This window comes from Sorangium sp. So ce448 (assembly GCF_051520915.1).
Lineage (GTDB): Bacteria > Myxococcota_A > Polyangia > Polyangiales > Polyangiaceae > Sorangium > Sorangium cellulosum_B.
On record NZ_CP150343.1, the window covers coordinates 10,709,808 to 10,767,478 of the forward strand.

Consider the following 57,671-nt stretch of genomic DNA (forward strand, 5'->3'; position numbering starts at 1 on the left):
GCGCGAGCGCCTGTGCCTCGGTCGTCGGCGAGCATGAGGTGGAGACCAAGTTCCTCGTGAAGCCCACCTCGCAGTCGACCTTCTCCGGATGGAGCGAGCTCTCCGTCTCGGAGGACCCGAACTCCGTCGACAGGGCCGAGCTCATGTACATCCGGCTGGAAGCACGCGACGACAACGTGCCTGACCTCACCTTCCTCAAGAGCGTCTCCGCCTCGGCCGTCGTCGACGGCAAGTCGACCGTCGTCGCCAAGAAGGCGCCGATGCCTGCCGGGGAGCGCATCGTCCCGCTCGATCGGGTCTATCACGACGACATCCGGCACTTCTTCTACAAGGACGACGAGAGCGGCGATTACACGGTGCACGTCGACTGGGAAGGCAAGGTCGATCTGACGAAGACGATCCCGCCCGAAGGGGTGTGGATGAAGGTCCTCGTCGCCGTCCGCATCGAGTGATCGCGCCGCTCGCGGCGCTCCTCATCACTCCCTACCTCTCGCGGCGCTTCCCCTGCGCCCGTCCCGCTCGGCTCCTCAGCCATCCAAGCTTCCATCTCGTCGCTCGGTCCAACGGACGAACCGAGAGCACACAGCGCGCGAGAGCGAGGCCGGAGGAGCGGAGTTCATCCGCCGGAGCCGCGCTCGTCGGCGTGCGCCGTGCGCTCCGCACCCCGGCGCGGGCAAGGAGGTCGATCCGTCATGGCCGAGATCCAGGAGAGCTCTGTTCTGTTCTCGCTCAAGCAGCTCATGAGCCTCGAGAAGCAGCGGCTGCTCGAGGAGGAGGAGACCGCGCGACAGCGCGCGCTCGCAGAGCAAGAGGCGCGGCGCGCCCTCGAGCGGCGCGCTCGGGCGGAGGAGGCGGCGCGCATCCGGGCCGAGGAGGAGCGGACCCGCCGCGAGGAGGAGCAGGCGCGCGAGGAGGCCGCGCGGCTCGAGGGGATCCGGGCCGCGGCCGTCGAGAAGGCCCGCGTCGAGGCGGAGCAGCGCGCGCGCATCGAGGCCATGGAGAGGCAGCAGGAGCACGAGCGCAGGCTCGTCGCCCTCGCGGGAGACGCCCAGAAGCGGCGGCTCAAGCAGCTCGTCACGGGGGGGAGCGCGCTCTTCGTCGTGGTGCTCGCCGCGACGCTCGGCGTCTTCTTCGGCAAGCTCAGGCCGGAGGCCGAGCAGACGCTGGCCGAGCAGACGGCCGCGCGCGCCGCCCACGAGCAGCGGCTCGCGACGCTCCAGAGCGATCTGGCGTCGAGCGAGAGGAAGATCGGCGAGCTGACGCTCGCGTACCAGACGGTGCGGAGCCAGGCCGAGAAGGCGGAGCTCGAGCGCAAGCTCCTCGCGGCGAGGCGCGACCGGGAGGCCCTCCAGGTCAAGGCAGCGAGGCCGGCGGCGCCGCAGGCGCCCAGGAAGACGGAGTGCTTCTGCAGGGAAGGCGACCCGATGTGCGGCTGCCTTCCCTAGCGGTTCAGCGGGGCACGGCCGCGCGGGCGCAGCCGACGAGCTCCTTGAAGAGCGGCGAGGTGACGTACCGCTCCCCGCCGTCGGGAAGGATCACCACGATCCTCTTTCCCTGCATCTCGTCGCGCGCCGCGATCGACAGCGCCGCCGCCATCGCCGCGCCGCCGGAGATGCCGACGAGGATGCCCTCGGTCTTGGCGAGCCGGCGCGCGGCTTCGAAGGACTCGTCCTCGGACACGGGCACCACCTCGTCGATGAGCTCGCGCCGGAGGATCTTCGGGACGAAGCCCGCGCCGATGCCCTGGATCAGGTGCGCGCCCACGCGGCCGCCGCTCAGCACGGCCGCGTTTTTGGGCTCGACCGCGATCATCTTCACGCCCGGCTTCTTCTGCTTGAGCACCTCGCCCACGCCGGTGATCGTCCCGCCGGTCCCCACGCCGGCGACCACGACGTCGACCGTCCCGTCCGTGTCCTCCCAGATCTCGCGCGCGGTCGTCACGCGGTGCGCGGCGGGGTTCGCCGGGTTCTCGAACTGCTGGAGCATCACCGCGCCGGGCGTCTCTTCCACGATCTGGCGCGCCCGCGCGACGGCCTGCACCATGAGCGATCCGGGCGTCAGCAGCACCTCGACCCCGAAGGCCCGGAGCAGCGCGATCCGCTCGGGGCTCATCGACTCGGGCATCGTGAGGATCAGCCGGTAGCCCTTGGCCGCGGCGATCATCGCCAGCGCGAGGCCCGTGTTGCCGCTCGTCGGCTCGACGAGGACGCTCCCGGTCTTCAGCTTGCCCTGCCGCTCGGCGTCCTCGACCATCGCGAGGCCGATGCGATCCTTGACGCTGCCGCCGGGGTTCCGGCTCTCGACCTTGCCGATCAGCTCGGCGCGCAGACCCTTGCCCGCAGAGCTCAGGCGGACGAGGGGGGTGCGCCCGATCGTCGCCGCGATGTCGTCGAAGATTGAAGCCACGTGCCGCCTCCCGTGATGGCCGTTGGCCAGACGGGAGCGCCGGCCAGCGGGCTAGATGGAGTAATCTTGCACGAAGATCTTGGCGTCTCGGAGATTTACCAGCACCCTGTCCCCCTCGGACAGGCCGAGCTCGGCGACGCGATCCTTGGTCAGCTCGACGGAGAGCGGCTGGCCGTCGGAGAGGCGGAGCTCCGCCTTGACCATCCACCCGACCCGCGACAGCCGCTCGACGCGCGCGACGCTGGCGTCGTCGGCGGCAGGCGTCTTCGAGGAGTCGATCCGGGTGTGGACCTCGATGTCGTGCGGACGTACGAAGGCGTGCACGCTCGCGCCGTCGCCGGTCCCGGGGGGAGCGTGCACCGCGAGGGTACCGAGCGCCGCCTGGCCGTCGCGCACCTCCCCCTTGAGCACGTTGATCGACCCGACGAAGCTCGCGACGAACTCGGTCGCCGGCCGGTCGTAGATCTCCTCCGGGGTGCCGATCTGCTCGACCCGCCCCTTGTGCAGCACGATGACCCGATCGGCGAGGTCCATCGCCTCTTCCTGGTCGTGGGTCACGAAGACGCTCGTGATCCCTCGCTCCTTGTGGAGCCTCCGGATCCACTCGCGCAGCTCGAGGCGGACCTTGGCGTCGAGCGCCCCGAACGGCTCGTCGAGCAGGAGCAGCGACGAGCCTGGCGCGAGCGCGCGCGCCAGCGCGACGCGCTGCCGCTGGCCGCCGGACAGCTCGTGCGGGAACCTGCCGCCGAGCCCGTCGAGCTGCACAAGGTTGAGGAGCTCGTCGACGGTGGTCGCGATCTCCTTCCGTGGCCGCTTCCGGATGCTGAGGCCGAAGCCGATGTTGTCGCGCACGCTCATGTGCCTGAACAGCGCGTAGTTCTGGAAGACGAAGCCGATGTTCCGGTCCTGGACGCGGGTGGTGGTCGCGTTCTTGCCGTTCAGGACGACCTCGCCGGAGTCGGGGCTCTCGAGCCCGGCGATGATGCGCAGGACGGTGCTCTTGCCACCTCCGCTCGGCCCGAGGAGCGCGACCAGCGCGCCGCTCTCGATCTCGAACGAGACGTCATCGACCACCTTGTTCGGACCGAACCGCTTCGTGAGCCGCTCGACAACAATTCCCATAAGCAACAGCTCGCCTTCCGACCCGTCTCGATCGCGCCTCGGACAGAAAATGCGAGGGGCCCGAGCGCGCACCAGCGTCGCCTGCCGGGCGGGTAGGCGCAACCAGATTCAGAAATATACATCGGAAAGGTGGGTGTATTTGCAAGAAGGGGTGGGGGCATGCTGATGCAAGAAGGGTGACAGAGGGCAGGAAGCGCGGAGCCCCTGCTCAGGCCGTCCCCCTCCCGGGTCGGTCGGTCCTCAACCTCGGTCGGTCCTCAACCTCGGTCGGTCCTCAACCTCGGTCGGTCCTCAACCTCGGTCGGTCCTCAACCTCGGTCGGTCCTCAACCTCGGTCGGTCCTCCAACCTCGGTCAGTCCTCAACCTCGGTCGGTCCCCAACCTCGGTCGGTCCTCAACCTCGGTCGGTCCTCAACCTCGGTCGGTCCTCAACCTCGGTCGGTTCCCAGTCGGTTCCCGAACCCCGGAGCGAGCTCAGCGGCGCGGCGGGCTTCGCGCGGACGGCTGCTGCCCGACTCAACGGACGGTCCGAGGTGCTAGCATCGCCGCGCCGCGACGCGGCAGGCCCGGGACCGGAGCCCGCGGCGCGGCTAGACGAGGACACGAGGCCGCGACGCGGCAGGACCAGGACGGAAGGCGGATGCGTTGTCTGGTGACGGGGGTGGCCGGATTCATCGGCTCCCACCTGGCGGAGCGGTTGATCGAGCTCGGGCATGAGGTGCTCGGGGTCGACCGCTTCACCGACTACTACGCCCGCGAGCTCAAGGAGGGGAACCTGGCACGGCTGCGCGGCGAACCGCGCTTCTCGCTCTCCACGGCCGACCTCGCCACAGACGATCTCCGCCCGCTGCTCTCGGGCCGCGAGGTCGTCTTCCACCAGGCGGCGCAGGCGGGCGTGCGCCCGAGCTGGGGACAGAGCTTCGAGGTCTACCTGCGCGACAACGTGCTCGCGACGCAGCGGCTGCTGGAGGCAACCAGGGCGCACGGCCAGGTGCGCAAGCTCGTCTATGCCTCGTCCTCCTCCGTCTACGGCGACCCCTCCGGCGACACGGGGGATGTACCCATGCACGAATCCAGCCGGACCGCCCCCCACTCACCCTACGGGGTGACGAAGCTCGCCGCCGAGCAGCTCTGCGAGCTGTACCGGCGCAACTTCGGCCTGCCCACGATCTCGCTCCGGTACTTCACGGTGTACGGCCCCAGGCAGCGCCCCGACATGGCATTTCACCGGTTCATCGCCGCCGTGCTGAAGGGCGAGCCGGTCCGCGTGTACGGCGACGGCGAGCAGACGCGCGATTTCACGTACGTGAGCGACGCGGTGCAGGCCAACGTCGACGCCATGGAGGGCGGCGCGGTCGGCGTGTTCAACATCGGCGGCGGCTCGCGGGTCAGCCTCAACGACGCACTCGGGCTGCTCGGGGAGCTCGCAGGACCCGTGCGCGTCGAGCGGGGAGAGCCGCAGCCCGGCGACGTCCGGCGCACCTGGGCGGACACCGCGGCCGCACAGGCGGCGCTCCGGTACTTGCCCCGGGTGCCCCTGCGCGAGGGGCTCGCGGCGCAGGTCGCCTGGCAAACGAGGCGGCTCGGGCTCTGCCGGTGACGGGCGCTCCGCGCCCTCACGCGCCGGCATCACCTCCGCGAGGGACGAGCTCGACCACGCGCGCCGCCGGCACGCGCGCGCCCACGATCTCGTCCGCGAGGTTGACCCAGCCCACGCAGCGATCGAGGACGACGCTGTCGGACGAGATCACGCCCGCCGCCCCCGCGAGGAGGCGGTCGGGATCGGGGACGAGCGTCGCTTCGATCGAGAGGGGCCCGCCCCCGAGCCGCTCCAGGATCCGCGCGCGCAGCCGCCCGGAGCTGGGGATCGCCGCGTCGAGGAGGAAGCGCGCGCGCGCCGCGCCGGCGCCGGACAGCGCGTCGCCGATCCGATCGATGGCTGCGTCGGTCTCCGCGATCGGCGCGTAGCTGCCGCGCAGCCCCGCGAGATCGCGCAGCGCCCCCTCCGGCCCACGCACGAGCAGCCCGCCCGCGAGCGCCACCTCCAGCGTGATGATCAGGTTGAAGCCGTCGATGTTCGCCTCCGCGCCCTGGAGCGACGAGGGCGGGGCGCAGCGCGCGAGGCGCGACGCCCGCTGCGCGTCCGAACAAGCCGCCCGCTGCAGCGCGAGGCGCTGGCGTGCGGCCAGCTGGTGGTGGTCGCCGGCGGTCCGGATCGCGGTGCGCAGCGGATAGCCGCGGCCGAGGAGCCACGTCACCTCCTCGAAGGCCACGCGCAGCGTCCGGACGGCATCGGGGCCGAACAGCCGCTCATCGTCCGGGTGTCCGCCGCGCGGCGCGCCGCTGTGTTCGCCCGCCATGTCACCCGCCTCCGCGGCGCACCAGAACGCCGTCACGTTGTCCGGCCGCCACAGCCCATCGCCGGCAGCTGCCACGCCTCGATGGATAGATCGACCTGCCGAGGGGCTGCTTGGAGCAACCGTCGGATGAGCTCCGCGCTCGCCGCCCGACGCAGAAGGGGGTCAGCAGATCAGAGGCCCTTCCGCCCGAACCCAAGACAACCCACCTGGGAGTGGGTGATGCCGTGAGCGCGAAGCAGCCCGCCTCCTTGTCGCAGTGCCGCGCGACAGGTCGATCGCTACCCTGTTCACGGCAACCTTGTTTTCTCATTTCGTCGCCTCCGCCTTGGAAATCACGGCCCGCCGTGGTCGGTATCTTCCGCCAATCACATTCCTCCGAGCCCCCCGAATTTCTCAGCCAGCTCCACCATTTTTCATCTGCCCGCAGCGCACAGGGAAGACATCGCCCGGCAGCGCCGCCTCCACCCGCGGATCGAGGATGCCCTTGCGGCGGCGCCCGTCGATCATTCGCGCTCGTCTTCGTGCAGCGGGAGCTTGGGCCACGTCCCGGAGGGCGGCGTGACATCCTCCACCGGCTCCCCTCGAGCGGATCGCTCTGCTCTGCAGTGCGGGCAACAGAGCTCCGGATCCCAGTCGACGTCCTCGAGACCCAGCTTCCGCAGCCACGCGAGCTCCCACATCAGCCTTGAGCTCACGTGAATCACGTTGCCCGAACGACGCGTGCCGTTGCCGCTGAACCGCCGACGCTTGGCCACGAGCGCTCCTCTTGGGACGAGGGCGCCCATTCTGCCGCCGACGAACCCGCTCGCCAAGCGCACTCTCGCCGAGATCCGAGAGGTCGCGCAGGCTTACGTTGGGCTGCATAAAATTCTCATGAAATGACATGGTCAATCTCATTTTTCCCAGGGCTCGTCGGTCTCGAAGTGCCAGCAAACTCCACTCGCTCGGGTCCAGCTGCGCCCGTGACGGGAGGCAGCAGCGCGTCATCGCCGCGCAGGTCACCCGCCTCCTAGGGGTGCCAGCACGCAGGTGACGTTGTCCGGTCCGCCGTGCTCGTTGGCGATGTCGACAAGCAGGCTCGCCGCCAGGCTCAGGTCCCGGTGCCTTGCCAGCACGCCCTCGATCCGCGCCTCGGGCACCGGGCCCCACAGGCCGTCGGAGCAGACGAGGAACACGTCGCCCGGCAGGGTCGGCTCCACGCGCGACTCGATCTCCACGCGCTTGTCGCACCCAAGCGCCCGCGTCACCGCGTCCGCTCGTCCGCTCAGCGCCTCCAGCGCTGCAAGCGCGCCGTCCCCCTCGCTCAGCAGCTCCTCCAGCAGCGTGTGATCCCGCGTCAGCCGTTCCAGCTTGCCGCCGCGCATCCGGTACACCCGCGAGTCGCCCACGTGCGCGACGTACGCCATCCCCGCGCCGAGCAGCACGCCCGCGAACGTCGTCGCCATGCCGCGCACCTCCTCTTTCTTCTGGCTCGCCTCGTAGATCGCCCGGTTCGCGCGCCGCACGCTCATCACCAGCCGCACCTCGTCCCGGTCGTGCGGACTCCCCGTGCCGTACGGCCACGTCTCCTCGAGATCCTCGTCCACCTCGAAGCAGCTCTTGACCACCTCGATGGCCATCCGGGACGCCACCTCTCCGGCCGCGTTGCCGCCAAGACCGTCGGCGACCATGAAGAGCCCCACGCACGGCAAAGCCGCGAAGCTGTCCTCGTTGTGGCTCCGTCGCCGCCCCACGTCGGAATGCGCTGCCGCCTCGATGGCGAGCTGTGGATACACGATCGTCCTCCTCGCGCGCTCGTCCTCCGGACGAGCCGAGCCATGGCGCGCCGACGTCCGCGGCGCGCGGTTCCCTCGATGTCCTCAGGCCGCGCCGCGCGGCCTTCGCTACGTCGCCAACCTCACACCGCCCTGAGCGTCGCCTTCACCGCCCGGCTCACCAGGACCACCACGACGAGCACCGCGCCCAGCAGCACCGGACGCGGCCTGCGCTGGTCCGCCGTCACCGACCGGCTTCCTTCCGACAGCGAGAAACAAGAGAAGAAAGGATGGGTGCCCCACCCCGGTCCGTGCTCGGCCCTGCGGGCCTGCGCGCGGCCCGCCCGCCCCATGTCCCGCGCCAAGCGCGGGACGGGGCGGGTGCGTCCGTCGCCGGTGCCTCGGTTGTCATGGAATTCCCGCTCACGTCACCCGCCTCCCAGGCGTGCGAGGACGCAGCTGACGTTGTCCGGGCCGCCGTGCTCCCAGCCACCAGGCGTCCGGCCCGGGATCCCGGAGGGAGCGATTTTCTCATCCATGGCGCCCCACGCCCGGGAGTGTCGTGTTCAGGGGAGAGCGCTCTATGTCCTCCCAATCGGACGCACTGGCAGGGCTCGCCCCTCCTTCGTCGGGCTGTAGCGGGAAGCTCGTCAGGGGGGCAGCGCGACGGGCGAGCTCTTCCCCCGTGGCAGCGCGGACAGGGCGCGGTGGCCGGAGCTGCGGCAGGGGAGGCGGCGGGAGCTTCGCCCGCGGGCTTCGGGCCGCGAGTTCGGGAGACGGCACCGCGGGCGGAGGCGTGTCGAGCGCGCGGGGAGGTACCGTCGGCGGCGCCGGCGACGCCGAGCTCTCGCGCCTGGTGACGGGCTCGCCGACCTGGACCACCACGGTATCCTCCGCGTCCGTCCGGCGGTCGTCGTGCAGCCGCCAGAGGCGCTCCCAGTACCGCGCCGGCGTGCCGGTGAAGGTCTCCAGCTGCCGCGCGAGGCCGGGCGTCATGGGCAGGTCGCTCCTCAGCAGCCGCTCCACCTCCCTCGGTTCCAACCCCGTGCACTCGGCCAGCTTCCTCCTCCACGAAGGCGTCGTCGCGCAGAACGACTCGAGGACCCTTCCCGGCCAGGGGACCGGGCGCCCTCGGGCGCCTGTCGACTCGGCGAGCGCCGCGTCGACGTGACAGTCCACGAGGCGCCGGTAACGATCCCGCTCCCCCGCTGCCTGCGCCTTCGCATCGGTGAGGGCCGCCTCCTCTTCATCGCGCGCCTGCTCGCGCGCCTCACGAAATCCCCGCTCGCGTCCCAGCGCTTCGCGCGCGGTGACCGCGAAGCCGATCGCGACGCACGCGATCATCGCGAGCCCGAGCGGCGAGACGAGCCACATTGCACCCAGCATGTCTTCCATGTTCCCTCCTGAACCGTGAGCCTTCCTGTCCAATGCACAGCGGAGCCCGGTCTTGTGCTGCCCGACCCAAGGCACCCCCTCGCATCCGCCGTTCGTCGCGCCTGCCACGGCGCTCCGTCTCGCCCCTCGGCTGCTCTGCCCCGCTCCACGCTGAGGAAGACGTCGCCCGGCAGGGTCGGTTCCACGCGTGACTCGATCTCCACGATCTTGTCGCCCTCGAAGCAGCTCTTGACCACCTCGATGGCCATCCGGGACGCGACTTCGCCGGCCGCGTTGCCGCCAAGACCGTCGGCGACCATGAAGAGCCCCACGCACGGCAAGGCCGCGAAGCTGTCCTCGTTGTGGCGACGCCGCCGGCCCACGTCCGACTGCACTGCTGCCTGGATAGCGAGCTGTGGATGCACGTTCGTCCTCCTCGCGCGTTCGTCTTCGGGACGAGCCGAGCCATGGCGCGCCGACGTCCGCGGCGCGCGGTTCCCTCGATGTCCTCAGGCCGCGTTGCGCGCGGCCTTCGCTACGTCGCCAACCTCACACCAGCCGCAGCGCCGCCAGCACCGCGCAACCCACGAGCTCCACCACGACGAGCACCACGTCCAGCAGCACGAGACGCGACCTGCGCTGGTCCGCCTCGCCCTTGTCCGGTGCCACGCTCACCCACCGCCTCATGGTGCACCTCTCTCGTCTCAGAACGCCTGCACCTCGGCCTCCACACCGCCCGCGCCCTGCGCCTCTGCAGTCGCTCCCACGCCGCCTGCGCCCGCTTCGCCCAGCTCGATCGTCGCGCCTGGTGTCAAGGGCGCCCTGCCCTTGTACGCGATCCCGATCGCGTGCCCGCCCCTGCCTCCGCCGCCGGGGCCGCCCGCCCCGCCCTTGCCGCCGGTGCCGCCCGCGCATCCGTCCTGCAGCCGCGGGGCGCCTGCGGGCACCTCGCCGCCGGGACCTCCGGCGCCTCCTGCGCCGCCTTCCTGCCCGGCGCCGCCCTTGCCCCCTGCGCCGCCGCGCCCGGTCTTCAGCTTCACCTGCTCGAAGCTCAGCAGCGCGTTCAGGCTGATCAGCGCGATGCTCGCTCCGCCCGCGCCGCCGGCTCGCCCGCCCGCGCCGCCGCAGCCGCCGGCGCCTCCCGAGCCGCCGCTCGCCCCGCCGGCCGACTCCCCCGACGGGCACTTGCCTTCGCCCGCGCCGCCGATCGCACCGCCACCGCCACCTCCGCCTTGCGCTGTGCGCCCCTTCGCTCCGTCACCGCCGGCCACGCCGACGTATCCGCTGGCGCTGATTTCGCCCAGCCCCGTCGCGCCCGTGCCCGGGCTGCCAGACCCGGGCGAGACCCCCTCGACGCCGGCACCGCAGCGCCACGCATTCGTCTCGCCTCCACTTCCGTTCGTGGCACCGCAAGGCCGACCGTGGGCACCGTCGCCGGGGAACTCGACTTCGCCCATGCCGCCGTGACCCCCGTACGAATCGTCGCTCGCGTCATCGGGCGTGCCGCAGTCGTTCTTGACGGACCCGCCAGGAACTATGCGGTCTCTCGAGCACGCGTCGCCGCCAGGCTTCCCGTCCTCACCCTTCTGGGCACGCGTCTCGTGCGCGGCTCCGTCCGCTCCCGGCGCCGCGTCTCCCGCCTCCAGGACGCACCGCGCGAGTTCCACGCGCACCTCTTCCGCCACCGCCGCGAGCGACGACATGCCCGCGAGCGATCCGTCATCCCGCTCGATCCCGCGCGCCCGCACGTGCACATCCTCCAGCCGCACGCTCACCTCACCTTCGCCCCCGCGCAGCACCAGCGGGATCTCCCCGGCCCCCGCCGTCAGCACCGTCTTGCTCGTCTCTCCGGCCCAGCCCCACCCGTTCGCGCAGTCCAGCCCGCCGTAGATCGTCACGCCCTGCGTCACCTCCACCGCTTCGTCGAACGTCTCCGCGCACGCATACACCCGCCGCGTCCTGCTCTTCTCCGCCAGCGCGAGCGCCGCACGAAACGTCTTCACCGGCGCCGCCTTCGTCGCGGCGTTCTCGTCGCTCCCGGACGCCGACACGAACGCGCCGCACGCGTCGTCCACCGCGCTCGCGTTCTCGCTCGGCACGCACGCGGGAGGCGTACGTCCATCGTACCTCAGCCAGTCGTGGCGCACGCACGTGAGCGTGCCCTCGCAGTCATCCCCCAGGTGTCCCCACGGCGCTTCGCACCCCGCGGCGACCAGCATGACGCCCACCGCCCCCACAGCCCAGAACGCTGGACGATTTCCCATCTCTCCTCGATCCGAGCTCATTGCCACGCCCCCACGAGCAACACCCCGGCCGTGTCGGCACGCAGATCGGGGACCACGCGAACAGCGCTCCCTGGCGCGGATCCCGTGCGTGGCCACAGCGCAACGGCCAGGGCCGCCAGCGCGACGGTGCCCGATGCGATGTACGTCACCCCGGCGACGTCACGGAGCCGATCGCTGCGCGCGGCGGTGCGGGCGAGCTGCGCGCACCGATCGGCGAGCGCCCGCGGTGCGTCAAGGCATCCAGGACCGACCCTCAGGATGGCCTCGCGCTGCGCGCGAGCGTCCGCGCTCGCCGCGTTCGAGGCCAGCGTGAAGCCGACCCCCACCCCGAGCCCCACCGCGCTCGCGGCTCCCAGCGCGATCACCGGCACCCAGCTCCGCTGCTCCTCCGTCTGCGCCCCCGCCGCGGGCGCCTTCGTGTTCGCCTCCCCGTTCACCGGCGCGCCCACAGCCCCCCGCGCCGTCGCCGTCTTTCGTTGCAGGTCGATCGTGATCTCCTCCGTCACCCCTGGCACCGTCGCCAGCGGCCTCACCGCGTCCTCGTACCCCGCGCGTCGGATCACCAGCAGGTGCTGCCCGGGTTCCACATAGAGCTCGTGCGTCATCTCCTCCGCCGGCACACGCTCGCCGTCCACGAACACCTCCGCGTCCGCCGCGTTCTTCACCCGCACGCGCACCGTCCCCACCTGCGCCTTCGCCGCCGAAAGCAGCGCCTGCATCCGCGCAAGCCGCTCCGCCTCGATCTCCGGCCCCGCCGCGCGCACCCCGTTCGCCAGGTACTTCGCCGCGGACGCGGGCTTGTTCAGCTGTAACTGCACCTGCCCGAGGTTCCCCGCGATGTCGTACGTCTTCAGCCGGGCCCACGCCCGCAGATACGCGAGCTCCGCATCCTCCAGCTGGCCCGCCGCGTGCGCTCTACGACCGTCCTCGAAGTCACGCACCGCGCGGTCACGCTCGCTCTCCGCGCTCCACCCCGGCGCTGCTCGCCCGTCCTCGCCACGGGCGCTCGTCGTCGCTGCCGTGATGCCGAACAGCACCGACATCGCCAGCCACCCCGCGTGCAGCTCTCGCCTCACGTTCGCTCCCTCGTCCGCGCAACGTTCACCGTTCACCTGCTCGCTCCTCGCGCCCTCGTCGCGCTCTCACCGCGCGCACACGTCCGCCGTTCGTCGCGCCTGCTCCGGCACGCCGTCGCCCTCGTCGTCCTCGTCGCCTCGCTCCACACGGCAGCCGCGGCGTCCTCTTCGCCGCAGCCACCGCACCGAGCCGCCTCACATCAGAACGCTTGCACCTCGGCCTTCACGCCCGCAGCGCCCTCGCCCTCCGCGTTCGCGCCAGGGCCGCCTGCGCCAACTTCGCCCAGCTCCACCGTCGCTCCTTCCACAGCCGGTGCCGCGCCCTTGTATGCGATCCCCAGCGTGTGACCACCTCGCCCGCCGCCACCGGGACCGCCAACGCCTCCCTTGCCACCCGGGCCGCCCGCGCACGCGTCGTGCAACACCGTCGCTTCCTCGGGCTTCGTTCCACCAGGACCACCGGCGCCTCCAGCGCCTCCCTCCTGGCCGGCGCCTCCCTTCCCGCCGGCTCCGCCGCGCCCCGTCTTCAGCGTCACCTCCTCGAACGACAGCACAGCGTTCAGGCTCACCAGCGCGATGCTCGCTCCGCCGGCGCCGCCACCTCGACCGCCGGCACCACCGCAACCGCCGGCGCCACCGGAGCCCCCGCTCGCGCCGCCGGCCAACGCTGCGTCCGTGCACTTGTCTGCGCCCGCGCCGCCCTTCGCGCCGCCGCCGCCGCCGCCGCCCTGCGCTGTGGTGCCCTTCACGCCGTCACCACCTGCGGCGCCGACGTAACCGGATGCGCTGAGCTCGCCGAGGCCGCTCGCCCCTGCGCCGGGCATGCCCGCCGCTCCGGGGGTTCCAGCGGTCCCCTCGGAACATAGCGCGGCGCCTTCACCTTTGCCGCCGTTCACCTCGTTCTCCGGAGTACCCGGGGCCCCAGGACCGCCGGTGCCCGCTGCACCTATGCCACCCAAGCCGCCCGACGAATCGTCGCTCGCATCCTCCGGCGTGCCGCAGTCGTTCTTCACTTCTCCGCCCGGAACAACGAGGGCTTCCGAGCACGCCACGTTGCCGCTGTTTCCCTCGGCTCCACCCATCGCGCTCGTCTCGTACGCAGCTCCCTCGGGTCCCGCCGCAGCGTCCCCCGCCTCCAACACGCACCGCGCGAGCTCCACGTTCACTTCGTCCGCGACCACCGCGATCGACGACGCTCCCGCGAGCGCCGCATCGTCCGCATCGATCCCGCGCGCCTGCACGTGCACGTCCTCCACGCGCACGGTCGCCTCAGCTCCGCCTCCGCGCATCATCAGCGGGATCTCCCCAGCGCTCGCCGTCAGCACCGTCTTGCGCTGCTCACCGACCCAACCCCACCCGCCCGCGCAGTCCAGGCCCCCGTAGATCGTCACGCTCCCCGCGACCTCGACGGCTTCGTTGAACGTCTCTGCGCACGCGTATACGCGTCGCGTTCGCGTCGCTTCAGCCTGCGCCAGCGCTGCGCGTAGCGTCTTCAACGGAGCCTCCTTCGTCGCGACGTTCTCGTCAGCGCCGGACGACGACACGAACACGCCGCACCCGTCATCCACCACGGCCTTGCTCTCGCTAGGCACACAGTCCGATGGCGTCCCGCCTCCAGCCCCCACCGCCAGGAAGTACTCACACGTCAACGCGCGCCGACAATCCCCGGCCTCATTGCTCCAAAGGACCTCACAGCCACTCGCAACAGCCACCGCGCCAACAGACCCGACGAGCCAGCACGCTCTGCGGATCCTCATCGTCTCTCTTTTCATCGTCATCACCAGACGCCCAACACGGCGAACCCTGCGCCATCCGTTCGCAACTCAGGGAGTGCGCGAATGCGGCTCGTTCGCATCTCGCGTGGCGGCCCCCAGAGCGCGTACGCGGCCGCAGTGATCGCTAACGCTCCCGACGCCACGTAAGCCAGGCGCGCTCCATTGCCGAACGTATCGATCCGACGAAGCGAGCTGTCGAGCTCGTCGCACCGGCTAACGAACGCCGCGGAAGGCTTACTGCACTGCCCTCCCGCTTGCAGGATTGCGTTGCCTCGCCTGTCAACGTCTGCGCTCGCATTGTTCGACGCCACGGTGAACCCCACGGCCACGCCGAGCCCCACCGCGCTCGCTGCCCCCAGCGCGATCACCGGCACCCAGCTCCGCTCCTCCACCCTCGCCCCGGCCGCGGGCACCTTCGTGTTCCCCGTCCCGCTCGCCGCTGCGCCCTTCACGCCTGCGACGCCTCCATCCCCCGGCGCCTTCGCCCCCGCCGTCCCCTGCTCCGCCGTCCCCGGCCCCGTCGCCTCCGGCACCTTCACCGCCTTCGGCTTCAGCTCCGGCATCACCGTCTCCGTCACCCCCGCCGCCGCCACCACCCGCATGACCTCGTCCTCGTACCCCGCTCGCCGGATCAACAGCGTGCGCTCCCCGGGCTCCACGTACACCTCGTGCTTCACCGCGTCCTCTGGCACCCGCTCCCCGTCCACGAGCACCTCCGCGTCCGCTGCGTTCTTCACCCGCACGCGCAGCGTCCCCACCTGCGCCTTCGCCTCGTCGAGGAAGTGCCGGATCCGCGCGATCTGCTCCGGCTTCGTCGACGGCGGCGCCGTCCTCAGCGCGAACGCGAGGAACGTCGCCGCTGACCGCGCCTTGTTCAGCTGGATCTGCACCTCCCCGAGGTTCGCCGCGATGTCGAACGTCCTCACCAGCGCCCACGCCTTCAGGTACAGCAGCTCCGCGTCCGCCCACCGCTTCTGCTTGAACGCATCGTTCCCCTCACGGTAGAGCTGCGTCGCGCGGGCGTTGTCGCCACGGCCCTCGTCGTCGCCGCTCGCCGCCGCGGCCCGCGGCGCGGGCTGCGCCAGGACCGTCGCAGGCGCCAGGGAGCAGGCGGACAGCGCGCAGAGCGCCGCGCCCGTCAAGAGCATCGTCCGTTTCCTCATCGCGTCTCCCATCGTCGATCCATCCTGGCGGCTCAATCGAAGTTCGGCGTGTCGTAGGGGCTCGGCGGCGGCGCGCCCTGCCTCTCCCACGCCGGCGGCGCGCCCGCCGGCGCGCTCGGCGCCTGCCGCGTCGGCGTCGCGGAGCTGCCAGCGCGCGCCCTCGGCGCAGCGCCCTGCGACGCCGCCGACGCCGCCGGCCTGCCCGACCTGTCCTGCTGGGAGCTGGTCGCTGCTCCCGACGATCCTTCCACGGGCGGCGTCGTCGGCACCGAGGCCGCAGATCCAACCGGCGCTGAGATCGGCCCCTCCGACGCGCTCACTGCCGGAGCGCTGGCCATCGCTGCCCCCAGCGCGCCTGCCTTCTCGTCGCTCTGCGCGGCCACGCCTGCGCCGCGCGCTTCCTCTCCCGCACCGCCGCCCGCTCCCCACACGGATCGCAGCACCGTCACCCCGATCGCCAAGAGGACGCCCATCGCCAGCACCCACGCCGCGCGCTGCCGGCCCGCCCGCCGCTCCGTGCGCCGCGCCGCCGCGACCTCTGCGAGCCGCGGCGCCTTACGCCCAGTTCCCTCGCTCCCGATCGCCGCGTCCATCCTGCTCGCCTCGCTCCCGGTCGCCGCGTCTCTCCCCGCCCCCTCGCTCCCCCTCTCCTCGCCTCCGCCCCGCCCCCCGTGCCACTCCGCGAGGATCTCGCTGTCGATCACGATCGGCTGCCGCTTCGTCACCGCTAGCCCCTCCGGCATCGACACGCTCGGCGCCCCGGCGTCCGCCAGCGGCGCGCGCTGCTCCGGGTTGCGCGCCCCGCCGCCTCGCCGCGCGCCCTCCCGCGGCGGCGGCACACGCGCCGGATCCTCGATGTGGACCCGCTCCATCTCCACCGTCGGCTGCAGCGGCCCCGGCGCGACCTCGCCCACCGCGTAGGCCCTCGCCGCGTCCTCTCCGCCGCCCCGGATCACCCGGGGCCCGCCCGCCGCTTCGCCGTCCTGCTTCGCCATCGCTCCGCTCCCTGCACCCGCGCGGCCTACCGCCCGCGCGGCCCGGGTCCTCGCTTCCCCGCGCCCTCCGGGTCTCCTCCCCCCGGCCCATCACCCCGCACACCGCGCAGCACCGGCCCCACCCCCGGCTCGCCCCGCAGATGCGGCATCTCCTTCACCCCTCGCTTCCACAGCGCCTTGCGCAGCCGCTCCCGCCCTCGCTCCAGCCGCCGCCGCACCGTGATGTACGGCACCCCGAGGAACGCCTCCGCCTCGCGCATGTCCATCCCGTCCACGAACACCGCCCCGAGCGCCCGCTGCTCGTCCTCGGGCAGCTCCGCGAACGCCTCCCCCAGCGCTCGGATCGCACCCACGTACTCCACCCGCTCGGCCGCCTCGTCGTCCGACACCGGCTGCCGCATCGCCGCCACCCCGGCCACCACCCCCACCGTCGCCAGCGCGTCGCAGAACTCCTGGAGCCGGCCCTGGATCTCCTCGGGACCGTCACGCAACACGTCGAACCCGCCCTGGTGGTGCTCCGACAGCGCCGCCATCGCACGCCGCATCGCCACGTCCCGCCGCCGCGCCTGCGTCTCCACGCGGATCAGGTCCAGCATGCTGCCGTCCATCCGCGCCCGCGCGTACCCCTCGAACGAGACGCCGTGCGCCTCGTCGTACCGGCGCACCGCGTCCACCACCGCCGCCGAGCCCGCCGCGACGAGTTCGTCCCGGTCGACCAGCCCCGCGTACCGGCGCGCGTACCAGCGAGCCTGGGCCTCCACCATCGGCAACGCGCGCTCGACCATCGCCCGCTGCCTCGGCGTGAGCAGCGGCAGCACCTCGGCGTCCTTGCCCTCGCCGGTCACGCGCCCTCCCTCCCGCCGCCCGCCGCGCCTCCGTTGCGGTCGTGGCCACGCTCCGCCGGCACGCCCTCGCACGACACCTCCCCGCTCGACGACGGCACCGGCCGCGCCATCAGCTGGCGCAACAGCGCGACGGAGTAGGGGTTCTTGACGAGCTCGTCCTCCATCGCCTCGCGCAGCTGCGCGAGCATCGCCTCCGGCACGAGCCCGCGGTACGGCGCGAGGCTCCGCTCGATCGTCTCCGCCACCACGCGCTCCGCGCGCAGCCGCTGCTCGTCGTTTCGATCGTCCTGTGACATTCCGGCCTCCTCTCCGCGCTCGCACGCTCCAGCGCCCTGCTCTGCACATCCCTAGAAAATCGGTGCGTCTCCGAAGGGCGCGGCCCCCTGCCGCCCCGGCTTGGCCCTCGCCGCTGGCCGCGCCGACCCGACCGGGGTTGCCGTCCTGACGGCCGGCCTGACCGAGGTTGCGCCTGCTGCGCCTGCTGCCGCCGCCGGCCTGGCCGGGGTTGCCGACGTGACTGGTGCCGACCTGACCGAGGTTGGGCCTGCTGCCGCCGACCTGACCGGGCTTGCCGGCCTGACCGAGGTTGCGCCCTCCGCTCCCTCCGCTCCGACCGGCGTTGCGGCCTCCGCCGCTCCGACCGGCGTTGCGCTGGCAGCCGCCGTTGCGCCGGCAGCCGCCGTTGCGCTGGCAGCCGCCGTTGCGCTGACAGCCGCGGTTGCGCCGGCATCCTCCGCCGAGACCGCCGGCGTGCCCGGCAGCGCGAGCCACCGCACGGCCAGCGCGCTCGCCGCCGAGGACGCGAGCACCAGCGCGATCAGCATCCACGGCGCCATGCGCACCTCGCGCCCGGCGCGCGCTCCCTCTCCCCGCTCCCCCGACCCGCGCTCGCCCTCCGCAGCCATCAGCCGGAGCATCGGGCTCGTCGTGCGCACCGCCGGCGGCCGGTACGACCCCGGCGGCGGCGCTGATGGCGACGAGCGCGACGCCCGCTCCGCCACCTCCATGATCTCCGTCCCCCGCGCCGTCCTCCCTTGGCTGCCCGGCGCGCGCCCGTCCCCCTCGCGGCCCGCCGGCCACGGTCCAGGCCCGAGCGCCGCCGCCCGGATGCTCTCCAGATCTATCGGCATCGTCCCGCCGGGCCCCTGGGCGGGCGCCGGCGACGCCACCACCACCCTGGCCGACGGCTCCCGCCGCGGCACCTCGAGCGTCGGCCCCGTCACCGGCGCCCGGTAGACCGCGCGCCGCCCGGGCCGGCCCGGGACCGGCGGCTCGCCGGGCGGCGTCGCCAGCGAGATCCGGCCCTCCGCCTCGTCCTGCTCGAGGCGCCTGCGCAGCGCGATCATGCCCTGCGCCATCTCGGCCATCGACAGGTACCGCGCCGCGGGCTGCTTCGCGGTCGCGCGCCGGAGCACCTCGTCCACGTACTCCGGCAGCCCCGCCACCTCCGACAGCGGCGCGGGATCCGCGAAGAACTGCCAGTTCACGAGTTTCGTCCGGTCGTCGAACGCGTCGCGGAACGGGTGGCGGCCGGCCATCATCTCCCAGAGCACGAGCCCCAGCGAGTACACGTCGAAGCGTGCGTCCGCCTCGTTCCCGGCGAGGTTCTCGGGCGCCATGTACGCGGCCGTCCCGAGGCGCACGTTGCGCTGGGTCGTCCGCATCTCGTAGGGGATGACCTTCGCGATCGAGAAATCGACGACCTTCACCATCCCGTCCGCGGTGAAGACGATGTTGTCCGGCTTCACGTCGCGGTGGATGATCTGGTTCTCGTGCGCCGCGTCGAGCCCCCACGCGGCCTCGAGCGCGACGTGCAGCGCGAACAACGGCGACAGCCTCCCCTGGCGCTCCAGGATGGTGCTCAGCGTCGGCCCGTCGAGGAACTCCATGAGCATCCACGCCGTGCCGTCGGCCTCGCAGCCGATGTCGTAGACCTCGACCACGTTGGCGTGCTGGATCCCGAACGTCCCGTGGGCCTCGGCCAGGCTCCTCTCGGCCTTCCTGGCGTCCTTCCGGTCGCGCAGGTGCATCATCTTGAGGGCGCACCGCGCCCCGGTGATCCGGTGGCGGACCTCGTACACCTCGCCGGAGTACCCGGCGCCCACGAAGCGCACGATCTCCATCTGGTGAAAGACCTGACCCGGCTGGAACACCTGCCGCTCGATCGGCTCCTCGGCGTCGCTCACGGCGCTCTCCCGCTCCTTCCCGGCGCCCACGCTATCCGCGAGCTGCTGCGGCGGGAACGCCTCGGTGACGGCCAGCGCGGCGGTGGGCAGGTCCGCCGTGACGGCCAGCGCCGCCGTCACGGCCGACGCCTTGACGGCCGGCGCCGCCGTGATGAAGGCCGGCCGTCTCGTCGGTTCCGTGAGAGGGAGCATCGCATTGTCCATGGGCGGGTGCCTCTCCGGCGAGCGCTCCTCCTCTGGAGGCGCTGCCGTCGCCTACCCATGTCGGTTCGGCGCCGCCGGAGTGCTCACCCGATCGACAATCTCCCCCTTCGAAAACGACGCGGCCGCCGGAACGACGCGACCGCCGGCCACCAGGCGCGCACGGCCCGCCGGCCCTCGCATGCCCGCTGGCCACTGCCCTCAGGCCACTGGCCAGTTGGCCTCCGGCCAGTGGCCACTGGCCGCGCCGAGCACGGTTCCGACAGGACCGTTTGCGCAAAGCGGTTGCGAACGCGCGAGTCGCTCCCGCTAAGATGCTCAGTTTCCTGGGGGAGGATCGGAGAAGAGAGCGATGGCAGCCTATGGATACAGCTTCGTCACGGACAAGGCGTTCAGCGCGTTCGCGCGGGATCTCGAGCAGGGAGCGTGGAAGGGCGTCTCGATAGACAAGTACGATGTCCCGAACCGCGTCCCCGCGGCGTTGCTCATCGAAGCGCCCAGGCCGGTGGTCTGGAAGCTGCGCGCGCGCTGGAGCATCGCGGCGCTCGACGAGGCGCTCGGCGTCGCCTCGGCCGCGGTGCTCGCCGAGCTCGACACGGAGTGGGACACGGCCCAGCGGGCGCTCCACCTGTTCCTGGCCTCGGCGGCCGAGAGCAAGGACCCGGCGCAGCGCGACGCCGCGGTGCGGCTCCGCGGCGCCCTGCTCGCGGGGGCGGGCACCGAGCAGACCCAGTACGCGTACGACGCCGAGGTCGACTACGGCTGGCACCAGGTCGCGGTCGCGGGCAAGGCGCCGCTCGCCGCCGACGTGAAGAAGGTCGGCGCCGGCGCGTACCTGAAGCGCGTCGAGGAGGCGACGGAGGCGCTCGCCAGAGGTCTCGGCCGCACCTCCGGCCAGAAGCGCGCGGTCGCGCGCTCGAAGCGCATCCGCGAGGCGGTGGCAGGCTGCACGCAGGCGTTCAACGCCATCCACGACGACATCGGCTGGCTCATCGAGCACACGCCGAGCGGCAAGCAGCGCGACATGCTCCAGGCGCTCCACGCGCCGTTCCTCGCGCTCCTCGAGCGCAGCCCGCAGCGCGCCCCGGCCGCCGCCGCGCCGGAGGAGGACGCCGCAGAGGAAGAGGCCGCGAAGGAGGACGCCGTGGAGCCCGAGGCGCCGGAGAGCGCGCCCGAATGAGCGTCTGACGGCCGGAGGAGCGCGGGGGCCTGCCGGGTCTCCGCGGCCCTTCAACGACCCCCTGCCGGCCCTCCGCAGCCCTTCCCCGCCCGCCTGCCGGGTCTCCGCAGCCCTTGCCCGAACCCCTGCCGGCCCTCCGCAGCCCTTGCCCGCCCGCCTGCCGGCTCCCCGCCGCGCTTGCCCGAACCCCTGCCGGGCCTCCGCAGCCGTCGGCCGGGTCGCGCCGGCCGGCAGACCGCCCAGCGTCCTTGCCCCTGTGCACGGCGTCCGGTAGCGTCCCCGACGCCTGGAGGCGGCTGTGCTGCGCGAGCTCTCCGTCCAACAGTTTCGCGGCCTCCGCGATTTCACGATGAGCGGCCTGGGGCGCGTCAACCTCCTCGTGGGCGCGAACAACTGCGGAAAGACGACCGTCCTCGAAGCGCTGCACATCCTGCTCCGGGTCGGGGATCCGGGGCCTCTCAGGTCGGTACTCTACCAGCGAGGCGAGTACGTGCAGGCGCCGCGCGGTATTCCGGACGTCCAGGCGATGGAGGTTGCCCACCTCTTCGAGGGGCACGAGATCGACCTGGGCAGCGCGTTCCGTATCACCGGCAGGAACGACCCCGAGTTCCTCACACTCGACGTGCGAATCGTCGAGGCCCTTCCCGCACAGCAGCTCACGCTGCCCGTGGATCCGACCGAGCCCGAGCCTCAGGCAGGGCCATCAGGCGCCTTCGCCATCGCGCTCCAGTGGAACCGCGGTGACGTGCTGACCTTCCCCCTGACGCGGGCGGGCGGGCTTATTCTCGACCGCTGGCTTCCGCAGCGGCACCGCAGGAGCCCAGAGAACGAAGCTCGTCCGGTCGAGCTCGTCACCACGCGAGCGCTCGACGCGCAGGCCACGGTCTCACGTCTGGAAGAGGTCGTCCTGACCGAAAACGAGGAGGTCCTCCTTCGTGCGCTCCGCTCGATCGAGCCCGGGATCGAGCGGATCGCGCCCCTGGGCAGCGCGCTCCGTTCCCGCGACGGGCGAGGCGGCATCGCCGTGAAGCTCGCGGGCACGAAGCACCGGATCCCGCTCGGGAGCATGGGCGACGGCATGTGGCGCATGCTGGGCATCGCGCTCAGCGTGGTGCGCGCCGCTGGAGGCGTCTTGCTCATCGACGAGATCGACACCGGGCTGCACTACAGCGTGATGGGGGACATGTGGCGCCTCGTCCACGACGCGGCGAAGCGGCTCGATGTGCAGGTCTTCGCCGCCACCCACAGCCGCGATTGCGCGCAGAGCCTCGCCGCGATCGTCGAAGCCGGGGAGGCGCCGCGGCCCGAGGTCACCATCCAGCGCATCGAGCGGGGCAACCCTCGCGCCATCGCCTTCACCGACGACGAGATCCGGATCGCAGCCGAGATCGGCGCCGAGGTGCGGTGATCCCCGCACCTCCGGGCCCGAAGCTGCTCCTCGTCGAGGGGATCGACGATCTCCTGGTCGTGGCCGAGGTCTTCGAGAAGGCCACAGGGACGCCCTGGGAACCGAGAAAGGGGCAGCGCCTCGTCGAGATCGAATGGTGCGGCAGCGACGACCAGGTACTCGGCCGGCTCGGCGTCCGGTGGAAGGAGAGCGGGCGGAGGATCGTCGGGGTGGTGATCGACGCCGATCTGACCGGCAGCCGCTGGGCCCAGGTGCGCGCCCATGCGCCTGCCGAGACGCGCGACCGCCTCCCTGCCGATTTGCCTCCGGGCGGCCTCGTCCTCGACGCGGACCGCGGGCGGCGCTTCGGTGTGTGGATCATGCCCGACAACCAGTCCGTCGGCGCGATGGAGAGCTTCCTCGCGCAGTTCCGGACCTCGATGCCCACCGCGCTGGGCGAGCATGTCCGCTCGGCGATGCAGAGGGCTCAGGAGCTCATGCGTGAGCACGCGAACGCAAACCCCGGGATCGATCCGCCGCTCAGACCCTGGCTCGATGTCCACGCGCACAAGGCTGAGATCCACACGTGGCTCGCATGGCAGGAGCCCCCCGGCGCCCGTCTGCACGAGGCGGTGAGGAACCATTCCCTCGATCCCCGGGCCCCCCTCGCACGTTCGTTCGTGGACTGGATGAAGCGCCTCTACGATCTCTGACCAGCGGGACCGGCCCGGCAGCGCTTCCCCTCCCCCCTGCCAGCACACGGCAGCGGGCGGTGCTGCACTTCGGCCTTTTTGGACCAACGATTCTGTGGACTTGCGGACCCCCACGCTGCCCCGGCCGGCTCTCCGCAACCCTTCCCCCGCCCCCCTCCCGGTAACCGGCAGCACGTCCTGCCCCTGTTGCCGTAGCGCTCGCGGCGCGTTCTCGGACGGAACCGCGCCTTCTCGTGACGTTCTGCTATCCTCCGCCGCCGTGATTGTGGACCAGCCCCCCACACCTGCCCCTCACGAGGCTCCGGAGGACCGGGCCACGTTCGGGCTCTCCGCCTTCGATCCTCGCCCGAGCCTCATGGCGCCCGCCATCGCGCCGGCCGCCTCGGCGGCGCCGCACGTCTCGGTGGTCGTCCCGGGGCTGAACGAGGCGGAGAGCCTGATGGAGCTCGCGCAGCGGGTGGATCAGGCCTTGAAAGGGCGCTTCTCCTACGAGCTCATCTTCGTGGACGACGGCAGCACGGACGACAGCTGGGGCGTCATCTCCAGGATCCGCGCGGAGAACCCGGTCGTGAAGGGGATCCGGCTGCGGAAGAACTTCGGCAAGGCGACGGCGCTCACGGCCGGCTTCCGCAAGGCCAGGGGCGCCGTGGTCGTCACGATGGATGCCGATCTCCAGGACGACCCGGCCGATCTGCCGAGCTTCATCGCCAAGGTCGAGGAGGGCCTCGACGTCGTGGTGGGCTGGAAGGTCAACCGCCTCGACCCCGCCAATCGCCTCGTCCTGTCCCGGATCTTCAACGGGACCGTCCGCGCGGTCACGGGCGTGAAGCTCCATGACATGAACTGTGGCTTCAAGGCCTACCGTAGCGAGGTGCTGCGCACCATCCCGATCTACGGAGATCTCTTCCGGTACATCCCGGCGCTCGCCGCCTGGCAAGGCTTCCGCGTCACGGAGATCCCGGTGCGCCACCACGCCCGCAAGTACGGCGCCTCGCGCTACGGACTGGAGCGCATCCTGCGCGGCTTCTTCGACCTGCTCAGCGTCATGTTCCTGACGCGCTACTCGAAGAAGCCGATGCACCTCTTCGGCCTCATCGGCCTGGTCTTCGCGGCGACCGGCGTGACCATCAACGCGTATTTGACGTTCCTCTGGCTGCTCGGTCACAAGATCGGAGACCGGCCGCTGCTCCTCCTCGGCGTGCTGATGATCCTCCTCGGCATCCAGTTCTTCTCGATGGGTTTCATCGGCGAGTTCCTCACCTTCCAGATGCAGCAGCGCCACCTGGCAGACGAGCCGCCCATCCGCGAGGAGTTCGAGTGATCTCCGCGCCTCGCCTCGATCGGTCCTCGGTCCCTGCCTCCGGGCGCCTCGCCTCTCTTCAGGCCCTCTGCTCCGCGGCGCCGCGCTGAGCGCGCGGCCGGGGTTCGCCGTCGTGAGCCGCACCGCCCTGCGTGCCCTCGTCCGCCTGATTGGCCCGCTCTTGCTCGTCCTCGTGGTCATGCGCATGGACGACCGGGACGCGGTGCTCGGCGCGGTCGTCTCGGCCTCGGCTGGCCCGCTCGCGCTCGCGGCGGCGCTGAACGTCCTCAACATCCACCTCAAGGTGGTCCGCTGGGACGCGCTGCTGCGTGCCCGGGGCATCGTTTATCCGCTTCGGCGTGCGTGGAGCGCCTACGCGACGTCGCTCTACGTCGGCATGCTGACCCCCGGGCGGGTCGGCGACCTGCTCCGGATCCGCTACCTGCGCCACGACCTCGGCGTGCCTTACGCGGAGGGGCTGGCCACCGTCGTGATGGACAGGCTGTGTGATCTCTACGTGCTCGCCGCGTTCGTCGCGGTCGGCGTCGCGCGTTACAGCGCCGTGATCGCCGGCCGCCTGGCCTGGCTGACGTGGGGTGGAATCGCCCTCACGGTCCTGGCGCCCCTCGTGTTGCTCATCCCCGGGCTGGCCGAGCGGCTGCTGCTCGCCTTCTCGCGCAAGCTCGCGAAGGATCCGTCGGAGAGCGCGGAGCCCGGCGCGGCGAGCCGCTTCCTTGTCGCGCTGCGCGCTCATGTCGGGCGCGGGCTCCTCTTCACGCTCCCGGTCACGGTGGCGACGTTCGTCGTCAACTTCGCGCAGGGCTACCTCATCGCGCGCGCCCTCGGCGTACCGCTGTCGCTCTTCGACGTCACCTGCTTGCTCGCCATCGCGAACCTGCTCGGTCTCTTGCCGATCTCGATCGCCGGCGTAGGTGTCCGAGAGTTCTTCTTCTCCCTCGTGTTCCCTTCGCTCGGCTTCACCGCCGAGCACGGCGTCAGCTTCGGCCTGCTGGTCTTCGCCGTCATCTACCTCATCGTCGTCGCCGTCGGTTTCGTGAGCTGGCAGCTGGCCCCCCCGCCCACCTCCCCGGCCCCTTCCACCCCCGGATCCGGCTAGTTCCACGCACCAGGAGTCCGGCGAGGGATCCGGAAAGAGAATTCAACGCCAAGGCGCAAAGACGCCAAGGCGCGAAAAAGAACAGAATTCTTGCATTTTTGCGTCTTTGCGCCTTGGCGTCTTTGCGTTGAATTCTCTCCCTCTCCGCTCGCGAGGCAGATCCCTGGCAGGATTCTGCCCCGCGGTACTAGAGAGAAATAGGGGTCGTGAGCCGAAGAGGCTCCCCCTCGAAGGCCGGCACCCGCGCCGCGGCGGCCCGGAAGGCGTCGACCACGCATGCGCCGACCTCGGTCCCGGCGAAGGGCGCCCCGTCCAGCGCCACGTCGGCCTCGCCGCTCGGCGCGAAGGTCACGGTCACGCTACCCTCCCCGCTCGGCCCGTCGGGCTGCCAGCAGCGCTTCGCCCGGACGCGGCCGTGCTCGAGCGCCGCGCCCGCGGCCTTGCCCACCCGGACGCGCGCCCCGTCGACCCGGCTCGACAAGGCGTCGTACCCCTCGTGAGAGCGCAGCGACACCTCGGCGGAGGGGGGGTACGCCCCGCCGCGCTGCAGGCAGTGCGAGGGGCGCACCATCGCATAGCCCGTCGCGGTGGCGAAGCTGCACACCGCGAGCGCCACCAGCAGGGCCCGCTGCCCGCCGCCCCGGCCGAGCGGCCCGTCGGGCGGCCCATCATCGTCCGATCCGTCACGCAACCGCTCGACCTCCGCACGGATCTCCGCGATCTCCGCGTCCCGGGCGGCGAGCGCCGCATCCCGCTCCTTCAGCTTGGCTTCGAGGGTTTCGATGCGCGCGCGAGCCGCATCGAGATGATCCCGGTAGTGCGACATGGCGCCATTCTACCGCGGGCCGCGCGTCGCGCCCTGCCCTTCCCGCGCGCTCACGTCGTTCCGCGTCGTTACACGTCCTTCCGCGTCCTTTCGCGATGTTCCCCCCGCTCCTTGACAGCGGGGGGTGGGGTCAAGTAGCCGAGGACCCGCCTCACCTATGCTAGAGAACCACCGCACCAGGCTGAACAGCGCGCTCGCCAAGCTCGACGGCGCCCTCGAGCGGCTCGCACGCGCCGCCTTGACCCTGGCGCCGTGGCCGATCCTCTACGGCATGAGCATCGCCGTGACGGCCTGGGTCTTCATCCACCCGAGCCGGCACGCGCAGCTCGACACGAACAAGCTGACCGAGGTGGAGCGCCGCTGGATGGCCGGCGGCGCCGTCGCCGCCATCGTGGGGGTCGCGCTCGCCTACTTCCTCGTGATGCTGGCGCGGCGGGTCCGCACCCGCTCGTGGGACTTCGTGGGCACCGTGGGCCGCCTCAACCGCGCCCTGATCCCCCTGCTCGCGCTCCCGTTCGTCGCCGCGCTCAAGCTCCCGAACATCGAGAAAGACAGCCCGAAGAGCACGATCTTCTTCGTCGCCCTCGCCGCCCTCGCCACGGGCGCCGGCGCCTACGCCTGGGGCCGCCGCGCGCGGCTCTCGCCCGGGCTCGACGATGTCGACGATGCGTCCGAGCTCGATGGCGCGCCAGCCCGCAAAGGCCGCGCGCTCGCGACGGTCGCGCGGTGGCTCCCGCCGCTGGCCCTGCTCGCGATGTGGACGGGCTACACGCTCTTCTTCTCCCGGCTCGCGATCACCAACCACCGCGCGCTGCACACGAGGACGCCCGACCTCGGGTACTACGACAACATCTTCTACCAGACGATCCACGGACGGCCGCTCGGCTGCTCCTGGCTCAAGGCCGGTTACCACGGCTCCGCGCACTTCGACCCGATCCTCATCCTGCTCTCGCCGCTCTACCTGATCTACCCGAGGGCGGAGTTCCTGCTCATCCTCCAGTCCGCGTGGCTCGGCGCCGGCGTCGTGCCCGTGTACCTGCTCGCGCGCGACAAGCTCGCTCACCGCGGCAAGGCGCTCCTGCTCGCCGCCGTGTGGGCCATCTATCCGGCCCTGCACGGCGCGAACATGTACGAGTTCCACTCGCTCGCGCTGATCTCGCCGCTCGTCGTCTGGCTCCTCTACTTCTACGAGACCGGCAGGGACAGGCTGTACTGGGTCACCCTCGCCGTGCTGCTGCTCTGCCGGGAGGACGTCTCCCTGCTGATGTGCTTCATCGGGCTCTACGCCATCTTCGACCGGCGCTCCGTCGGCAGATCCCGCCTCGGCTGGGTGACCATCGCGACGAGCCTCGTCTACTTCGTCATCGTGAAGCTGTTCTTCATGACGTCGGCGGGCATCATCATGTCCGGCAAGGACGCTTATTCGTTCGCCTATTACTACGAGGAGCTCATGCCGAACCGGAGCGGGCTCGGCGGCATGCTCGTCTCCCTCCTCACGAACCCTGTCTTCGCGCTCAAGGTCCTGCTGGAGGAGCCGAAGATCATCTTCCTGCTCCAGCTCTTCGTCCCCCTCTGCTTCCTGCCCTTCCTCGCCAAGCCCGGGCGCTGGATGCTCGCCTACGGGCTCCTGTTCTGCCTGCTCGCCTCGCGCGACGCGGTGTTCTCGATCCACTTCCAGTACTCGTCGATCCTCTTCCCCATCGCGTTCGTGCTGACGCCGATCGCGCTCAAGCGGATCGAGGGCTCCGGGCCGACCGCGTACTACGGGCTCGACGGGCGGCGCCTGTCGCGCGCGCTGCTCGCCGCCATGGTGGTGGCGGCCGCGCTGATGTCATGGAAGTTCGGCGGCCTCGTCGAGAACGCGTCGTTCAGGGGCGGCTTCTCCCGCGTGGCGCGCAATCTGACGCCCGACCAGGAGGCGACCTACGCCTGGGTCCGGCAGCAGGTGGAGGCGATCCCGAAGAGCGCCATCGTCGGCGCGACGAGCAAGATGGGACCGCACGTGTCGAACCGGAAGGAGGCCTATTTCTATCCGGGCGACCGCGCCGCGACCGTCCAGTACGTGCTGCTCGACGAGGGGGAGCTCAAGGGCAAGGACCTGGAGCGCCACAACGCGGCGGTGAAGCGCGGCGAGCTCGAGGAGCTCAGCCGGCTGAAGAAGATGGCGCTGTTCAAGCGGGTGAAGCCGCCGTCGAAGGCGCAGCCGCCGGCGCCGGCGGCCTCCGACGAGCCCCCTACCGGAGACCCGCCCCCGGAGCTACGAAAGCTGGACCGAAAGGGCGGCGGCGCGCCGCCTGCGCCCTCCACCACCGCGGAGCAAGATGAAGACCCTCCTCCTGGCCCATGACTTCAACGCGACCTCCGAGATCGCCCTCGACACGGCGATCGAGCTCGCCCGCAAGCTGTCCGCGAAGATCGTCGTCGCGCACGTGTACAGCGTGCCCATCTACAGCTTCCCGGAAGGCTCGTCCCTGATCCCCTCGGCCGAGGACGCCGCGCGCATCGCCGATGCGGCGCAGCGGAGCCTCGATCAGGTGCTCGAGCGCCGGCGCGCCACGCCCGGCGTCGAGATCTCGGGCGTGCTGCGCGCCGGCGTCCCCGACGAGGAGATCTGCCGCCTCGCGGACGAGATCGGCGCCGAGATGATCGTGATCGGGACACACGCGCGCGGGGCGGTCGCGCGGGCTCTGCTCGGCAGCGTGGCGCAGCGGGTGGTGAGATCGGCAAAGGTCCCGGTCCTGTCGATACGGGGACCACAACCGGCCTGATGTAGGTGACATCACGAAACGATCGGATTCGGTGTCCGGCGCCGCCAGATCGGGCGTTAGAAATTTCCCGACTTCCTGTCAAATGCGTCCTGCCTCGACGACGAAACCTCGTTGAAACATCGGGCACGTTACCCCGGTGCCATGAAGATCGACACTGGGGATACGGCCTGGCTCCTCGCATCGACAGCCCTCGTCCTTTTCATGACGCCGGGCCTCGCCCTGTTCTACGGCGGCATGGTGCGCCGCAAGAACGTGCTCGCGACGCTCATGCACTCGTTCGCCGCGCTCGCGGTGATCTCGGTGCAGTGGGTGGCCATCGGGTACTCGCTCTCGTTCGGGACGTCGCACGGTGGGCTCATCGGCGGGTTCGACTATGTCGGTCTGCACGGGATCGCGATGGCGGAGCGCGGCACGGTGCCGCACATCGCGTTCGCGGCGTTCCAGATGATGTTCGCGGTGATCACGCCCGCGCTCATCGCGGGGGCGTTCGCCGAGCGGATGCGGTTCTCGGCGTACCTGGTCTTCATCCTGCTCTGGTCCACGCTCGTCTATGACCCGGTGGCGCACTGGGTGTGGGCGGAGAAGGGCTGGCTCTTCGAGATGGGCGCGCTCGACTTCGCGGGCGGCACCGTGGTTCACCTCGCGGCAGGCGTCTCGGCGCTGATCTGTGCGCTCGTGCTGGGCAGGCGCACGGGATATCCGCACGAGCGGCACGTGCCGCACAACCTGACGATGACCCTGACGGGCACGGGCATCCTGTGGTTCGGGTGGTTCGGCTTCAACGCCGGCAGCGCGCTGACGTCGGGCGGGCTCGCGGCGCTGGCGCTGCTCGACACGCACCTCGCGGCAGCGGCGGGCGGCGCGGCGTGGCTCCTCGTCGAGTGGGCGCAGCGAGGCAAGCCGACCGCGCTCGGCGTGGCGTCCGGCATCGTGGCCGGGCTCGTCGGGATCACGCCCGCGGCCGGGTTCGTGGCGCCGTGGGCCGCCGTCGTGATCGGCCTGCTCGCGGGCGTGGTGTGTTATGCGGCCGTCGTCTCGAAGGAGCGCCTGCGCTACGACGACTCGCTCGACGCGTTCGGCGTCCACGGCGTGGGCGGCCTCCTCGGCGCGGTCCTCACCGGCGTCTTCGCCGAGAAGGCCCTGAACGAGGCCGGCCGTGACGGCGTGATCGCCGGCAACCCGGGGCAGCTGGTCCCGCAGCTGGTCGGCATCGCGGCCGTCGGCCTGTACGCCGCGATCGTGACCTTCGTGCTCCTCAAGCTTGTCGACAAGCTGATCGGCCTGCGCGTGCCCGAGAGCGACGAGCGCGAGGGCCTCGACGCCACGGAGCACGGCGAGACCGGCTACGCGCTGTAGCGACGCAGAGGGGGGCAGCCACAGACCCAGGTCGACAAGAGCTCCCGGCCGCGCTCGTCCTCCCGGTGAGGAGGCATACGCGCGGCCGGGGGTGCCGTCGTTGTTGCCTCCCCCCGGGCGCACCGCTAGAGCGACGGACGGTTCGAACCGAAAGGCGCCGAGAGCGCCAAGAGAGCTCGACAATCTCTTGGCGCTCCCGGCGCCCTGACGGTTTCTATGCTCGAACCGAACGGTGCTCCATCTTGCGCCGAACCTTCCCCCTGGGCGCGCGCCACGAACGAGCGCCCCGTCATCACGGAGCAGACAGGCATGAGCGGCCATTCGAAGTGGGCCACCATCAAGCGCAAGAAGGGCGCGCTCGACGCGAAGCGCGGCAAGCTCTTCACGAAGCTGATCAAGGAGATCACCGTCGCCTCGCGCATGGGCGGCGGAGACCCGAACGGCAATCCGCGCCTCCGCAAGGCGATCAACGACGCCAAGGGCCAGGCGATGCCCGCCGACACGATCAAGCGCGCCATCCAGCGCGGCACCGGCGAGATCGAGGGCGCGAACTACGAGGAGATCCTCTACGAAGGGACAGGGCCCGGCGGGACGCTGTTCCTCTGCGAGGCGATGACCGATAACCGGAACCGCACCGTCGCCGAGATCCGGAAGATCTTCGAGAAGAACAACGGGCAGCTCGGCGCCGGCGGCTCCGCGCAGTGGGCCTTCGAGAGGAAGGGGATCATCCTCCTCGCGAAGGACGCGGCGACGGAGGATCAGCTGATGGACACCGCCGTGGGCGCGGGCGCCGACGACTACAGCGACCAGGGAGAGGAGTGGCAGGTGCTCTCCAGCGTCGACGTGATGGACACCGTCGTGAAGGCCCTCGAGGACGCGAAGATCGCGGTGAAGTCGAACTCCGCGGGCTACGTCCCCAAGACCAAGAAAGAGGTCGCGGGCCGCGACGCCGAGGTCTGCCTGAACCTCGTCGACTCGCTCGACGACCACGACGACGTGCAGAACGTCTACGCCGACTTCGACGTCCCCGAAGAGGAGCTCGCGAAGCTCGAGGGCTGATCCCGCGGCAGGCGCGGGCCCGTCACGGCCGCCAGATCGGGAAGCTCACGATCGCCCACGAGAAGAACGCGTGGGCGAAGACCGCCGGCGCCAGGCGCCCGGTCCGGTGCACCACGCGACCCCACACGATCGAGCAGCCGAAGCCCGCCGCGACGAGCAGCGGGTTCGGCCCGGCCACCGGATCGCCGAGCAGGAAGAGCGTGGGGGCGTGCGCGGCGGCGAACAGCGCGCTCGACAGCAGCCACGCGGCGCCCCGGCCGAGCGGCCCCTCCAGGGCGCGGAGGACGAGCCCGCGCCAGACGATCTCCTCCAGCGCGGCGATGACGAAGACGAGCGCGCCGACGAACACGCGCGCGTCGGCCGAGGGGTCGCCGAGCTGGAGGTACAGGCGAAGGACCCACGCCTCGCGAGGCGAGCCCCGCGGGGCGAGCAGCAGCTGCACCGCCATGGCGAGGCCGTAGAGCCCCGCCGCGACCAGGGCGCCGCGCGCGAGATCGCCGGACTGGGGGCGGAGCGCGGCGCGGAGCTCGCCGCGCCGGCGGAGCCACATCACGGTGATCGCCGTGAGGGCGGCGTAGAGCGCGCCGAGCGCCGCGAGCATGGCAGGCGCGCCCGCGCGGCCGGGATCGAACGCGAACGAGACGGCGAGCGCCACACAGGCGGTGACGGACGCGGCGATGAGCGCGGCCTCGCGGCGCGATGAGCGCGGCGGTTCGCGCGGATCGATCGCCAGCGGATCGCGCGACGGGGCCGGGGCGGCCGAGCCAGAGGCAGCCGGAGGAGCCGCGGCGGAAGGAGCCGCGGCGCGGTCTTCACCCGGGCTCATCGCGCGCTCGCCTGACCCGTCCGGCCCGTCTGACTCGTCCAACACAATTGCAAGACCCGGTCGAGGATGCGGTCCGCGAGCGCCGGCTTGGGCAACACGCCGAGCGCGTCGGCGGCGTCGCCGGTCACGATCGTGGCGCGGTTGTCGTCCCGGCCGAACGAGTCCGCCGCGTGGTTGGCGACGATCATGTCGACGCGCTTGCTGGCGAGCTTGTGCCGCGCATAGGCGATGACCCCCTCGTCCGTGGCGGTCTCGACCGCGAACCCCACGAGCACCGGCGAGCGCGCACCATCGGCGCCGGCAGCATCCGCCAGCCCGCCGCGCGCCGCGCCGATCTCCGCCAGCAAATCAGGGTTCGGCACGAGCGGGAGCGACGCGAGGTCGGGGGTCCGCTTCAGCTTGGTCGCGTGCTGCTCGGCCGGCCGGTAGTCGGACACGGCGGCCGTCATGATGAGCGCGTCGGCGCCGCGCAGGTCCTCGCCGAGCGCCTGCCAGAGCGCGCCGCGCATCGAGAGCGCGCCGCGCACGTCGACCCGGCGCGCGCCCGGCGGCGTGGAGAGCGACACGGGGCCGGCGATGAGCGTGACCTGCGCGCCGCGCGCCGCGGCCCGCTCCGCCACGGCGAAGCCCATCTTGCCGGTCGACCGGTTGCCGAGGAAGCGCACGGGATCGAGGTCCTCGAGCGTGGGGCCCGCGGTGACGACGACGCGCAGGCCCTCGAGGTCGCGCCGGGCGAGCCCCGAGAACGCCGCGGCCGCGATCGCCGCCGGCTCGGCCATGCGCCCGAGGCCGCGCTCGCCCGAGGCGACCTCGCCGAAGACCGGACCGACGAGCTGCACGCGCCCGTCGGCCTCGAGCGTGGCGACGTTCCGCGCCGTCGCGGGGTGAGCCCACATGCGGGGGTGCATCGCCGGCGCGGCGAGCACCGGCCCCCGCGCGCACAGGGCGAGCGCCGTCACGAGATCGTCGGCGCGCCCCGCGGCGAGGCGGGCGATCACGTCGGCGGTCGCGGGCGCGAGCAGCACGAGATCGGCCTCGGCGGCGAGCGCGACGTGCAGCTCGCCCGCAAAGCCGGGATCCCACATGGTGTCGCGCACCGGCTCGCCGCAAAGCCCGCTCAGCGTCATGGGCCCGAGGAACTGCTGCGCCGCGCGCGTCATGATCGGGAGCACGCGCGCGCCGCCCTGGATCAAGAGCCGGGCCACCTCGGCGGCCTTGTACGCGGCGATGCTGCCCGAGACGGCCAGCGCGACGGTCGGCCGCCCGCCTCCGGGGGCTTGGCCAGCGGGCGACTCGGGTCGAGGTGCGGGAGATGACGGCGTTCGGCCAGACATGGCGCAGGTGCCAGCGTGGGTCGTGGGGTCGGTCCGGCGTCCACCCTGGCACGAAAATCGCCGATCGTACACGGCCACGACACGGTACACGCTGCGCCGCGGGCGGATGATCCGGGGCCGCGCTGCGGGCAGAGAGCTCGTGCTGGTATGCACCTCCGCGCGCCAACACGCGCCAACGCGCCAACGCGCCCGCGCAGCAAGAAACCCGGCTGATTTTTGGGGCGTGACAGTGGCATCACCCACCGGGAGCGCGTAATGGGATGAGCTCCTTCAGAGGAACACGACAACGATGGCAAGCACCGTCCTCACCGGCATCAAGCCCACCGGAACGCCGCACCTCGGCAACTTCGTAGGTGCGATCAAGCCGGCGCTCGCGCTCGCAGGGACCGCGTCGAACGCGCTCTACTTCGTCGCGGACTATCACGCGCTCAACCTCATCCACGACGCGCAGAAGCTCCGGAGCCTGGTCCACGAGGTCGCCGCGACGTGGCTCGCGCTCGGTCTCGATCCCGAGAAGGTCATCTTCTACAGGCAATCCGACGTTCCGGAGATCTTCGAGCTCAGCTGGATCCTCTCCTGCTTCACGGCGAAGGGGCTCATGAACCGCGCCCACGCCTACAAGGCGGCTGTCGCCAAGAACATGGAGTCCCGGGCCGGGGCGTCGAGCGCCGCGGGCGCCGAGGACAGCGACGACCTCGACGCCGGGATCAACATGGGCCTCTATGCCTATCCGGTGCTGATGGCGGCCGACATCCTCCTGTTCAAGACGAATGTCGTGCCGGTGGGCAAGGACCAGGTCCAGCACATCGAGATCGCCCGCGATGTCGCGCAGCGCTTCAACGCGATCTACGGCCCGACCCTCGTCCTGCCCGAGGCGCGCATCAGCGCGGAGACGGCGGTGATCCCGGGCCTCGACGGCCGCAAGATGAGCAAGAGCTACGACAACACCATCGCGCTCTTCCTGCCGCCGGAGAAGCTGCGCAAGACGATCTTCAAGTACAAGACGGACTCGTCGCCCCCGAGCGAGCCGAAGGATCCGAACACCTCGCCGCTCTTCCACCTCTACCGGGAGTTCGCCACGCCCGAAGAGGCGGAGGCGCTCCGCGGCCGCTACCAGAGCGGCATCGGCTGGGGCGAGGCGAAAGAGGCCGTGTTCGAGGTGCTGAACCGCGCGCTCGAGGAGCCGCGGCGCCGCTACGCCGATCTCATGGCCAACCCGGCCCGCATCGACGCCCTGCTCCTGGAAGGCGCCCAGCGCGCGCGAGCGCTCGCGGGCCCGACGCTCCACGAGGTGCGCCGGGCGATCGGCGCTCGCTGAAGGCCGCGGCGGCGGAGGACGAGCGCAGCTCGCCGGGGCCAGCGCGCGGCGAGCGCCGCCGAGCAGCCGCCGCCGGCCTCGTTCGAGGCCGCCCGCTCAGCCGCCGTCGCTCGTCGTCTTCTTCTTCTGGTTCTGGTCCTGGCGTCGCTTCTTGCCCTTGCCGCCCTTCGCCTCGTCCCCCGCGGGGTCCCGCTGGCCACGGGCTTCCGGCGCCGCCGCGCCCGGGGCGTGCGCGACGGCGATCCCCTCTGCGGGCGGCGCGTCCTCGCCGCGCGCGCGGCCACCCTCCCCCTCGGCGCGCTCCTCCCCCTTCGCGCGGAACGTGCCGAACCCCGCGCGCTCGGTCCAGCCGCGCTCGCCCGTGAGCCCCGGCTCGCGGCTCTCGACGGTGCCGCCGCCCGGCTCCGGGCCGGTCGCGCCTGGCGTGCGGACGTCCGGCCCCTGCGTCACGACGAGGTACTCGTCCGCCACGTACTCGGGGTGATTGTCGTCGGCCGTCTTGGCCTCGGGGTCGCGCGGGCCGCTCCCGACATGGACGATCTGCGCGGTCGGCGGGTAGCTGTCGCTCCACTTCTCCCGCACCGCATAGGCGCCGTCGCGGACGACCCGCGAGCTCGTCGTCTTGAAGCCGGGGATGCCGCGCTGAGCGAGCGCCCGCTTCCCTTCGGGCAGCTTCGGCGTCGGTCGCTCCAGCTCCTCGAACGGGATGACCTCGTCGATGCGACGGAAGTACGTGACCGTGAGCTTGCGCGAGGGCCCGAGGATCTCGGCGCGCACGACGCCGCCGGCCACCGTCTCGTGGAGCACGATCGGGAAGTCGAACGGGTTCCTGAAGCGGTAGTTGATCGTCGGGTAGACGACGGTCGCGTCGAGGCCGAGCTTGATGTAGTAGCTCGGGCGGGAGTGCGGGTAGCGCTCGACGATCTCGAGCCCCGCGAAGAACGCGGCGCCGTGGAGCGTGCCCGAGATCTGGCAGGTCCCGCCGCCGAGGCCGTCGACGAGCTCTCCCTGGGCGATGACCGGGGCGACGCGGTACCCGTGCGCCTCGTCGCGCGGGCCGACCGTCTCGTTGAAGTCGAAGATCTCGCCCGGCATGACGACCACGCCGTCGAGCTTGGACGCGGCGAGCCTGAGGTTGTACGTCCTCTCCTTGGATCGCGCGCCGGTCGCGTAGCGCGTCTCGAAGTAGCCGAGCACCTGATCGAACTTGACGTTGCCGAGCTGCTCGGCGACGAGCTTCGGCGCGATCGTCTCGACGCTGGCCTGCGCGGTGTCCTCGCCCGCCCGGAGGGCGGCGTCGATGCGCGCGAGCGTGCCGTAGACGTCCAGCCGATACCCGATCTTCTCGGGCTTGAGCTGCTTCGTCTCGAGGTCGACATACGCGTCGACCGCGGGCGCGTCGAGCTCGACCTTCAGGTCGAGCAGCTTGCTGATCGCCCGCTCGGAGTCGAGGAGGAGCGGGATCGGGATGTCGAGCGGCGCGTCCTCGTCGCTCTTGTCGCCATCGCCGGCCCGCTCGTGCGCGCGGCGGAGCGCGCTCTCGGGGCGGAGCGCCTCGCGCACGAACTCGGCGAGGCGGACCCGGTTGATCTCGACGCCGAGATCGTTGCGGCGGAGCGCGCGCGCGGAGCCGTCGGGGAGCACGATCCGGATCTCCCCGGTGGCGTAGCGGCGCACGAGGTCGAGCGCGTTCGCCACCACGTCGCCGCCCGTCGGGACCGGCACCTGCGCCACGCGGAGGACCGGCGGGGGCTTGGGGCCGTCGTCCGGCGGGGGCGGCAGCACGAGGTAGGTGATGACCAGGCCGCTCGTGACGAAGATCGCCACCAGCGCGGCGAACCGCCAGAGCTCCGGCGAGCGGCGAAGATCCATGCGAGGGCGGCCATCTTGAAAAGCGTTGCCCGAACCGTCAAGCGAACGCGGGCGCGCGGCGCGGCTACGGTGCGGGCCGCGTCACATCGGAGCCGCCGCGCGGCGCCTTCGATGCGGCGCGCGCGGCCCTGAGGACCGGCTCCTTGATCGAGCCCGCCCCGGGCACGAGCTGAGAGCCCCGCTGGCGCGGCGGCCCGCTGTGCGGCGAGGAGCGCAGGAGGAGCGCGCCAGCGAGCACCACGAGGACCACGAGGCCGACGGTCGCGGGGACGAGCCAGCGCCGCGCGTGGCCCTCGCCGGACGTCGGCGCCGGCGGAGCGCCCTGCGGTGGGCCGGCGCCGCGCTCCGCGCTCGCGCGCCCGGGCTGAGGGGCGGCTTGCGGCGAGCTCTGCTGTGGCTGCGGATAGTCGGAGTCGATCGCGCGCTCGCGCGCGATCTGCACGGCCTCCTGGATCGCGGCGCGCCGCCGCTCGCCGCGCGGGCCGAGCATCTGCTGCATCAGCGCGGCGAGCTCATCCGAGGTGGCGATGGGCGTCGCTGGCGACAGCTGCTCGATGGACTGGCGCAGCTCGGCCATCGTGGCGAAGCGCTCGTCCCTCGGCTTCGCGAGCATCCTCATGATGACGCGCCCGACGTCCTCCGGGAGCGACGGGACGAGGGTCCGCGGCGGCTCGGCTGCCGCCTTGTCGCAGATACGGCGCACCGTCGCAGGATCGTTCTCGGCGTGGAAGGGGTGCTTGCCCGTCACGAGCTGATAGAAGACGATCCCGAGCGTGAACACGTCGGTGCGCCGATCGATGGGCTCGCTGCCCGCCTGCTCCGGCGACATGTACGCGTACTTGCCCTTCACCTGGCCGACCTGGGTCCGCTGCAGGTTCGAGGCGGCCTTGGCGACGCCGAAGTCGAGGATCTTCACCGACCCGTCGTATCCGACCAGGATGTTTTGCGGCGAGACGTCGCGGTGGACGAGGCCGACGGGCTTGCCGTCACGGCCACGCAGCTCGTGCGCGGCGTGCAGGCCGAGGGCCGCCTCGGCCACGATGCGGAGCGCGAAGCGGAGCGGCAGGCCGCCGCGCGCCTTGCTCTCGCGGAGAACCAGGTTGAGCGGCTCGCCGTCGATGAGCTCCATCACCTGGTAGAGGACGCCGTCCTCCTCGCCCGCATCGATGGTCTCCGCGACGTTCGGGTGATGGATCTGCGAGACCAGGGTGGCCTCATCGAGGAACATCGCCTCGAAGTCGGGGTCGTCGCTCAGCTCGGCGCGCAGCAGCTTGACGGCGACGATCCTGGGGAGCTGGCCGCCCGTTCGAGCGGCCCACACCGAGGCCATGCCCCCGAGCGCGATGGGGACGAGGAGCTCATAGCGACCGAGCGTGTGGCCAGCGCGTACTTCTCCCATGGTGCTCACGTGCCGCGTAACCCCGGAGCGAGGCAGTGCCCGCCGGGAATCGAGCCCGCCGAGCGCGGCCCGCCGCGGCCCGCCCACGACGTCGGGTCCGCGAGAAGCGCTCGGTGTGCCAGGTGGTGCTCTTGATCGAAAAATGACCGCGTGCGCCCGGATTGCGACCGGGCGCCTGGTGTTCGGATCGTCGCAGAGAACGCCTTGGCGCTCAACCCGGAACGCCGTTCAGGTCGCAGCGTGATCTTTCACCGATCCACCGAGGAACGGGCCCGGTCGCGCTCAGCGCGTGAGCCCCCGTGCCTTGGAGAGATCGCCGGTGTCCTCGGCCGGCGCGTCTGGCTGCGAGGACTCGGGAGACGGGATGACCTTGCGCAGCGCTGACAGGTGTCGCTTGGTGACCCCTGTCACCGCCAGGATCTGAGCGTCGGTCGCGCGACGCACTCCTTCCATGGAACCGAGCTCCCGGAGGAGCGCCGTCCTCACGGCACTGCCAAGCCCTGGGATGTCCTCGATCTCGGACCGGAGGCGCCGCGCCTTGCCGAGCCGCTTGCGTGCGTGGTTTGCGAAGCGGTGCGCCTCGTCGCGCGCGCGCGCAAGGAAGAAGAGGGCGGAGCTCGTGGATCGGAGCGGGATACCGTTCTTCTGGCCAGGCAGGTAGACGCGGTCGACGAGCTTCTCTCCGGTCTGCGTCTCCCGCTCCTTCGCCAGACCGACGATCGGGAGGCCGTGCAGGCCGAGATCGCGCGCCGCCGACAGCGCCACCTGAAGCTGGCCGCGCCCACCATCGACGACGAACAGATCGGGAAGATCCCACTCGCCTCCCCCGGCCTCGGCGCGCCTCGACACATCACCCCCCGAGCCGGCGCTCTCTCGCTCCGCGGCAGCGGACACCGCCGTCCCTTCCGTGCCTTCCGTCTCCGGCGGAGCGTCGCTCGCTGTTGCCAAGGCGATGTCCTCGCCAGCCAGGTCGCCCTCCGTCGCATCGCTCTCGAGCGCGTCGCTCTCCGCCGGATCGCTCTCCATCATGTCGCTCTCGGTGACGCCCTCCATCACGTCGCTCTCGGGCGCGCCTTCGGTGCCGAGGGCGGCCTCGCTGTCTGCGGTGGACGCGGGGTTCGCCTGGCGGGCGGCCTTTCCGCGGCGGAAGCGCCGTGAGAGCACCTCGTACATCGCGGCGTAGTCGTCGCCGTCGGCCACGCTCTTCACGTTGAAGCTGCGGTAGCGCTTCTTGTCCGGCTGACCATCGAGGAGCGCCACGATCGATCCCACCGTGTCGCCGCCGCCGAGATGCGAGATGTCGCAGCACTCGATGCGACGCGGGAGCGTCGGGAGACGAAGGCGCTCCCTGATCTCCTCGAGCCGGGCCTCGAGATCGTCGGAGCTCCGCTGCTTCTCCCGGAACGCGTGAGCCGCGTTCTCGTTCGCCATCTTGATCAGATCGACGCGGGGCCCGCGCTGAGGCACGAAGAGCGCGACCTTGCGGCCGCGCCGATCGCCGAGCCACTCCGCGACGCCCTCCGCGCCGTCCGGCAACACCGGCACGAGGACCTCATCGGGGATCGTGGTGGACGCGACGCCATAGTACTCGTTCAAGAAGCCGCCGAGCACCTCGTCGTCCGGCAGCTCCATGTTGCGGAGCGAGAAGGACAGCGTGTCTGTCACGCGCCCCCTCCGCACCAAGATCACTTCGACCTCCACGAGCGTCCCCTCGCGGTAGATGCCCACCACGTCTTGATCGACGTCCTTCACGTAGACGACGCGCTGGGCCTCGCGCACGGTCTCGACCGCCCGGAGCTGATCGCGGTAGATGGCGGCGCGCTCGAACTCGAGCTCCCGCGACGCGTCCCGCATTCGCGTGGTGAGCTCACCCGTGAGCTCGTCGTGGCGCCCTTCGAGGAAGAGCGCGACCGAGCGGACCATCTCCGTATAGAGCTCCCGGTCCACATCCATCACGCAGGGCGCGAGGCAACGCTTGATCTGGTACTGCAGGCAGGGGCGCCGGCGCGACGCCATCTCGGTATCGGAGCAGGTGCGGAGCTGGAAGTGCTTGTTGACCAGGTGGAGCGTCCGCCGCGCGCTCGTCGCCGAGTGGTAGGGCCCGAAATAGCGCGCCTTGTCCGGGGCGGGACGGCGGACCGTCTCGAGCATCGGCCACGCCTTCTGCGTGTCGAGCTTGAGGCAAAGGAAGTCCTTGTCGTCACGCAGCTTGACGTTGAACCGCGGCTTGTGCTGCTTGACGAGCTCGTTCTCGAGTACGGCCGCTTCCTTCTCGGTGGCGGTCACCACCGTCTCCAGATCGGCCACGATCTTCCGGAGTATCGGGATGAAGTACCTGGCGTCGCTCCCGCTCTCCTGAAAGTAGCTGCGGACGCGCGAGCGCAGGCTCTTCGCCTTGCCGACGTAGACGACGGCGCCGGCCTTGTCGATGAACAGATAGCAGCCCGGCGTCGTCGGGAGCGACGCGAGCTTGGCGGCGAGGAGGGCTTCGGGATCCTGCTTGGCGCTCGGGTTGACCACGGCCGGAACGATCTAGAAGTCGCGCGCGCCGGCAGCAAGCGCCGCGATCACGGCTCCTCCCGTGGAGAGCGGCCGACACGGCCCGCGCCGGTTCTCCTTTACATCTAGAAAAACGCCGTCATGTGACGCGGCGCCGCTCGCCCCGGAGCGACGGGGCAGAACGCCCAGGTCGAGATGTCGGGCGGCGAGCGCCCTGATCACGAGAGCCGCGCAGCGCGCGCGAGCGCCCTGATCACGAGAGGCGCGTGTCGACGCGCGCCTCTCGTGAGGCAACCCGATTCACGGTGCGCCGCCGTCACGCGTCGCGCGATCGCCCGTGTAGGAGGCGGCGCTGGCGACTGCGGTGATGGCGCGCCGCGCCCACGTCGACGCGAGACACGCCCTCGAGCAGGCAGTAGGCTCGACGGCAGGATCTTCGCGGCAGGAGGTCTCGGCTGTCGAGCGCTCCGGCTTCGTGGCCTGGCGGACGCCGGCGTCTTCGCCTCGGTCGCAATCCGGCGCGACTCCCGGTCGCTCCATCGCGCCCAGTCCGTCTGGAGCTTCCTGGCCTTGAGAGAGGTCGCCCGCTGGAGAGCGAGGTTGCCCGTACCGGCCATCGGTGCCCGCTTGTCCCCGCCGTAGCTGCGCTTCGGGCTCTCCCCGCAAGCCACTTTCAGCCCGCCGGGCGCCACGGTGGCGAGCGTCTGGGAAGCATCTGGCAGGAATCAGGGAGGGCCGATGGGACGGCTGATGCCCGGTCGGAGCTCCATCGTTACCGCGCACCATCTAATCAGGTTGCCTGAACCCGAAAGGACTTGTATGGTCGTAACACCACCAGCGACTGCCCGTTCGATACCCGGGTCCTGGGGCCAGATGGCATCGGCGAACTGAGCCTGCGGCGCCACCGGCCCCATGTCTGGTCCCCGTTCGCTGCCGTCCAGGTGCGCCGCCGCGCCTGGCGTCGGGCGGCCCCCGAGGTGGGAGTGCGCGTCGAACAGCCGAGGAGTGACGAACTGTCCACCAGCGTCCATCACCGCCGCCCCGCTCGGGGGATCGATGTCGCCCTCGGCGGCGACGGTGAGCTTTGCCCCCTCGCACGGGAGCGAGCCGCGGGCGAGCGTCACCCTGGTGCCCAGCACGAGTGTCACCCCCTGAATCAGGATGAGCGGCTGAGCAGGAGCGGCGGCCTCGTGGCCTCCCGCGGGGCGACTTCCGGCTTGCCGGGGCGGCCGTCGGAGCTCGGGCACGGCGAGCGGTTTGGGAGACTCGGCCGGAGGCTGGGCAGCTCCAGCACAGCGGCAAAAAGACGCAGCCAGACCGGAGGCGACATGGCCTGGGGGCTGCAACGTGGGTGGGAGCAACCGCGTCGGGCCGCCGCGCCGATCAGCCAGGGGGATGTCCTGGCAGGTGGGTGGGGTAGCCCTCATGACGTCGACACCGCCGGAGGGCGTCTCGGCGGCCGACACGTTGCGGTCGATCCCGGAGAGCGGCTCGGTCGGGAGACGAGAGCTCGGGCATACGGTTACGCCGCCGGAGCAGGGTGGAGTGCAGAAGTGAAAGGCTGCCGCTCCAGCTCACCGGGGGTCGCCTGGAACGGCGACCTCGGCCATGACACCTTTCCTCATCGCGGGCGCTCCACCCGGGGGGTCGGGCTCCTCCACGGTCCCTCGGTCAGGCGCCCGCTTCGGCCGCTGCGCGGTGGGGCGCGTGTGTCCGGAGCACAGGAAAGCAGATCTTCATGGGAATGTCGCTGGCTCCCCTCGGTTACGGGGCTGCCCACGGCACGCGCGCCGCGGCATCCAAAGCGGGAGCGCGGTGCAGAGAGGAGCACGGCGCTGTCCATCGCACCCTCTTGGGTTGGGGCGGAGCCTGGCTTCGCGGCGCGACGTCGCGCGACATCGCCAGGGAGACGAGGTGGCTGGAGTCCGGCTCGACCGGTCGCCCCAGCACCCCATGACCCGACGGGGAGGTGGCGAGCGCGGGTTCTTGACGCGCGTTGAGGGGAGAGGGGGACACCTCTCGAATTATTTTCAAGCAAGGTGCTGTTCAGCAGTTGACAACTCTAGCTATTCATGGGACGCGAGATCCAATGAACAACGTCGAAACCGAGATCAAAAGCCACGTTGATGCATTCGTCTCTCAGCTGAGCGGACTTGTCCGCAAAGCGGCTCTCGAGGCTGTCGCCAACGCCCTGCGAGGCGAGGGCCAGCCGGTCGCTGCGGCCGCCGCGCCGCGCAAGGTGGGTCGGGCCAAGGCCGCTCCCCAGCAGCCTGCGGAGGTCAAGAAGGCGGTCGGTCGCCCCGCTCGCGCCGCGAAGCCCACCCGCAAGAAGGGCGAGAAGCGCTCGAAGGAAGAGCTCGCCGCGATGACGCAGAAGGTCCTGGAGCACATCCGGAGCAACAGCGGCCAGGGCGTGGAGCAGATCGCCAAGGATCTGGGCACCACCACGAAGGAGCTGACCCTCCCGATTCGGAAGCTGCTCGTCGAGAAGAAGATCACGTCGAAAGGAGAGAAGCGGGCTACCAAGTACTTTTCCCGCTGAAGCCGGCATCGACGCTCTCCAGAAGGGTCCGGCCAAACCGACCGAGGTCGGCGTCCCGCCTTCCCGCAAGCCCAGCAGGGGAAATCGCGGTGAGCCGGGAGCTGTCCCGGCAGGCGCGGAGACGTCGCACCTCGGAGCGGAGCAAGCTCCGCAGCCGTACACGCCGCTGGATGCCCCTCAGGAAGTCCCGCCAAGTCATGTCGTCTCCTCGTAGGACGGCGGAGAAATCCGCGCGTAAGGCGCGTCGACTGCCGCCCGACCGCTGCTGAGCGGAGCCGCCTGGTGACACGACACAGGCGGCGGTGGCGCTCCGCGATGGCGTCTGTGCACACATGTCCGCTCTGGTGCCCAGGACGCTGGGTTACCGAGCCGCCATGCCCGTGCTCTTGTCGACGTCGGATCGGAGAGACAACCACGTCATGACCGCTGAGACCCCAACCTATCGTGGGGCACCATCGAAGGACCACAACATCTAGTTTCGTGCATCCGCGTTCGCGTCGGGTCTCCTGTCACGCGGCGCTGACGCGGCCTCGAAACGGACGCTGGGGCGTGAGGCGGGGCGGAGCTCCAGAGGAAACGAAAGGGAGCGTCACCGGCGCGGCGCGGCGCGGCGCGGGAGTCCGGTCATCCGGGGCCGTACTCCCGCCGGGCGGTGCTCGCTCCGTGGAGCCGTGAGCGTGGCCGGGACTGCCGACATGGCAGAGCACGATCGGCGCCGCGCAAGCGTCGTTGCTGTGAACGCTCGACCCGCTCCGCCCATCCGGCGCCCTTCTCGACGATGACGCGGCGCCCTCGGAGCCGCGCTGGACCTGGCCGGCCCGGAGCTCAACGCACCTTCACGGACATCTAAACAGGACGCCCCAGGCGGATATTGCCGGCTAGCAATGTGGGCGAGCCTGACGCCCGACAAGGAGGAGCCACCGGAAGCCTATCGGCCTCTGGCGATCAGGAAGGAACATGGACAGCGGGGCTCCTCCGCCAGGCCCGTGGGACAAGCATGGTCTGTGCCATCAGGGCGATGGCGCTACCCGATAGCGCGGCTCGTGGTCCGAAAGAGCCGCGAGACCAACGCGTCAACGTACTGGACAGGTTCTAACCATCCGCGGTGATCGAGCGACTGGGCGATGCACAAGAGGCCGCACGTCGGATCGGAGACCCCGGCAACGACCGCTGACGCTGAGGGCGCGGCGACGGCGGTGGGAGGATGAGAGCTCGCGGGGAAGGGCGACTCGGGCTCAGGGCTGGGCTCGGCTCCCGACGATGAGGACATTCGAGAAGGGCGTTTTCCCCCAGGCGGGCATCGTCTCGCAGGAGAAGCCGAGCTGCTCGAGGAGCGCCACGATCTCTCGGGCAGGACGGAAGCGCACACGCTCGCCCCGGTTGAACCGAAGCGCGGTGAAGATGCGCTCCTCAAGGAGCGTGATCGAGCTCCTCAAGCCGCGCTCGGTGTCCGCCTCGCGGACGAGCAGGCGCCCGCCCGGACGAACCGCGGCCGCCGCCCGCCGCAGGATCGCGTCCTGCTCTTCCACGCGGAAGTAGTGGAGCAGGTCGATGAGCAGCACGGTGTCTGCAGCTCCGAGCTCGGCCTCGCGCGCATCTGCGCACCAGAACTCGGCGTTCAGCGGAGGGCCGGCGTGGGCAGCGCGCTGCGCGCCGGGCGGGCCGGACGACTCGGACGAGCGCGGGAGAGACGCACCGGAGCCCTCGCCGGCCGCGCGCCGGGCGTCCTCTATCTTGGCTCGGTCCCAGTCGAACCCACGCGCGCGCTCGGCCCTCCCCAGCTCGAGCAGGAGAATCGGCAGCTGGCCAGCCCCGGTCCCGATATCGAGGACCTCCCCGAGCGCGCCGGGCCGGCCGCCGGCGATGTCGGCAATCAACCGGGCGACGGGGTCGCCGAGCAGCTTGAAGCGGACATAGTGAAAGCGGGTACGCTGCGCCGGCGTGGCGCCCTCAGGCGGGCTGTACCTCCCGGCGACGCGCTCGACCGCGTGAACCCACGGCGGCGCATCCCCGGGGAGCCGATACGGCTCCACCCTGCTGCTCTGCTGCGAGGGAGCGCGGCGCCGCTTCAGCGTGACGAGGACGAAGATCAGGCCGCCGCCGAGCGCCGCGAGCGCGAGCCCCACCACCGGGGCGCCGAGGAACATGTATTCGGGGAAGTCCGAAAGCGCTTGCGCCCAGCTCATCTTTTCGTAGAGGCGCAGCCAGCGACCGGTGCGGAGGTACGCTCCAACCTGGACCTCGGCCGTGAGCAGCGCTGGCGCGAACAAGGGGTTGGAGATGTTCGCAGCGACCCAGGCAATCGCTGCATCCAGGCGGAACCACAGACAGAGGAGGAGCACGAGCGGCGTGTGGCAGCCGAAGATCGGCTGCGACCCGATGAACAGGCCGATCGCGACCGCCACGGCGGTCCGGCCGGCGGACAGCTCGCTGCCACGGAGCTCACGCCACGCGCGGCGCGCCTCCTCTCGGAGGAGAGAGTATTTCGCCAACGTTCAGGGTTTGCTTTCCCGTGCAGCACGATCCGCCTCACCTGCTGCATCGGCCGTCGTCTTGGAGAGGATGTCGCTCACGGTCGTGGGTGTCGCCTCGTCGAGCGCGTCCCACGCACCGCCCGCCGCGGCGGCCGGCGCCGGCTCGCCTGACACAGCGCCCCCGGCGCGCCCGCTCCGCCGCGCCTCCAGCGTGCGAAGGTACATCTTCGCCGTCCTGTTGTCGGGATCGATCGCGAGCGCCTCGCGCCACTCCGCGCTCGCCTGATCGGGCTCGCCAAGGGAGAGCAGCGCGACCCCGAGCAGCACGCGCGCTGGTGCGTACTTCGGGTTCGCGTCGCGCGCGGCGGCGTAATGCTCGCGAGCGAGCGCCAGATTCCCGGCGTCGCGGTACATCGTCCCGAGGCGCAGCTGAAGATCCACGAACGTCGGACACAGCGCCACAGCCCGCGTGAGCTCGGCGATCGCCTCCTGCGCGCAACCGGCGTCGGCGTAGGCCTGCGCGAGATCGGCGTGCATGTTGGCGATCTTGCCGCGCACGAACGGGTCGAGGACGCCGCCTCCCCCCTCGCCGCGGCGGATGCGAGAGTAGACATGCCGCGCGGCCTCGTATTTGCCGAGGTCGTTGTAGGTGACGGCGAGGTTCAGCAGCGCTTCCGTGTAGTGCTCGTTGAGCTGCACCGCGCGCTCGAAGTGGGCCTCGGCCGCGAGGAAATCACCGCGTTCGTGGAGAATGACGCCGAGCATGTTGTAGACGTCCGCGAAGCGGTCGGTTTTCTCGATGATCTGCCGCAGTGCGTGCTCCGCGAGATCGTACTCGCGCCGCTCGTAGTGCTCCCTGCCGAGAACCAGGAGTTGCTTCAGCCGGTCGTCCATCAGGCCCGTCAGCTTACGCGACCGGCGTACGATGGGATCCGCCTTCCGCGCAACCCTTGCGTCGGCCAGGGAGTCGCGCGGTTGCAACCCCGTCGATGCCTTGGTACGCACGTCGGCGTGCCGAGTGCAGTACCCCAGAACCCGCTCGAGGCCTCCGGAGCGCCGGACGCCGAGGACCGCGCCAGGGAGCGGAGCGGAGAGGCCGGCAGCGCGGCTGAGCCTGGCGCCGCTGTCCCTCAAGACGCGCCGCGCGTGGAGCCCGGCGCTGCTGTCCCGCAGGACGCGCCGCGCGCGGAGATCGTGCGCATCGGCGCGGCCGAGGAGGTCGCGGACGACGCGCTCGACGCCCCCAGCAGACCGGCCACGCCGCCGCTGACCGCGCCGCTTCAGGGCAGTCGCCGGGGCGAGGGCGCTCCGGCCGCTCCCTGGTCGCGCAGCAGCGAGCTGCGCGCGCGCGCGGCGTCGACGTGGCCGCCGCAGCTCCCTCCTCCTTCTTCTCGCGGGCGCGCATCGGCGCCCTGGTCGCGCGGCAGCGATCCGCGCATGCAGCCCCTGCGGTCGCCGTCGCTCATGGACGGCGGTCCCCACGCGGGCCCCGGTTCGACGGACGGCCCGCGGCTTCCTCCCGGCCTCAGCCGGCCCCCTCCAGGACCGCACCTGTCGCCGCGCATGACCGCGGTCTTCGGCGGCATCTTCGGCCTCGCGACGCTCACCTCGCTCATCGCGCTGCTGATCCAGGGCGTCCCGGTGCGCGACGAGCGCGCGCTGGTCGCGGCGAGCCCGGCGACCTCGGCAGCAGGCACGGACGAGGCCGCCAGGCCGTCTTCCATGCCCGAGGTGAAGACCAAGCAGCGCACCCCGCTGCCCGGCCCATGGCGGATCTCCGAGCTCGGGAAGGATCCTTCCGTGCTCCTGGTGAGCGACGTGATGGACCGCCGTTCGTTCATCGCGGCCCTCGACGAGAAGGGCGTACCGAAGGCGCAGATCTACCGGATCATGAAGGCCTTCGACGGGCTGCGGAAGTTCGACAAGTGCGGCCGCAAGGACCGGTTCACGGTCGCGATGGATCGCTCAACGCGCCGCGTCCGCGCCTTCGAGTACGAGATCTCGGCGAGCGAGATCTACCAGGCGAGGGACGACGCGGCCGGGCTGCTCACGGGCGCCGCGCTCGACATGAAGATCGCCGAGGAGGAGGTCGTCGCCTCCTTCTACGTGGGGAAGGATCTCGCCAACGCGATCCGGGCGGGGGGCCTGGAGCCCGGGGTGCTCGACGTGATCGACGACGCGCTGAACGGGCGCCTCTCGACGGAGAGCTTCGAGGAGGGGAGCACGGTCCGGCTGATCGCCGTCGAGGAGACGGCGCTCGGGATGTTCTCCCGGTACAAGAAGGTCATCGCGCTCGAGTACCGGCCCGCGGATCCCGCGGAGAAGCCGGTGCGCATCTACGATTTCAAGGGGCAAGAGGCCCGCGGCACGTTCGATGAGCGCGGCCGGCAGCCGCACGCCGGCGGCTGGCGCGCGCCGGTCCCGGGCGCGCCCGTGACGTCGAAGTTCAACCCGCAGCGGATGCACCCGGTGCTGAAGAAGAAGATGCCCCACAACGGGACGGACTTCGGCGCGCCGATGGGAACGCCGGTGTACTCGGCGTATCGCGGCGTTGTCGACTGGGTCGGTCCGGCGGGTCCGAGCGGCAACCTGGTCACGGTGACGCACGCGAACGGGGTCACCACCGGCTATGCGCACCTGTCGAGGTATGCCCCCGGCATCAAGGCCGGCATGAAGGTGGGTACCCACCAGCTCGTCGGCTACGTCGGATCGACGGGCCGCTCGACGGGCCCCCACCTTCACTTCAGCGCCAAGAGGGACGGCAAGTACTTCGATGCCGAGACGCTCCAGCTCGATGGAGAGCGCGTGATGCCCGGCGTCGATCGCGCGGCGTTCGCCGCGGCGAAGGAAGCGCTCGACAAGCGGCTCGACGCCATCCCGCTGCCCGAGCCGCCGCCCGAACCGGCGAAGCCGGAGGCGGCAGAGCCTCCCTCGCCGCCGCTCGCGGCCACCGGCAGCGAGGCCTCGGCCGCCGCGGCACCGGACGTCGGACCGAGCGGACCGAACGAGCAAGAAGCGCAGCCGCCGGAAGGCGCCGGGGACGACGAGGGCGAGCTCATCGAAGGCGCCGATCTCAAGAGCCCGCCCGAAGCGATGTGACGCCGAGCGGGCCGAGAGGTCCGCTCCATGAAACCAGAGGACGCCGACCGGGCCGAGAGGTCCGCTCGATGAGAACAGACGCCGAGGGACAAGCTGTCCCGTCCTCGGCGCCTTCGGGCATCGAGCAGACAAAACGCATCGAGGACGCGGAGGGGAAAACCCTCGCGTCCTCGATCTCCTTGCCATGCCGCCCATCTCGATGGGCGGCGGCCCAGGCCTGCTACCGCTTCGAGTACTGGAACCGCTTGCGGGCGCCGGGCTGACCGTACTTCTTGCGCTCCTTCTTGCGCGCGTCGCGCGTGAGGAAGCCAGCGCGCTTGAGCGACGGCCTGCGCTCCGGATCGAGCTCGCAGAGGGCGCGCGCGATGCCGTGCCGCATCGCCTCGGCCTGCGCGCTGTGGCCGCCGCCGACCACGGTCGCGTTCACGTCGAACTGCTCGAGCAGCTCGAGCAGCTCCAGCGATTGACGCATCACCATGCGCGAGGTCTCGCGGACGAAGTAATCGTCAGCGGGCCTCTGGTTCACCTTGATGTTGCCGGTGCCCGGCGAGAGGAAGACGCGCGCAACGGCGGTCTTACGCTTACCAGTGGCGTACGTTCTCGTTTCCGTCATGGCTTTGCTCAGCTGTAGCTAAGGGGCTGCGGCTTCTGCGCCGCGTGGGGGTGATCGGGACCGGCGTAGACCTTGAGCTTGGTGAGGAGCTCACGCCCGAGCACGTTCTTCGGGAGCATGCCCTTCACGGCCTTCTGGATCGGGAGCTCCGGCTTGCGCTCGAGCAGGTGACCGTACGACTCGGAACGGAAGCCGCCCGGCTCGCCGCTGTGCCGCACGTAGTTCTTCTGCTGGAGCTTGCGGCCCGTCAGAAGGACCTTCTTGGCGTTCACGACGATCACGAAGTCGCCGGTGTCGACGTGCGGCGTGAACGTGGGCTTGTTCTTGCCGCGGAGCACCGTGGCGATGCGGCTGGCAAGGCGGCCGAGGGGCTTGCCTTCCGCGTCGATCACCCACCACGTACGCTCGTTGCGGGCCTCCGCAGGCTTGGCGGAAAAGGACTTGGGCTGAGGATTCATTGGGCGAAAAACTCCGGAAGGGCGCCTGCCAAAAAGGGGCGCCACTTCTACAAGGCGGCCCTTCGCCTGTCAAGCGTCTGAGGCTTCTGCGGGAGCATCCTCATCGTCCGGCGAGGGTTGGTCAAGCGGGGTTTGTCGACAGGCCGTCGGCGTCCGTAGGAGGTCCCGTCCGTTCCGTCGGTCCGGTCCGTTCGGTCTGTTCCGCCTCGCACCGCTGGCTTGTCTCGGGCTCCCATATTTCTCTTATTTGCCCGACCATCCAGCTCGCCAAGGCGTTGAACCAGGCAGCGCCTTGGCCGCATCGACGGCGAGCGAGCCCAAAGCTCCCCCGCGAACGCCGCGCCAGGCACACTGCGACGAGCGGACGCAGCGGCCGAGCGATCTCATCGCTCGTCGTTCACGTCACATCGATCGCCGACGTCCTGCTGGCTCGCTTGAAGGAGCTCATCACGGCAAGGAGTCGATCGACGGTTCAGCTCAGCGGAGAGGGCGGGATTCGAACCCGCGGTACGTTGCCGTACACACGATTTCCAGTCGTGCACCTTCGACCACTCGGTCACCTCTCCCGATACAACTTCAACGCGCCCCGCTTCTGCCGGACCGGCGCCGCTCGAGAGAGAGCGGGCGGTCAGAGCCCGCCTGCTTCAACGGGGGCAAGCAGCCAAGCGTAGCGGAGAGAGCGGGATTCGAACCCGCGGTACCCTTGCGGGTACACCTGATTTCGAATCAGGCACCTTCGGCCTCTCGGTCACCTCTCCGCCGGCGAACATGGCAAAGCGGGGCCGGCTGGTCAAGCATCTCCTGACAACCGACCGGTCTGGAGGTGCGCTTTCAGCGCCGAGGCCCCCCGCCAGCAGCCCGGAGCGCGCTCCCGGGCACCGCTCGTCGTCCAGCATGCGGCTCTCTGGCGCTGCAGGATCCGCGAGGATCCGCGGCGCCGCACCGGCGGGCGCGGCCCTACCCCGCCCCGCGCGGCGCCTGCCCTCCGCGAGCGGCTGGCCGCGTCGGAGGGGCGCCCTCGGACGCCGGCGCGCGATCGCCGTCGGAGAAGGCCTCGGCCCCGAGCGCGGCGCGCGCCGCCGGCGTGCCTGCGCGCGGGAGCCGGATGACGAAGCGCGCGCCTCCGAGCGGGGACTCGAGCACGTCGATGGTGCCGCCGTGATCGACCACGATCTTCTTCACGATGCTCAGGCCGAGCCCCGTGCCGTCGTACCGCGTCGTGACGTACGGATCGAACACCGAGTCGCGCACGGCGGGATCGATGCCCGGGCCGTCGTCGTCGATCGCGATGACGTGGCTCTGCCCCTCGCTCCGCGCCGAGACGCGAACGCTGCCCCACACGCCGGCGCCCGGGCGCGCTCGGGCTCCTCCGCCGGGCGCCGCTCGCTGCGCGTCGCGCAGCGCCTGCGCCGCGTTGCGCACGATGTTGCCGAGGGCGCGCCGGAGCATCTCGCGATCGAGCGCGGCCGGCATCGGGACGTCCGGCACGTCGAACTCGAGATCGACGCGCCCGAGCAGCGCCTCGTCCGAGGCGTGCTCGCGCCCCGCCTCCTCGATCGCGGCGAAGCGCTCGCCCTGCTCGCGCAGGAACTCCGCGAGATCCGAGGGCTCGAGCTCTGCCCGCGGGAGCCGCGCGAAATTGGAGAACTCGCCGACGAGGCGGCGCAAGGTGCCGACCTCCTCCTCGACGACCTCCAGCGTCGTCTGGAGCAAGCGCTGGTACGCCGGGTCGCTGCCCGCATAGCGCCGGTGGCACTCCTCGACGGCGAGCTGGATCGGGGTCAGCGGGTTCTTGATCTCGTGCGCGAGGTGCCGCGCCATCTTCTGCCACTCGCCCATGCGCTTGAGGAACTCGATCCGCGCGCGGCTGCCCTCGAGCTCCTCGAGCATGCGATCGAAGGCGCGGCCGAGATCGGCGACCTCGTCGTCGCCCTGCAGCCCCACGCGCACCGAGAGGTCGCCCTCCGCGACGGGCCGGGTCGCCGCGGCGAGCCGCGCGATGCGGTCGACCACGGGGCGCGCGACGAGCACGCCGGCGAGGATCGCGAGCAGGATCGTCGCGCCGAGCAGGGCGGCGAAGGCGTCGCCGTAGCTCTCGTCGAGGTACTCCTTCCGGTGCTCCCGCTCGAGGGCGTGGTACGCCTGCGCGAACGCCTGCGCCGCGTCGAGCTCGTCGAAGCGCGCGCTCGGCGCGGCGAACGTCGCGACGAGGGTCCGCGCGTCGCCGTCGCAGCCGCCGTCGTCGGGCGCGCGAGCGCCGGGCTCGGCGGCGTGGCCGGGCGCGCGCGCGATCGCCTTCCGGACGGTGAGCGTCTTCTCGTGCGCCGGATCCACCGGGCGGCCGCGCTCGCGCGCTCCGACGAGATCGCCGCCGCAGCGCTCGACGCGGAGGGAGACCAGCGCGGGGTGAGCCGCGATGATGCGCGCCAGCTCGGCGTCGAGGCGCTGCGCGTCGCCGGTGAAGGCGGCCTCGCGCAGCGGGTCCGCCGCGACGATCGCGTCGGCCTCGGAGCGCATGCCCTGCTTGATGGCGGCGGCCAGCTCGGCGTACACGCCGAGCGCCCCGTCCAGGTGCACGCCGAACTCGGGCTGGAACGCCGTCGCCGACACCCGCGCGATCACCGTCCTGGCGACCACGATGCTGGCGACGAGCGGGATCAGGGCGGTCACGAGGATGGCCGCGACGACCCGACGCTCTGTCCTGCCGGGGATGCGCATGCGCGCAGCATAGCCGCGGCCCCGCGCGGGCGCGCAGGCGCGGCGCGGGGGTGCCCGCGCTGAAGAAGGAGGGGCGCGCACCGCAGAGGAGCGCTGCGCGCGGCAGAGGAGGCCGCTCGCCGCGGCGGGGATGCACCGCCGCGAGAGCGACGTTGCCCGTTACTCGACGGTGACCGTCTTCGCGAGGTTGCGCGGCTGATCGACGTCGTTGCCCTTCAGATTGGCGACGTAATAGGCGATGAGCTGGAGCGGGAGCACGGTCAGGAGCGGGCCGACCTCGTCCGGCACCTTGGGGATCCAGACGTGGTGCTGAGCGATCTCGAGGATCGACTCGTCGCCCTTCGTGGCGATCGCGACGACCTGCCCCTCGCGCGCCCGGACCTCCTGCAGGTTGGAGAACGTCTTGTCGTAGTGCGCGTCGCGCGGGCAGACGACGATGACGGGGAGCGCCTCGTCGATGAGCGCGATCGGCCCGTGCTTCATCTCGCCGGCCGCGTAGCCCTCGGCGTGCGCGTACGAGATCTCCTTCAGCTTGAGCGCGCCCTCGAGCGCGATGGGGAAGCCGAGGCCGCGCCCGAGGAACAGGACGTCCTTCGCGTGGACGAGGCGCTTCGCGATCGCGTGCACGTAGTCGGCGTCGCCGAGCACCTCGCGCATGTGGCTCGGGATCTCCCAGAGGGCCTGGAGGATCTCGCGCCCGCGCTCCGCCGGCAGCGAGTCGCGGCGGCGTCCGAGGTAGACGGCGAGCAGGAGCAGCGCGGCGAGCTGCGTGGTGAAGGCCTTGGTCGAGGCGACGCCGATCTCGGGGCCCGCGTGCGTGTAGAGCGCGCCGTCGGAGAGGCGCGGGATCGCGCTGTCGAGCACGTTGCAGAGCGCCAGCACCTTGGCGCCCTGCGCCTTCGCCGCCTTGAGCGCCGCGATCGTGTCGGCGGTCTCGCCCGACTGGCTGATGGCGATCACGAGATCGTCGGGGAAGAAGATCGGCTCGCGGTAGCGGACCTCGCTCGCGAGCTCGACGACCGTGGGGACCCTGGCGAGCTGCTCGATCCAGTAGCGCCCGGCGATGCCGGCGTGGTGGCTCGTGCCGCACGCGACGATGTAGACCCGGCGCAGCTCCTTCGCGAACTCGGGCGTGACGCCCATCTCCGTCGCGTGCACGTCGCCGGCGGCGAGATCGATCCTGCCGCGCAGCGTGGCCTCGACGACGTCGGGCTGCTCGTGGATCTCCTTCAGCATGAAGTGCTTGTAGCCGCCGCGCTCCGCCTGGACGGGGCTCCAGTCGATGCGCTTCACGCGCCGCTCGACCTTCTCGCCGCCGGCCACGGTCTCGATGCGGACGCCGCTCGAGCGCAGCTCGACGATGTCGCCGTCCTCGAGGAAGATCATGTCGCGGGTGTGCGCGAGCAGCGCGGGGATGTCGCTGCCGCACAGCATCTCGTTGTCGCCGGCGCCGACGACGAGCGGCGAGCCGTACCGGGCGGCGACGATGACGTCGGGCTCATCGCGCGAGAGGACCGCGATCGCGTAGGCGCCGTGGACCTGCCGGAGCGCGCCGCGCACGGCCTCGAAGAGCGACTTCGCGCCCTTCTGGAGCTCGCGGTGGACGAGGTGAGCGACGATCTCGGTGTCCGTGTCGGAGAGGAACTTGACCCCCTGGCCCTCCAGCTGCTGCCGGACCGCCACGTGGTTCTCGATGATGCCGTTGTGCACGACGGCCACCGGGCCCGCGGAGTGCGGGTGGGCGTTCACCTCGCTCGGGCGGCCGTGCGTCGCCCACCGCGTGTGGCCGATGCCGGTCGTGCCGTCGAGGGTCCGCTTCTCGAGCGCCTCGCTGAGCTTGATCAGCTTGCCGAGCGTCCGGACGATCTCGATGCCCTTGCCGTCATGAATGGCGATGCCGGCCGAGTCGTAGCCTCGATACTCGAGCTTCCGCAGCCCTTCGACGATGATCGGCGCCGCCTTTTTTGACCCAACGTATCCGACGATCCCGCACATGCTCGCCTCGTTCAGGTAGTGCCCGCGCGCGCCTACGCGTGCGGCGGAAAATGGAACGTTACTCCTGGCACCGGGAGCTGACAGAGAAAATTGAGCCCCCTGACGGTGAACGCCGCGTCGGTCGCGTTGGCCGCGTGGATCGCGCGAAGGTCACAGCCAGGACGAATGCTATCAACGCCGTGATCGAGGCGACCCCAAAAGTGAGGGCGCCGCCCCCGCGCTTGTAGAGCTCACCCCACACGAGCATCCCGACGACGGATCCGGCGCCAGCGCTCGCCGAAAAGAGCCCCTGCGCCGTGGCGAGGATCTCAGGCGGGCAGCGATCCCGCGTGTAGGCGAGCGAGGCGACCCACATCATGCCGAACGAGACCGCGTGAAGCGGCTGGATGGCCAGCAGGGCGGGCCAGAAGCGCACATACGAGAGCAGCGCCCAGCGGAGCGAGGCGCCCGCGAACGCGAACGCGAGCACCGTGGGCGGAGCGAACCGCTCGAGAAGGGGACCGGAGAACGCCATGAGCGCGATCTCGCCGGCGACGCCGACGGCCCACGCGACCCCGACCAGCGACTCGGGGAAACCGATGTCGCGCAGGTGCAGCGTGTAACAGAGATCGTACGAAGAGGTTGCGCTCTGGGCCAGGAACGATGCCGCGAGGAACAGGCGGAAATCGTGGCTCTGGAGGAGCGCACGGGCGCGCTGCCGCACGGAGCCTCCGGCGGTTGGAGAGCGCGCAGCGCCGGCGTCGCCTTCGGCGGCCGGAGCGCGCGCCGCGCCGGCGGCGTCGGCCGCTCCGTCGCGCAGGCCAGACCGACGGAAGGGCGCCTCGCCGCGCGCCGGGAGGGCCCACGAGATGGCGAACGCGATCAGCAGGGAGGCAGCGATCGTGGCGGGGAACGCGGCCGACCGCGCCGGATCGACGAGGGCTCCGCTGGCGATCGCCATCAGCGCGAAGCTGATCGAGCCCCAGAGCCTGAGCCGGCCGTAGGCGATGCCGGAGCTCGCCGACGCCTCCACCGCGACGACGTCGGCCATCGTGAACATCGGCGATCGAAAGAAAGCGAACGCGAGCGCCGCGACGAAGAGGCCGCCGAAGCCGAGCGACACGCCGAGCGCCGACGACAGCGCGAGCAGCGCGAACACGACGAAGGCGCCGGCGCAGGCCGCCCGGATCAGCCACACCCGCACGCCGAGCGAGTCGGCGATCAAGCCGAACACCGGCGGCGCGACGAGGCCCATCGCAGGGAGCGTCGCCGCGATCGCCCCCATCGCGAGCCCCTGCATCCCCCGCGCCTCCAGCCAGCTCGGGAACAGCGGCAGGTACACGCCGAGGACGGCGAAGATACCGAAGTAGTAAAGCGAGATCGCCCGCGGCGACGGCCTGTGCTCTGAAGGGAGGGAAGGAGGCATCGGCGGTGTGCGGCCCGCCCCGAGCGCGAGGGGCGTTCAGCGTGCCGCTCTCTGACGCCCGCCAGGCAAAGGAGCAAGCTCCGCACCCCGGAAGCGCGGAGCCCGGGTCGTTGCCGCTTCTCGATCGCCGTGGGGCGCCCTACCGCACGCGCGGGATGGGCACCTCGGACCTCCGCAACGCTCCGCCCGGGTCTCTATCTGGACCGGCCTGCTGAGCGCCGGCATCGACGGAGCGCTGATCGACCGGGCCTCGGAGCGCGTGACGGCGGTCGGCGCACAAGGCAGCGCACAAACGAGAACGGCGGCGCCTCTGGGGAGAGGCACCGCCGCTAAAACGTCGGCCTAGCCCGGCTCAGTACCGATCGCCACCGCGACCGCCACGACCGCCGCGGCCACCACCACCGCCGCCGCCGCCGTAACCGCCGCCGCCACCGCCACGACCGCCGCGGCCACCACCACCGCCGCCGCCGCCGTAACCGCCGCCGCCGCCGCCGCCGTAGCCGCCGCCGCCGCCACCACGCTGGACCCGCTCCTCCGCCTCGTTCACGCGAAGCGGACGGCCGTCCATCATGGCGCCGTTCATGTTCTCGATCGCCTGCTGGGCCTGCTCAGGCGTGCCCATTGTGACGAACCCGAAGCCGCGCGACTGCCCACTCTCGCGGTCGGTCACGATGTGTACATCCGTCACCTCGCCGCTCTGAGCGAACGCGGCCTGCACGGAGGCCTTGGTGGCGGAGAAGGGGAGATTACCAACGTAGAGGCGAGTACCCATGACACTGATTCACTTCACGGCTCTGCGAGATGCGTCAGCTTCGGTGCCGAACAGTGCCCTGCCGCCCCGATGGAGCCGTGGGGGATCGAGGGGGGGCGGCGCTGGGGAGGAGCCCCCGGTGCGCCACACGTTGCGTCGTCCAGTCCGCGATCAATCCGCGATCCCCGAGAAGAGAAGCGTCGTGTCGAGTGCCAGTGACGTTCGTGACCAGCCGATAGTAACCAAATGTCCCCACCGCGCAAGCACTCGAAGCAGCCCCCATCGCCGCGACGCTCGCCCGGACGTCCCGAACAGCTTCCGCGCGGTCGCGCTCGCTTCCCCACGGGGTGGGCGCATGTCAGCGCCTCGCCGGGCGGCGGAAGGTGGCGCCGAGATCCCAGCCCTCGCCGCTGGCGGCGCGCGCGAGCGCGATGTCCGGCAGCACCCCGCCCGCGATCCGGACCTCGGCGATCACGCCGAGGCGGAGCGTGGAGGTGAGCGAGCGGGGGGCGGCGCCGGGCGCGAGGCGGGGCGGGTGACGGGCGAGGTCGAGGGCGCGGCTGCGATCGTCGGCGGTCGCCAGGGCGAGCAGCGCGCCGAGGGGCCCGGGGCCGAGCGGGCGCACCAGCTCGATCGCGAGCGTCGCCTTCCCGCGGGCGCGGCGGCGCCCGAGCTCCGCCCGCGCCACCGGCTCCGCGGTGACCTCGCGCCCAGGCCGCGAGAGGATCGGCGCGACCGCCTCGGCGACCTCGACGAGGTGGGCGGCCGACTCGTCCACGAGCAGCGACGCCGGGGGCCCTCCCCACGCGGGATCGCCGTGGGCCCTCGGGAGGCCGACGAGGCCGAGGTGCGCGAGGCGCTCGGGCGGCAGCGCGTCGACCAGCCGCTGCGCGACGCCAGGCTGACCGAAGAGCCCGGCGTCGGGGCCCGTCGTGAGCACGATCCACCCGGCGACGCCCAGATCGAAGCGGACGGCGCCGCGGCGGTTCGTGTGGAGGCCGGCGCCGAGCCAGCCGAGGTCGTCGCGCTCGGTCTCGAACGCGCGCAGCGACGTCGTCAGGTCGTCGGAGCGGATCACCTCGATCGCGTCGAGGAAGGCAGCGCCGCGCGCGGCGACGTC

General features: G+C 71.4%; 46 protein-coding genes and 2 tRNA genes (2 of these 48 cut by a window edge). 16 read left to right on the forward strand and 32 right to left on the reverse strand.

Translation table 11 applies throughout. The features are described 5' to 3' along the window. Both WMF45_RS40420 and WMF45_RS40425 read left to right on the forward strand, forming a co-directional pair. Positions 1 to 452, forward strand: partial view of a hypothetical protein gene (locus tag WMF45_RS40420; RefSeq protein ID WP_437711405.1) — the 3' portion only. Its footprint begins 82 nt before the window's first position; the window shows 452 of its 534 coding nt (coding positions 83–534); its start codon lies off the left edge, out of view; it ends in the stop codon at positions 450 to 452. A 240-nt stretch (positions 453 to 692) separates the two neighbouring features. Beyond that, positions 693 to 1,445 (forward strand): hypothetical protein, encoded by a 753-nt coding sequence (locus WMF45_RS40425; protein WP_437711407.1) that lies wholly within the window; start codon positions 693 to 695, stop codon positions 1,443 to 1,445. A gap of 4 nt (positions 1,446 to 1,449) precedes the next feature. Here the strand turns inward: WMF45_RS40425 and cysK are convergent, their stop codons facing one another. After that, entirely contained in the window at positions 1,450 to 2,406 is a 957-nt protein-coding gene (cysK, locus tag WMF45_RS40430; protein ID WP_437711409.1) for a cysteine synthase A, read from the reverse strand. A 51-nt stretch (positions 2,407 to 2,457) separates the two neighbouring features. Then, positions 2,458 to 3,528: a sulfate/molybdate ABC transporter ATP-binding protein gene (locus WMF45_RS40435; RefSeq protein WP_437711411.1), complete on the reverse strand. Its 1,071-nt coding sequence runs from the start codon at positions 3,526 to 3,528 to the stop codon at positions 2,458 to 2,460. 640 nt (positions 3,529 to 4,168) lie between these two features. Between WMF45_RS40435 and WMF45_RS40440 the strand changes: the two genes are divergently transcribed. Next, a complete protein-coding gene (locus WMF45_RS40440) occupies positions 4,169 to 5,128 on the forward strand; it encodes an NAD-dependent epimerase/dehydratase family protein (protein WP_437711413.1) in 960 nt (319 codons plus the stop codon). A gap of 16 nt (positions 5,129 to 5,144) precedes the next feature. Here the strand turns inward: WMF45_RS40440 and WMF45_RS40445 are convergent, their stop codons facing one another. The 13 genes from WMF45_RS40445 to WMF45_RS40505 all read right to left on the reverse strand — a co-directional run bounded on the left by WMF45_RS40445 (position 5,145) and on the right by WMF45_RS40505 (position 19,533). Further along, on the reverse strand, positions 5,145 to 5,963 hold the full coding sequence (locus tag WMF45_RS40445) for a DUF434 domain-containing protein (RefSeq protein ID WP_437711415.1): 819 nt from the start codon (positions 5,961 to 5,963) through the stop codon (positions 5,145 to 5,147). A 428-nt stretch (positions 5,964 to 6,391) separates the two neighbouring features. Then, positions 6,392 to 6,643, reverse strand: coding sequence for a hypothetical protein (locus WMF45_RS40450; protein ID WP_437711417.1), 252 nt, complete (start codon positions 6,641 to 6,643; stop codon positions 6,392 to 6,394). Positions 6,644 to 6,886: 243 nt separating this feature from the next. Next, positions 6,887 to 7,663 (reverse strand): PP2C family protein-serine/threonine phosphatase, encoded by a 777-nt coding sequence (locus WMF45_RS40455; protein ID WP_437711419.1) that lies wholly within the window; start codon positions 7,661 to 7,663, stop codon positions 6,887 to 6,889. Between the two features lie 510 nt (positions 7,664 to 8,173). Then, positions 8,174 to 9,037, reverse strand: coding sequence for a helix-turn-helix transcriptional regulator (locus tag WMF45_RS40460; RefSeq protein WP_437711421.1), 864 nt, complete (start codon positions 9,035 to 9,037; stop codon positions 8,174 to 8,176). Positions 9,038 to 9,565: 528 nt separating this feature from the next. After that, on the reverse strand, positions 9,566 to 9,703 hold the full coding sequence (locus WMF45_RS40465; protein WP_437711423.1) for a hypothetical protein: 138 nt from the start codon (positions 9,701 to 9,703) through the stop codon (positions 9,566 to 9,568). 17 nt (positions 9,704 to 9,720) lie between these two features. Beyond that, positions 9,721 to 11,280, reverse strand: coding sequence for a PGRS family protein (locus WMF45_RS40470; protein ID WP_437711425.1), 1,560 nt, complete (start codon positions 11,278 to 11,280; stop codon positions 9,721 to 9,723). A 17-nt stretch (positions 11,281 to 11,297) separates the two neighbouring features. After that, on the reverse strand, positions 11,298 to 12,413 hold the full coding sequence (locus WMF45_RS40475; protein WP_437711427.1) for a hypothetical protein: 1,116 nt from the start codon (positions 12,411 to 12,413) through the stop codon (positions 11,298 to 11,300). A gap of 164 nt (positions 12,414 to 12,577) precedes the next feature. Further along, positions 12,578 to 13,969, reverse strand: a complete 1,392-nt coding sequence (locus WMF45_RS40480) for a PGRS family protein (protein ID WP_437711429.1) — start codon at positions 13,967 to 13,969, stop codon at positions 12,578 to 12,580. A gap of 185 nt (positions 13,970 to 14,154) precedes the next feature. Beyond that, positions 14,155 to 15,315 (reverse strand): PEGA domain-containing protein, encoded by a 1,161-nt coding sequence (locus tag WMF45_RS40485; RefSeq protein WP_437711431.1) that lies wholly within the window; start codon positions 15,313 to 15,315, stop codon positions 14,155 to 14,157. A 32-nt stretch (positions 15,316 to 15,347) separates the two neighbouring features. Continuing rightward, the gene (locus tag WMF45_RS40490) at positions 15,348 to 16,310 is read right to left on the reverse strand and encodes a hypothetical protein (protein WP_437711433.1); all 963 of its coding nucleotides are present in this window, start codon (positions 16,308 to 16,310) and stop codon (positions 15,348 to 15,350) included. Between the two features lie 26 nt (positions 16,311 to 16,336). Continuing rightward, positions 16,337 to 17,155: a sigma-70 family RNA polymerase sigma factor gene (locus WMF45_RS40495; protein ID WP_437711435.1), complete on the reverse strand. Its 819-nt coding sequence runs from the start codon at positions 17,153 to 17,155 to the stop codon at positions 16,337 to 16,339. Continuing rightward, complete coding sequence (locus WMF45_RS40500; protein ID WP_437711436.1) at positions 17,152 to 17,451, reverse strand: hypothetical protein; 300 nt, start codon at positions 17,449 to 17,451, stop codon at positions 17,152 to 17,154. The genes WMF45_RS40495 and WMF45_RS40500 overlap by 4 nt, the downstream gene beginning before the upstream one ends. A gap of 51 nt (positions 17,452 to 17,502) precedes the next feature. Next, entirely contained in the window at positions 17,503 to 19,533 is a 2,031-nt protein-coding gene (locus WMF45_RS40505; RefSeq protein ID WP_437711438.1) for a serine/threonine-protein kinase, read from the reverse strand. Positions 19,534 to 19,894: 361 nt separating this feature from the next. Here WMF45_RS40505 and WMF45_RS40510 point away from each other — a divergent pair, with 361 nt between their 5' ends. From WMF45_RS40510 to WMF45_RS40530, 5 genes are all read left to right on the forward strand, one after another. Next, on the forward strand, positions 19,895 to 20,722 hold the full coding sequence (locus WMF45_RS40510; RefSeq protein ID WP_437711440.1) for a hypothetical protein: 828 nt from the start codon (positions 19,895 to 19,897) through the stop codon (positions 20,720 to 20,722). 298 nt (positions 20,723 to 21,020) lie between these two features. Then, complete coding sequence (locus tag WMF45_RS40515; RefSeq protein WP_437711442.1) at positions 21,021 to 22,130, forward strand: AAA family ATPase; 1,110 nt, start codon at positions 21,021 to 21,023, stop codon at positions 22,128 to 22,130. Continuing rightward, positions 22,127 to 22,822 (forward strand): DUF3226 domain-containing protein, encoded by a 696-nt coding sequence (locus WMF45_RS40520; RefSeq protein WP_437711444.1) that lies wholly within the window; start codon positions 22,127 to 22,129, stop codon positions 22,820 to 22,822. Before WMF45_RS40515 ends, WMF45_RS40520 begins: the two co-directional genes overlap by 4 nt. A gap of 259 nt (positions 22,823 to 23,081) precedes the next feature. Beyond that, positions 23,082 to 24,143, forward strand: a complete 1,062-nt coding sequence (locus WMF45_RS40525) for a glycosyltransferase family 2 protein (RefSeq protein WP_437711446.1) — start codon at positions 23,082 to 23,084, stop codon at positions 24,141 to 24,143. A gap of 112 nt (positions 24,144 to 24,255) precedes the next feature. Beyond that, complete coding sequence (locus tag WMF45_RS40530) at positions 24,256 to 25,239, forward strand: lysylphosphatidylglycerol synthase transmembrane domain-containing protein (RefSeq protein WP_437711448.1); 984 nt, start codon at positions 24,256 to 24,258, stop codon at positions 25,237 to 25,239. A gap of 187 nt (positions 25,240 to 25,426) precedes the next feature. Here WMF45_RS40530 and WMF45_RS40535 read toward each other — a convergent pair whose 3' ends face one another. Continuing rightward, the gene (locus WMF45_RS40535; RefSeq protein ID WP_437711450.1) at positions 25,427 to 26,065 is read right to left on the reverse strand and encodes a hypothetical protein; all 639 of its coding nucleotides are present in this window, start codon (positions 26,063 to 26,065) and stop codon (positions 25,427 to 25,429) included. A gap of 157 nt (positions 26,066 to 26,222) precedes the next feature. Here WMF45_RS40535 and WMF45_RS40540 point away from each other — a divergent pair, with 157 nt between their 5' ends. The 4 genes from WMF45_RS40540 to WMF45_RS40555 all read left to right on the forward strand — a co-directional run bounded on the left by WMF45_RS40540 (position 26,223) and on the right by WMF45_RS40555 (position 31,248). Continuing rightward, positions 26,223 to 28,412 carry a DUF2079 domain-containing protein gene (locus WMF45_RS40540; protein WP_437711452.1) on the forward strand — a complete coding sequence of 730 codons (2,190 nt, stop codon included), beginning with the start codon at positions 26,223 to 26,225 and terminating at the stop codon, positions 28,410 to 28,412. After that, positions 28,387 to 28,833 (forward strand): universal stress protein, encoded by a 447-nt coding sequence (locus WMF45_RS40545; RefSeq protein WP_437711454.1) that lies wholly within the window; start codon positions 28,387 to 28,389, stop codon positions 28,831 to 28,833. Before WMF45_RS40540 ends, WMF45_RS40545 begins: the two co-directional genes overlap by 26 nt. 141 nt (positions 28,834 to 28,974) lie before the next feature. After that, positions 28,975 to 30,189: an ammonium transporter gene (locus tag WMF45_RS40550; protein ID WP_437711455.1), complete on the forward strand. Its 1,215-nt coding sequence runs from the start codon at positions 28,975 to 28,977 to the stop codon at positions 30,187 to 30,189. Between the two features lie 309 nt (positions 30,190 to 30,498). Continuing rightward, positions 30,499 to 31,248, forward strand: a complete 750-nt coding sequence (locus WMF45_RS40555; protein ID WP_437526015.1) for a YebC/PmpR family DNA-binding transcriptional regulator — start codon at positions 30,499 to 30,501, stop codon at positions 31,246 to 31,248. 22 nt (positions 31,249 to 31,270) lie between these two features. Here the strand turns inward: WMF45_RS40555 and WMF45_RS40560 are convergent, their stop codons facing one another. Next, positions 31,271 to 32,074 (reverse strand): CPBP family intramembrane glutamic endopeptidase, encoded by an 804-nt coding sequence (locus WMF45_RS40560; RefSeq protein WP_437711457.1) that lies wholly within the window; start codon positions 32,072 to 32,074, stop codon positions 31,271 to 31,273. After that, the gene (coaBC, locus tag WMF45_RS40565; protein ID WP_437711459.1) at positions 32,071 to 33,408 is read right to left on the reverse strand and encodes a bifunctional phosphopantothenoylcysteine decarboxylase/phosphopantothenate--cysteine ligase CoaBC; all 1,338 of its coding nucleotides are present in this window, start codon (positions 33,406 to 33,408) and stop codon (positions 32,071 to 32,073) included. Before coaBC ends, WMF45_RS40560 begins: the two co-directional genes overlap by 4 nt. A gap of 289 nt (positions 33,409 to 33,697) precedes the next feature. On the opposite strand from coaBC, the gene WMF45_RS40570 reads away from it, so the two are divergent. Beyond that, complete coding sequence (locus tag WMF45_RS40570; protein ID WP_437711461.1) at positions 33,698 to 34,726, forward strand: tryptophan--tRNA ligase; 1,029 nt, start codon at positions 33,698 to 33,700, stop codon at positions 34,724 to 34,726. Between the two features lie 96 nt (positions 34,727 to 34,822). Here the strand turns inward: WMF45_RS40570 and WMF45_RS40575 are convergent, their stop codons facing one another. The 3 genes from WMF45_RS40575 to uvrC form a co-directional block, all read right to left on the reverse strand. After that, complete coding sequence (locus WMF45_RS40575; RefSeq protein ID WP_437711463.1) at positions 34,823 to 36,598, reverse strand: VanW family protein; 1,776 nt, start codon at positions 36,596 to 36,598, stop codon at positions 34,823 to 34,825. Positions 36,599 to 36,662: 64 nt separating this feature from the next. Next, positions 36,663 to 37,997, reverse strand: coding sequence for a serine/threonine-protein kinase (locus WMF45_RS40580; protein WP_437711465.1), 1,335 nt, complete (start codon positions 37,995 to 37,997; stop codon positions 36,663 to 36,665). Between the two features lie 282 nt (positions 37,998 to 38,279). Next, positions 38,280 to 40,517 carry an excinuclease ABC subunit UvrC gene (gene uvrC / locus WMF45_RS40585; RefSeq protein ID WP_437711467.1) on the reverse strand — a complete coding sequence of 746 codons (2,238 nt, stop codon included), beginning with the start codon at positions 40,515 to 40,517 and terminating at the stop codon, positions 38,280 to 38,282. A 1,404-nt stretch (positions 40,518 to 41,921) separates the two neighbouring features. On the opposite strand from uvrC, the gene WMF45_RS40590 reads away from it, so the two are divergent. Continuing rightward, positions 41,922 to 42,053: a hypothetical protein gene (locus WMF45_RS40590; protein WP_437545355.1), complete on the forward strand. Its 132-nt coding sequence runs from the start codon at positions 41,922 to 41,924 to the stop codon at positions 42,051 to 42,053. Positions 42,054 to 42,585: 532 nt separating this feature from the next. Next, on the forward strand, positions 42,586 to 43,038 hold the full coding sequence (locus tag WMF45_RS40595; protein ID WP_272102708.1) for a DNA-binding protein: 453 nt from the start codon (positions 42,586 to 42,588) through the stop codon (positions 43,036 to 43,038). Between the two features lie 1,235 nt (positions 43,039 to 44,273). Here the strand turns inward: WMF45_RS40595 and WMF45_RS40600 are convergent. Further along, positions 44,274 to 45,530, reverse strand: coding sequence for a DUF2062 domain-containing protein (locus WMF45_RS40600; RefSeq protein ID WP_437711469.1), 1,257 nt, complete (start codon positions 45,528 to 45,530; stop codon positions 44,274 to 44,276). A 3-nt stretch (positions 45,531 to 45,533) separates the two neighbouring features. Continuing rightward, on the reverse strand, positions 45,534 to 46,406 hold the full coding sequence (locus WMF45_RS40605; protein ID WP_437711471.1) for a tetratricopeptide repeat protein: 873 nt from the start codon (positions 46,404 to 46,406) through the stop codon (positions 45,534 to 45,536). Between the two features lie 117 nt (positions 46,407 to 46,523). Between WMF45_RS40605 and WMF45_RS40610 the strand changes: the two genes are divergently transcribed. Beyond that, positions 46,524 to 48,611 carry a peptidoglycan DD-metalloendopeptidase family protein gene (locus WMF45_RS40610; RefSeq protein WP_437711473.1) on the forward strand — a complete coding sequence of 696 codons (2,088 nt, stop codon included), beginning with the start codon at positions 46,524 to 46,526 and terminating at the stop codon, positions 48,609 to 48,611. 220 nt (positions 48,612 to 48,831) lie between these two features. Here WMF45_RS40610 and rpsI read toward each other — a convergent pair whose 3' ends face one another. The 9 genes from rpsI to WMF45_RS40655 form a co-directional block, all read right to left on the reverse strand. Beyond that, positions 48,832 to 49,224 carry a 30S ribosomal protein S9 gene (gene rpsI / locus WMF45_RS40615; RefSeq protein ID WP_437711475.1) on the reverse strand — a complete coding sequence of 131 codons (393 nt, stop codon included), beginning with the start codon at positions 49,222 to 49,224 and terminating at the stop codon, positions 48,832 to 48,834. Positions 49,225 to 49,232: 8 nt separating this feature from the next. Then, on the reverse strand, positions 49,233 to 49,682 hold the full coding sequence (gene rplM / locus WMF45_RS40620; RefSeq protein ID WP_012240013.1) for a 50S ribosomal protein L13: 450 nt from the start codon (positions 49,680 to 49,682) through the stop codon (positions 49,233 to 49,235). Positions 49,683 to 50,163: 481 nt separating this feature from the next. Further along, positions 50,164 to 50,248: transfer RNA gene (locus WMF45_RS40625), tRNA-Ser, on the reverse strand. A 105-nt stretch (positions 50,249 to 50,353) separates the two neighbouring features. Beyond that, positions 50,354 to 50,440, reverse strand: a tRNA-Ser gene (locus tag WMF45_RS40630). A gap of 199 nt (positions 50,441 to 50,639) precedes the next feature. Then, positions 50,640 to 52,400 (reverse strand): ATP-binding protein, encoded by a 1,761-nt coding sequence (locus tag WMF45_RS40635; protein ID WP_437711477.1) that lies wholly within the window; start codon positions 52,398 to 52,400, stop codon positions 50,640 to 50,642. A gap of 159 nt (positions 52,401 to 52,559) precedes the next feature. Further along, positions 52,560 to 54,395, reverse strand: a complete 1,836-nt coding sequence (gene glmS, locus WMF45_RS40640; RefSeq protein WP_437711478.1) for a glutamine--fructose-6-phosphate transaminase (isomerizing) — start codon at positions 54,393 to 54,395, stop codon at positions 52,560 to 52,562. Between the two features lie 58 nt (positions 54,396 to 54,453). Continuing rightward, entirely contained in the window at positions 54,454 to 55,800 is a 1,347-nt protein-coding gene (locus WMF45_RS40645) for an MFS transporter (protein WP_437711480.1), read from the reverse strand. A gap of 352 nt (positions 55,801 to 56,152) precedes the next feature. After that, on the reverse strand, positions 56,153 to 56,572 hold the full coding sequence (locus WMF45_RS40650; RefSeq protein WP_437711482.1) for an RNA recognition motif domain-containing protein: 420 nt from the start codon (positions 56,570 to 56,572) through the stop codon (positions 56,153 to 56,155). Positions 56,573 to 56,909: 337 nt separating this feature from the next. Then, positions 56,910 to 57,671 carry the 3' portion of a hypothetical protein gene (locus WMF45_RS40655; protein ID WP_437711484.1) on the reverse strand. The gene runs 594 nt beyond the window's last position, so the window shows 762 of its 1,356 coding nt (coding positions 595–1,356); its start codon lies beyond the right edge, outside the window — the gene reads right to left on this strand; it ends in the stop codon at positions 56,910 to 56,912.

What these genes read in the sequence shown, in the direction of transcription:
- rplM (WP_012240013.1), bottom strand. Translation starts at nt 49,682, where the DNA reads ATGAATCCTCAGCCCAAGTCCTTTTCCGCCAAGCCTGCGGAGGCCCGC.
- WMF45_RS40545 (WP_437711454.1), top strand. Translation starts at nt 28,387, where the DNA reads ATGAAGACCCTCCTCCTGGCCCATGACTTCAACGCGACCTCCGAGATC.
- WMF45_RS40540 (WP_437711452.1), top strand. Translation starts at nt 26,223, where the DNA reads ATGCTAGAGAACCACCGCACCAGGCTGAACAGCGCGCTCGCCAAGCTC.
- WMF45_RS40575 (WP_437711463.1), bottom strand. Translation starts at nt 36,598, where the DNA reads ATGGATCTTCGCCGCTCGCCGGAGCTCTGGCGGTTCGCCGCGCTGGTG.
- WMF45_RS40465 (WP_437711423.1), bottom strand. Translation starts at nt 9,703, where the DNA reads ATGAGGCGGTGGGTGAGCGTGGCACCGGACAAGGGCGAGGCGGACCAG.
- WMF45_RS40505 (WP_437711438.1), bottom strand. Translation starts at nt 19,533, where the DNA reads ATGCTCCCTCTCACGGAACCGACGAGACGGCCGGCCTTCATCACGGCG.
- WMF45_RS40510 (WP_437711440.1), top strand. Translation starts at nt 19,895, where the DNA reads ATGGCAGCCTATGGATACAGCTTCGTCACGGACAAGGCGTTCAGCGCG.
- glmS (WP_437711478.1), bottom strand. Translation starts at nt 54,395, where the DNA reads ATGTGCGGGATCGTCGGATACGTTGGGTCAAAAAAGGCGGCGCCGATC.
- WMF45_RS40500 (WP_437711436.1), bottom strand. Translation starts at nt 17,451, where the DNA reads ATGTCACAGGACGATCGAAACGACGAGCAGCGGCTGCGCGCGGAGCGC.
- WMF45_RS40560 (WP_437711457.1), bottom strand. Translation starts at nt 32,074, where the DNA reads ATGAGCCCGGGTGAAGACCGCGCCGCGGCTCCTTCCGCCGCGGCTCCT.
- WMF45_RS40635 (WP_437711477.1), bottom strand. Translation starts at nt 52,400, where the DNA reads ATGCGCATCCCCGGCAGGACAGAGCGTCGGGTCGTCGCGGCCATCCTC.
- WMF45_RS40425 (WP_437711407.1), top strand. Translation starts at nt 693, where the DNA reads ATGGCCGAGATCCAGGAGAGCTCTGTTCTGTTCTCGCTCAAGCAGCTC.
- coaBC (WP_437711459.1), bottom strand. Translation starts at nt 33,408, where the DNA reads ATGTCTGGCCGAACGCCGTCATCTCCCGCACCTCGACCCGAGTCGCCC.
- WMF45_RS40570 (WP_437711461.1), top strand. Translation starts at nt 33,698, where the DNA reads ATGGCAAGCACCGTCCTCACCGGCATCAAGCCCACCGGAACGCCGCAC.
- WMF45_RS40460 (WP_437711421.1), bottom strand. Translation starts at nt 9,037, where the DNA reads ATGGAAGACATGCTGGGTGCAATGTGGCTCGTCTCGCCGCTCGGGCTC.
- rpsI (WP_437711475.1), bottom strand. Translation starts at nt 49,224, where the DNA reads ATGACGGAAACGAGAACGTACGCCACTGGTAAGCGTAAGACCGCCGTT.
- WMF45_RS40590 (WP_437545355.1), top strand. Translation starts at nt 41,922, where the DNA reads ATGACGTCGACACCGCCGGAGGGCGTCTCGGCGGCCGACACGTTGCGG.
- WMF45_RS40650 (WP_437711482.1), bottom strand. Translation starts at nt 56,572, where the DNA reads ATGGGTACTCGCCTCTACGTTGGTAATCTCCCCTTCTCCGCCACCAAG.
- WMF45_RS40440 (WP_437711413.1), top strand. Translation starts at nt 4,169, where the DNA reads ATGCGTTGTCTGGTGACGGGGGTGGCCGGATTCATCGGCTCCCACCTG.
- WMF45_RS40435 (WP_437711411.1), bottom strand. Translation starts at nt 3,528, where the DNA reads ATGGGAATTGTTGTCGAGCGGCTCACGAAGCGGTTCGGTCCGAACAAG.
- WMF45_RS40485 (WP_437711431.1), bottom strand. Translation starts at nt 15,315, where the DNA reads ATGAGGAAACGGACGATGCTCTTGACGGGCGCGGCGCTCTGCGCGCTG.
- WMF45_RS40555 (WP_437526015.1), top strand. Translation starts at nt 30,499, where the DNA reads ATGAGCGGCCATTCGAAGTGGGCCACCATCAAGCGCAAGAAGGGCGCG.
- WMF45_RS40605 (WP_437711471.1), bottom strand. Translation starts at nt 46,406, where the DNA reads ATGGACGACCGGCTGAAGCAACTCCTGGTTCTCGGCAGGGAGCACTAC.
- WMF45_RS40645 (WP_437711480.1), bottom strand. Translation starts at nt 55,800, where the DNA reads ATGCCTCCTTCCCTCCCTTCAGAGCACAGGCCGTCGCCGCGGGCGATC.
- WMF45_RS40595 (WP_272102708.1), top strand. Translation starts at nt 42,586, where the DNA reads ATGAACAACGTCGAAACCGAGATCAAAAGCCACGTTGATGCATTCGTC.
- WMF45_RS40580 (WP_437711465.1), bottom strand. Translation starts at nt 37,997, where the DNA reads ATGGGAGAAGTACGCGCTGGCCACACGCTCGGTCGCTATGAGCTCCTC.
- WMF45_RS40550 (WP_437711455.1), top strand. Translation starts at nt 28,975, where the DNA reads ATGAAGATCGACACTGGGGATACGGCCTGGCTCCTCGCATCGACAGCC.
- WMF45_RS40490 (WP_437711433.1), bottom strand. Translation starts at nt 16,310, where the DNA reads ATGGCGAAGCAGGACGGCGAAGCGGCGGGCGGGCCCCGGGTGATCCGG.
- WMF45_RS40535 (WP_437711450.1), bottom strand. Translation starts at nt 26,065, where the DNA reads ATGTCGCACTACCGGGATCATCTCGATGCGGCTCGCGCGCGCATCGAA.
- WMF45_RS40470 (WP_437711425.1), bottom strand. Translation starts at nt 11,280, where the DNA reads ATGGGAAATCGTCCAGCGTTCTGGGCTGTGGGGGCGGTGGGCGTCATG.